This is a genomic window from Paracraurococcus lichenis (assembly GCF_030657435.1).
Classification (GTDB): Bacteria; Pseudomonadota; Alphaproteobacteria; order Acetobacterales; family Acetobacteraceae; genus Paracraurococcus; species Paracraurococcus lichenis.
The window spans coordinates 57033-112784 of record NZ_JAUTWS010000013.1 but is presented as its reverse complement, the minus strand read 5'-3'; the positions used below and the strand labels follow the sequence as shown (position 1 = coordinate 112784).

General features: G+C 72.0%; 51 protein-coding genes and 2 tRNA genes (2 of these 53 running past the window's edge). 25 read left to right on the top strand and 28 right to left on the bottom strand.

The window, feature by feature from the left end:
- Positions 1–637, bottom strand: partial view of a phosphatidylserine decarboxylase gene (locus Q7A36_RS15470; RefSeq protein WP_305104617.1) — the 5' portion only. 50 nt of this gene lie to the left of the window's left edge; the window shows 637 of its 687 coding nt (coding positions 1–637); it begins with the start codon at positions 635–637; its stop codon lies beyond the left edge, outside the window.
- Between the two features lie 49 nt (positions 638–686).
- Here Q7A36_RS15470 and Q7A36_RS15465 point away from each other — a divergent pair, with 49 nt between their 5' ends.
- Positions 687–1121, top strand: coding sequence for a hypothetical protein (locus Q7A36_RS15465; RefSeq protein ID WP_305104616.1), 435 nt, complete (start codon positions 687–689; stop codon positions 1119–1121).
- Here Q7A36_RS15465 and Q7A36_RS15460 read toward each other — a convergent pair.
- Positions 1052–2131, bottom strand: coding sequence for a LysM peptidoglycan-binding domain-containing protein (locus tag Q7A36_RS15460; RefSeq protein ID WP_305104615.1), 1080 nt, complete (start codon positions 2129–2131; stop codon positions 1052–1054). The two genes, Q7A36_RS15465 and Q7A36_RS15460, sit on opposite strands and share 70 nt — an antisense overlap.
- Positions 2132–2446: 315 nt before the next feature.
- On the opposite strand from Q7A36_RS15460, the gene Q7A36_RS15455 reads away from it, so the two are divergent.
- Positions 2447–3034 carry an LOG family protein gene (locus Q7A36_RS15455; protein WP_305104614.1) on the top strand — a complete coding sequence of 196 codons (588 nt, stop codon included), beginning with the start codon at positions 2447–2449 and terminating at the stop codon, positions 3032–3034.
- 85 nt (positions 3035–3119) lie between these two features.
- A tRNA-Pro gene (locus Q7A36_RS15450) sits at positions 3120–3196 on the top strand.
- Positions 3197–3778: 582 nt separating this feature from the next.
- Here Q7A36_RS15450 and Q7A36_RS15445 read toward each other — a convergent pair.
- The 3 genes from Q7A36_RS15445 to Q7A36_RS15435 form a co-directional block, all read right to left on the bottom strand.
- Positions 3779–5458 (bottom strand): heparinase II/III family protein, encoded by a 1680-nt coding sequence (locus Q7A36_RS15445; RefSeq protein WP_305104613.1) that lies wholly within the window; start codon positions 5456–5458, stop codon positions 3779–3781.
- Positions 5459–5479: 21 nt separating this feature from the next.
- A complete protein-coding gene (gene rpe / locus Q7A36_RS15440; RefSeq protein ID WP_305104612.1) occupies positions 5480–6154 on the bottom strand; it encodes a ribulose-phosphate 3-epimerase in 675 nt (224 codons plus the stop codon).
- Between the two features lie 206 nt (positions 6155–6360).
- Positions 6361–7101: a GntR family transcriptional regulator gene (locus tag Q7A36_RS15435; RefSeq protein ID WP_305104611.1), complete on the bottom strand. Its 741-nt coding sequence runs from the start codon at positions 7099–7101 to the stop codon at positions 6361–6363.
- A gap of 98 nt (positions 7102–7199) precedes the next feature.
- Between Q7A36_RS15435 and Q7A36_RS15430 the strand changes: the two genes are divergently transcribed.
- Genes Q7A36_RS15430 through Q7A36_RS15415 form a run of 4 tightly spaced genes read left to right on the top strand, consistent with a single transcriptional unit; the run spans position 7200 to position 11655 of the window.
- Positions 7200–8168, top strand: coding sequence for a Bug family tripartite tricarboxylate transporter substrate binding protein (locus Q7A36_RS15430; protein ID WP_305104610.1), 969 nt, complete (start codon positions 7200–7202; stop codon positions 8166–8168).
- Between the two features lie 19 nt (positions 8169–8187).
- Positions 8188–9933, top strand: coding sequence for an L-arabinonate dehydratase (gene araD / locus Q7A36_RS15425; RefSeq protein WP_305104609.1), 1746 nt, complete (start codon positions 8188–8190; stop codon positions 9931–9933).
- Positions 9934–9941: 8 nt separating this feature from the next.
- The gene (locus tag Q7A36_RS15420; RefSeq protein ID WP_305104608.1) at positions 9942–10658 is read left to right on the top strand and encodes a ribonuclease activity regulator RraA; all 717 of its coding nucleotides are present in this window, start codon (positions 9942–9944) and stop codon (positions 10656–10658) included.
- Between the two features lie 25 nt (positions 10659–10683).
- Positions 10684–11655: a Bug family tripartite tricarboxylate transporter substrate binding protein gene (locus tag Q7A36_RS15415; protein WP_305104607.1), complete on the top strand. Its 972-nt coding sequence runs from the start codon at positions 10684–10686 to the stop codon at positions 11653–11655.
- 31 nt (positions 11656–11686) lie between these two features.
- Here the strand turns inward: Q7A36_RS15415 and purU are convergent, their stop codons facing one another.
- Positions 11687–12547: a formyltetrahydrofolate deformylase gene (gene purU / locus Q7A36_RS15410; protein WP_305104606.1), complete on the bottom strand. Its 861-nt coding sequence runs from the start codon at positions 12545–12547 to the stop codon at positions 11687–11689.
- Positions 12548–12563: 16 nt separating this feature from the next.
- On the bottom strand, positions 12564–12818 hold the full coding sequence (locus Q7A36_RS15405) for a DUF3297 family protein (protein WP_305104605.1): 255 nt from the start codon (positions 12816–12818) through the stop codon (positions 12564–12566).
- Between the two features lie 151 nt (positions 12819–12969).
- On the opposite strand from Q7A36_RS15405, the gene katE reads away from it, so the two are divergent.
- The 3 genes from katE to pqqA all read left to right on the top strand — a co-directional run bounded on the left by katE (position 12970) and on the right by pqqA (position 16141).
- Entirely contained in the window at positions 12970–15090 is a 2121-nt protein-coding gene (gene katE, locus Q7A36_RS15400; RefSeq protein WP_305104604.1) for a catalase, read from the top strand.
- Positions 15091–15154: 64 nt separating this feature from the next.
- Positions 15155–15973, top strand: a complete 819-nt coding sequence (locus Q7A36_RS15395; protein WP_305104603.1) for an ABC transporter permease — start codon at positions 15155–15157, stop codon at positions 15971–15973.
- Positions 15974–15991: 18 nt separating this feature from the next.
- Complete coding sequence (gene pqqA, locus Q7A36_RS15390; protein ID WP_305104602.1) at positions 15992–16141, top strand: pyrroloquinoline quinone precursor peptide PqqA; 150 nt, start codon at positions 15992–15994, stop codon at positions 16139–16141.
- Positions 16142–16345: 204 nt separating this feature from the next.
- Here pqqA and Q7A36_RS15385 read toward each other — a convergent pair whose 3' ends face one another.
- Both Q7A36_RS15385 and Q7A36_RS15380 read right to left on the bottom strand, forming a co-directional pair.
- On the bottom strand, positions 16346–17299 hold the full coding sequence (locus Q7A36_RS15385) for an FAD:protein FMN transferase (RefSeq protein WP_305104601.1): 954 nt from the start codon (positions 17297–17299) through the stop codon (positions 16346–16348).
- Entirely contained in the window at positions 17296–19380 is a 2085-nt protein-coding gene (locus Q7A36_RS15380) for a 4Fe-4S binding protein (protein WP_305104600.1), read from the bottom strand. Before Q7A36_RS15380 ends, Q7A36_RS15385 begins: the two co-directional genes overlap by 4 nt.
- Before the next feature lie 250 nt (positions 19381–19630).
- On the opposite strand from Q7A36_RS15380, the gene Q7A36_RS15375 reads away from it, so the two are divergent.
- Together Q7A36_RS15375 and Q7A36_RS15370 are read left to right on the top strand one after the other, a co-directional pair.
- On the top strand, positions 19631–20821 hold the full coding sequence (locus tag Q7A36_RS15375; RefSeq protein ID WP_305104599.1) for an FIST N-terminal domain-containing protein: 1191 nt from the start codon (positions 19631–19633) through the stop codon (positions 20819–20821).
- Positions 20821–22209 (top strand): NahK/ErcS family hybrid sensor histidine kinase/response regulator, encoded by a 1389-nt coding sequence (locus tag Q7A36_RS15370; protein WP_305104598.1) that lies wholly within the window; start codon positions 20821–20823, stop codon positions 22207–22209. Before Q7A36_RS15375 ends, Q7A36_RS15370 begins: the two co-directional genes overlap by 1 nt.
- On the opposite strand, the gene Q7A36_RS15365 is transcribed toward Q7A36_RS15370, so the two are convergent.
- The 4 genes from Q7A36_RS15365 to pedF all read right to left on the bottom strand — a co-directional run bounded on the left by Q7A36_RS15365 (position 22206) and on the right by pedF (position 26198).
- The gene (locus Q7A36_RS15365) at positions 22206–22991 is read right to left on the bottom strand and encodes a response regulator (RefSeq protein ID WP_305104597.1); all 786 of its coding nucleotides are present in this window, start codon (positions 22989–22991) and stop codon (positions 22206–22208) included. The genes Q7A36_RS15370 and Q7A36_RS15365 overlap by 4 nt on opposite strands.
- A gap of 20 nt (positions 22992–23011) precedes the next feature.
- Positions 23012–24805: a PQQ-dependent methanol/ethanol family dehydrogenase gene (locus Q7A36_RS15360; RefSeq protein ID WP_305104596.1), complete on the bottom strand. Its 1794-nt coding sequence runs from the start codon at positions 24803–24805 to the stop codon at positions 23012–23014.
- A 119-nt stretch (positions 24806–24924) separates the two neighbouring features.
- Positions 24925–25773: a substrate-binding periplasmic protein gene (locus tag Q7A36_RS15355; protein WP_305104595.1), complete on the bottom strand. Its 849-nt coding sequence runs from the start codon at positions 25771–25773 to the stop codon at positions 24925–24927.
- Positions 25773–26198, bottom strand: a complete 426-nt coding sequence (gene pedF / locus Q7A36_RS15350; RefSeq protein ID WP_305104594.1) for a cytochrome c-550 PedF — start codon at positions 26196–26198, stop codon at positions 25773–25775. Before pedF ends, Q7A36_RS15355 begins: the two co-directional genes overlap by 1 nt.
- 167 nt (positions 26199–26365) lie before the next feature.
- Here pedF and Q7A36_RS15345 point away from each other — a divergent pair, with 167 nt between their 5' ends.
- Positions 26366–27538, top strand: a complete 1173-nt coding sequence (locus Q7A36_RS15345) for an ABC transporter substrate-binding protein (RefSeq protein ID WP_305104593.1) — start codon at positions 26366–26368, stop codon at positions 27536–27538.
- A 9-nt stretch (positions 27539–27547) separates the two neighbouring features.
- A complete protein-coding gene (locus Q7A36_RS15340) occupies positions 27548–28510 on the top strand; it encodes a PQQ-dependent catabolism-associated beta-propeller protein (protein ID WP_305104592.1) in 963 nt (320 codons plus the stop codon).
- Here Q7A36_RS15340 and Q7A36_RS15335 read toward each other — a convergent pair.
- Genes Q7A36_RS15335 through Q7A36_RS15325 form a run of 3 tightly spaced genes read right to left on the bottom strand, consistent with a single transcriptional unit; the run spans position 28500 to position 30887 of the window.
- Complete coding sequence (locus tag Q7A36_RS15335) at positions 28500–29183, bottom strand: ABC transporter ATP-binding protein (protein WP_305104591.1); 684 nt, start codon at positions 29181–29183, stop codon at positions 28500–28502. The two genes, Q7A36_RS15340 and Q7A36_RS15335, sit on opposite strands and share 11 nt — an antisense overlap.
- Positions 29167–29925 (bottom strand): ABC transporter permease, encoded by a 759-nt coding sequence (locus tag Q7A36_RS15330; protein WP_305104590.1) that lies wholly within the window; start codon positions 29923–29925, stop codon positions 29167–29169. Before Q7A36_RS15330 ends, Q7A36_RS15335 begins: the two co-directional genes overlap by 17 nt.
- On the bottom strand, positions 29922–30887 hold the full coding sequence (locus tag Q7A36_RS15325; protein WP_305104589.1) for an ABC transporter substrate-binding protein: 966 nt from the start codon (positions 30885–30887) through the stop codon (positions 29922–29924). The genes Q7A36_RS15330 and Q7A36_RS15325 overlap by 4 nt, the downstream gene beginning before the upstream one ends.
- A 242-nt stretch (positions 30888–31129) precedes the next feature.
- Between Q7A36_RS15325 and Q7A36_RS15320 the strand changes: the two genes are divergently transcribed.
- Positions 31130–32170 (top strand): energy transducer TonB, encoded by a 1041-nt coding sequence (locus Q7A36_RS15320; RefSeq protein ID WP_305104588.1) that lies wholly within the window; start codon positions 31130–31132, stop codon positions 32168–32170.
- Positions 32171–32173: 3 nt separating this feature from the next.
- On the opposite strand, the gene Q7A36_RS15315 is transcribed toward Q7A36_RS15320, so the two are convergent.
- Positions 32174–34489 (bottom strand): TonB-dependent receptor, encoded by a 2316-nt coding sequence (locus Q7A36_RS15315; RefSeq protein ID WP_305104587.1) that lies wholly within the window; start codon positions 34487–34489, stop codon positions 32174–32176.
- Positions 34490–34678: 189 nt separating this feature from the next.
- Here Q7A36_RS15315 and Q7A36_RS15310 point away from each other — a divergent pair, with 189 nt between their 5' ends.
- Positions 34679–35428 carry an ATP-binding cassette domain-containing protein gene (locus tag Q7A36_RS15310; protein ID WP_305104586.1) on the top strand — a complete coding sequence of 250 codons (750 nt, stop codon included), beginning with the start codon at positions 34679–34681 and terminating at the stop codon, positions 35426–35428.
- On the opposite strand, the gene Q7A36_RS15305 is transcribed toward Q7A36_RS15310, so the two are convergent.
- A complete protein-coding gene (locus Q7A36_RS15305; RefSeq protein WP_305104585.1) occupies positions 35425–36585 on the bottom strand; it encodes a phytanoyl-CoA dioxygenase family protein in 1161 nt (386 codons plus the stop codon). The genes Q7A36_RS15310 and Q7A36_RS15305 overlap by 4 nt on opposite strands.
- Before the next feature lie 164 nt (positions 36586–36749).
- Here Q7A36_RS15305 and Q7A36_RS15300 point away from each other — a divergent pair, with 164 nt between their 5' ends.
- The gene (locus tag Q7A36_RS15300) at positions 36750–38420 is read left to right on the top strand and encodes a hypothetical protein (RefSeq protein WP_305104584.1); all 1671 of its coding nucleotides are present in this window, start codon (positions 36750–36752) and stop codon (positions 38418–38420) included.
- Positions 38417–39976 carry a hypothetical protein gene (locus tag Q7A36_RS15295; RefSeq protein WP_305104583.1) on the top strand — a complete coding sequence of 520 codons (1560 nt, stop codon included), beginning with the start codon at positions 38417–38419 and terminating at the stop codon, positions 39974–39976. The genes Q7A36_RS15300 and Q7A36_RS15295 overlap by 4 nt, the downstream gene beginning before the upstream one ends.
- Positions 39977–39993: 17 nt before the next feature.
- Here Q7A36_RS15295 and Q7A36_RS15290 read toward each other — a convergent pair whose 3' ends face one another.
- From Q7A36_RS15290 to rfbF, 4 genes are read right to left on the bottom strand one after another with little or no spacing between them, the layout of a single operon-like run.
- The gene (locus Q7A36_RS15290) at positions 39994–41238 is read right to left on the bottom strand and encodes a class I SAM-dependent methyltransferase (protein ID WP_305104582.1); all 1245 of its coding nucleotides are present in this window, start codon (positions 41236–41238) and stop codon (positions 39994–39996) included.
- Positions 41239–41242: 4 nt separating this feature from the next.
- Positions 41243–42484, bottom strand: a complete 1242-nt coding sequence (locus Q7A36_RS15285; protein ID WP_305104581.1) for a class I SAM-dependent methyltransferase — start codon at positions 42482–42484, stop codon at positions 41243–41245.
- Positions 42481–43536: an NAD-dependent epimerase/dehydratase family protein gene (locus tag Q7A36_RS15280; protein ID WP_305104580.1), complete on the bottom strand. Its 1056-nt coding sequence runs from the start codon at positions 43534–43536 to the stop codon at positions 42481–42483. The genes Q7A36_RS15285 and Q7A36_RS15280 overlap by 4 nt, the downstream gene beginning before the upstream one ends.
- Complete coding sequence (rfbF, locus tag Q7A36_RS15275; protein WP_305104579.1) at positions 43524–44396, bottom strand: glucose-1-phosphate cytidylyltransferase; 873 nt, start codon at positions 44394–44396, stop codon at positions 43524–43526. Before rfbF ends, Q7A36_RS15280 begins: the two co-directional genes overlap by 13 nt.
- A gap of 221 nt (positions 44397–44617) precedes the next feature.
- On the opposite strand from rfbF, the gene Q7A36_RS15270 reads away from it, so the two are divergent.
- Complete coding sequence (locus Q7A36_RS15270) at positions 44618–45583, top strand: glycosyltransferase family 2 protein (protein WP_305104578.1); 966 nt, start codon at positions 44618–44620, stop codon at positions 45581–45583.
- Between the two features lie 373 nt (positions 45584–45956).
- On the opposite strand, the gene Q7A36_RS15265 is transcribed toward Q7A36_RS15270, so the two are convergent.
- The 5 genes from Q7A36_RS15265 to Q7A36_RS15245 form a co-directional block, all read right to left on the bottom strand.
- Complete coding sequence (locus Q7A36_RS15265) at positions 45957–47423, bottom strand: oligosaccharide flippase family protein (protein WP_305104577.1); 1467 nt, start codon at positions 47421–47423, stop codon at positions 45957–45959.
- Positions 47424–47571: 148 nt separating this feature from the next.
- Positions 47572–48633 carry an acyltransferase family protein gene (locus tag Q7A36_RS15260; protein WP_305104576.1) on the bottom strand — a complete coding sequence of 354 codons (1062 nt, stop codon included), beginning with the start codon at positions 48631–48633 and terminating at the stop codon, positions 47572–47574.
- A gap of 729 nt (positions 48634–49362) precedes the next feature.
- Complete coding sequence (locus Q7A36_RS15255) at positions 49363–49599, bottom strand: hypothetical protein (protein WP_305104575.1); 237 nt, start codon at positions 49597–49599, stop codon at positions 49363–49365.
- A 39-nt stretch (positions 49600–49638) separates the two neighbouring features.
- A complete protein-coding gene (locus Q7A36_RS15250; RefSeq protein ID WP_305104574.1) occupies positions 49639–49938 on the bottom strand; it encodes a hypothetical protein in 300 nt (99 codons plus the stop codon).
- Positions 49935–50408 carry a hypothetical protein gene (locus Q7A36_RS15245; protein ID WP_305104573.1) on the bottom strand — a complete coding sequence of 158 codons (474 nt, stop codon included), beginning with the start codon at positions 50406–50408 and terminating at the stop codon, positions 49935–49937. Before Q7A36_RS15245 ends, Q7A36_RS15250 begins: the two co-directional genes overlap by 4 nt.
- A 585-nt stretch (positions 50409–50993) precedes the next feature.
- Here Q7A36_RS15245 and Q7A36_RS15240 point away from each other — a divergent pair.
- A complete protein-coding gene (locus Q7A36_RS15240) occupies positions 50994–51134 on the top strand; it encodes a hypothetical protein (RefSeq protein WP_305104572.1) in 141 nt (46 codons plus the stop codon).
- Positions 51131–51262 (top strand): hypothetical protein, encoded by a 132-nt coding sequence (locus tag Q7A36_RS15235; protein WP_305104571.1) that lies wholly within the window; start codon positions 51131–51133, stop codon positions 51260–51262. The genes Q7A36_RS15240 and Q7A36_RS15235 overlap by 4 nt, the downstream gene beginning before the upstream one ends.
- Positions 51263–52141: 879 nt before the next feature.
- Here the strand turns inward: Q7A36_RS15235 and Q7A36_RS15230 are convergent.
- Positions 52142–52231, bottom strand: a tRNA-Ser gene (locus tag Q7A36_RS15230).
- Positions 52232–52461: 230 nt separating this feature from the next.
- On the opposite strand from Q7A36_RS15230, the gene rplU reads away from it, so the two are divergent.
- The 4 genes from rplU to Q7A36_RS15210 form a co-directional block, all read left to right on the top strand.
- Entirely contained in the window at positions 52462–52779 is a 318-nt protein-coding gene (gene rplU / locus Q7A36_RS15225; protein ID WP_305104570.1) for a 50S ribosomal protein L21, read from the top strand.
- A gap of 13 nt (positions 52780–52792) precedes the next feature.
- On the top strand, positions 52793–53062 hold the full coding sequence (gene rpmA, locus Q7A36_RS15220) for a 50S ribosomal protein L27 (protein ID WP_305104569.1): 270 nt from the start codon (positions 52793–52795) through the stop codon (positions 53060–53062).
- Positions 53063–53247: 185 nt separating this feature from the next.
- Positions 53248–54369, top strand: a complete 1122-nt coding sequence (gene obgE / locus Q7A36_RS15215) for a GTPase ObgE (protein ID WP_305104568.1) — start codon at positions 53248–53250, stop codon at positions 54367–54369.
- A gap of 459 nt (positions 54370–54828) precedes the next feature.
- Positions 54829–55752: the 5' portion of a carbohydrate-binding domain-containing protein gene (locus tag Q7A36_RS15210; RefSeq protein ID WP_305104567.1), read on the top strand. Its footprint extends 111 nt past the window's final position; only the first 924 of its 1035 coding nucleotides appear in the window; it begins with the start codon at positions 54829–54831; its stop codon lies off the right edge, out of view.

Sequence of the window (55752 nt, the reverse complement as noted above, 5' to 3'; positions counted from 1 at the left end):
TCATGGTCTGGCCCTGCGCCACCAGCGGCAGCACACCGGGGGGCAGGTAGAGGTCGGTGCGGCTGCCGAAGCGGATGATGCCGAAGCGCTGGCCGGCGCGGAGCATGTCGCCCTCCCGCACGTCGCAGAGGATGCGGCGCGCGATCAGCCCGGCGATCTGCACCACCGCCATGTCGCGGCCATCCGGCAGGCGCAGCGCGAGGGCGTTGCGCTCGTTGTCCTCGCTCGCCTTGTCGAGCGAGGCATTGAGGTACTTGCCGGGACGGTAGGCGATGCGGGTGACCGTGCCGTCCACCGGCACCCGGTTCACGTGCACGTCGAGGACCGAGAGGAAGATCGCCACCCGCCAGCGCGGCAGCGGGCCGAGGCCGAGCTCCTCCGGCGGGATGGCCTGCGCCACGCTCACGATCCGCCCATCCGCCGGGGCCAGCACCAGGCCGGGCCGCGGCGGCGGGACCCGCGCGGGGTCGCGGAAGAAATAGAGGCAGAAGAGGGTGAAGAGGAGGCCGAGCTCGAAGAGCCAGCCGCCCAGCAGCCAGCCGCCGAGCAGAGCTACCCCGAGACCGCCAAGAATGAAGGGCCGGCCCGCCGGATGCGGCGGGGCCAGCACCAGCCGCAGACTGCGTCCGATCGCCATGGCGCCGGTTTATGGTGTCTTCACCCTGTGGCGGCAAGCTGCGCCGGCCATGCAGCCCCTGAACCTCGGTCCCTTCGCCGTCGCGCCGGACGGCGCCCTGCGGCCGCGCGAGCCGCAGGCCCCGCCCGCCCTCCGGTTCCGCTGGCGCGGCCGGCCCTGCGAGGCCGCGGTCGCGCCGGACGGCCTGCGGCTCGCCGCCATCGCCGGCCGCATCCCCTCCACCGCCGAGCCCGGCGCCGACCGGCCCGGCGCCTTCGCGGCGCTTGCCAGCCTGCCCGCCGCCCTGCCGCCGGGCTGGCGGCTGCGGCTGCTCCCCGACCATCGCATCAGGCTGGAGGCGGCCGACAGGCTGCCGGCGCCGACCGCGACCAGCGTGATCGCCGCCATGGTGCGCTTCGCGCTCGCGCTCGACCCCTATCTCGACCGGCTGGAGACCGTCTCGGCCGGCGTCTCCCCGGGCAGGCTGAACACCTGCCCGGGATAGATCCGGTTGGGGTCGCGGATCTGCTCGCGGTTCGCCTGGTAGATGAGGGTGTAGCGCGTGCCGCGGCCATAGACCCGCCGCGCGATGCGCCAGAGGGTGGTGCCGGGCTGGACGATCATCCGCCCCTCCGCCGGCTCCTCCTCTGCCGCCCGGTCGCGCTGGAAGGGCAGCTCGATCCGGGCCGCGACGGTGCCGGCCGCGGCAAGCTGGTCCACCCGCAGCACGTGCCGGCCATAGGCAGGCTGGTCGGCGGGGCTCAGCGCCCAGCGGCCGGCCGGATCCGCCACCGCATCCCCGGCATGCGCCGGGCCGACATAGACTCGGAGGGTGCTGCCCGGCGGGGCACTGCCGGCGAAGCGCATGGCGCCGGCATCGTCGTAGTCCACCACGTCGAGGCCGAGGCGTGGCCGGCCCGGCTCCGGCGGGGCCTGCAGGATTCGCGGCGCGACGCCGGCGGCGGTGGTCGCCGGCAGCAGCAAGGCAGTGGCGCCCGCCGTCTCGGGCCGCGCCGCCGCGGCCATCGCCGGCTCCGGCACCAGCAGCAGCAGGGTATCGCGGGAGGGCACGGCCTCGCCGCCCGGGCTGCGGGACAGCAGGGCCAGTTCGCGCGGGCCGGGCGGCAGGGGCTCGGCCGGCAGGATCACCCACTCGCCCCTGGCATCGGACCGGGCCCGGCCGATCTCCCGCCCGCCCGCCAGCAGCCGCACCTCGGCCCCGGGCGGGGCGCTGCCGGCGGTCACCAGTGTGCCGCGGGCGCCGACCCGGGCGATGTGGAAGCGCGGCGCCTCGGGTCCCGCGACCGGTTCGCTCGCCACCGCCGGAGCAGGCGGGGCAGCGGCAGCCGGGGCGGAGGGCGCGACCAGGACGGCGGACACGACGCGTTCATCCGTGCCGGGCGGCGGCCCGAGGCGCGGGAAGGCATCCGGCAGCATCAGCCAGGCCGTGCCCGTCGCCGCGGCGACGATCAGGCAGAGCAGGCCGACCCGACCCCATTTGGTCGCCTCCGTCATGGCACGGTCACTCGTCGTGGGGATGGCCCAGCGGCAAGGTCATGCTATCGCCTTATTCCTCCGGACTGAAGTGAACAGCCCCGGCGCGCCTGCGCCGGCCCTGGCAGCGCGACCCTTGGCAGCGCCCCCTGGCAGCGCGACGCCGCCGCGGCCGTGGTTCCGCGGCGTCGAGGTCCGGCCCGCGCGGGACCGTTCCGCCCGGGGATCCGGGAACGCTTGTTGCATCGCCCTTTTTTCACCTTCCGCGGCTCCGGTCCCCTCCGTGGCGAGGCGGGGCCGAGCCGTGGCAGACTGCGCTCCCCACCGGAGATCCTCATGCCCAAGCATATCCGTTCCGTCGCCGTCTTCTGCGGCGCCCGCGCCGGCACCGACCCCGCCCATCTCGCGGCCGCGCAGGCGCTGGGGGCTGGCATCGCCGCGGCCGGCCTGGCGCTGGTCTATGGCGGCGGCGGCGTCGGGCTGATGGGCACGGTGGCGGAGGCCGCGATCGCCGCCGGCGGCCGCGTGCAGGGCGTGATCCCGGAATTCCTGACGCGGGTGGAGCGCCCCTCCCCGGTCGTCGCGGAGCTCGAGGTCACGACCAGCATGCACACCCGCAAGACCCGGATGTTCGAGCTGGCCGATGCCTTCGTCACCCTCTCGGGCGGCCTCGGCACGCTGGACGAGACGGTGGAGATCATCACCTGGCGGCAGCTCGGCCTGCACGACAAGCCGATCATCATCCTCGACGTGCAGGGCTGGGCGCAGCCCTTCCTGGCGATGATCGAGGCGCTGATCGCCCAGGGCTTCGTGCCGGAGAGCAACCGGCGGCTCTATGCCGTGGCGGCGGACGTGCCGGCCGCACTCGCGCTGCTGCGCGACGCGCCGCCGCCCGAAACGGCCGCTCCCGCAGAAAGGCTCTGACCCCCCGCTTGCCCTGTTCCGCGGCGGGGGTTATATGCGCGCTCCCGCACGGCCCCGGCCGCTGCGGGACGGCGCACTGACCTGACGGAGCGTAGCTCAGCCTGGTAGAGCACTGTGTTCGGGACGCAGGGGCCGGAGGTTCGAATCCTCTCGCTCCGACCAAGTCCGGTGACGCCGCAAGCCCCGCCAGCCCCGCTGGCGGGGCTTTTGCGTTGCGGGCGGCGCCCTCCGCCGCTTGCGGCAGCGGGCTGCGGCCACCGGACTGCCTTGGCTGGCGGAGGGACCGGTTCCGACCTCCGCGCCTCACGGCGCTGCAGTCATCGGCTTGCCTGGCTGTCGGCGGGCCGGTTCATGTGTGACGGCCCCTGTCGGGCAAGCGTGTTGAGGCAGGCGGTCTGCGGCGCTGCCCGACGCTCCTCGTGTTCGCGCTGGCGGGATCAGGCCAGGGCGGCGGCGCGCCGCCCGGTGGGGCTGCAGGGCGCGGCGCGGGTCAGCACGTCCCAGGCGAAGCGGGCGAGCCTGTTGGCCAGCGCCACCATCGCCACGCGCCAGCAACCGCAGCGCCGTGCGCCGAGGCGGCCGGGGCCACGCGCGGCGCGTTCACCAGCATGGTCCGCCGCCCGACCAGCGTCTCCCGCATCCGCGAATGTCTGGCGGACCGATCCAGACCTTCGGGCCCTTCGGTCATCAGGCCGCCTTGCAGGCCCGGCGGGCGGGTTCGGATCCTCCGGCCCGAGGCCCGGCTCAGGCCGGGGCCGCGGGCCTGCCGTCGCTCTCCGCCGCCTCGGCGCCGCCCGGCTGCGCCGTCACGCGGCCGATCGCCCATTGGATGGTGTCCAGCTTCGCCTCGGCGGTCAGCACGATCTGGCTGGTTCGCCGTGGCTCCCCGCCGCCGAGATAGACGCTCTCCTCCAGCGCGACCGTGGCGCCCTTGGCTCGCAGCCGCCAGAACTGGTTGGAGGGCAGGCGCAGCAGCACCGCCTGCTCGTCGATCTGCGGCGTGGCGACCACGGCGGGATGCAGGTGGAAGCGGACGAGGAAGGAGGGCACCGGCGCGCCGGCCTCGGCCATCTCGATCATGTCCTCGCCGCGCAGGTCGTCGCCCGTCTCGGCGAGGTAGAGGCGGCGCCGGTGCAGCGCGCCGAAGGGCTTGCGCCAGCCATCGTGGCTCGCCTCCAGCCATTGCGCGCCGTTGCTCTCGTGCCGGTCGGCCTCCACCCGCTCCGGCCGGCGGCCGAGGCCCTCGTCCTTCAGCTCGCTGCTGTTGGTATCGGCCAGCACCAGCGTCGAATGCGCGGCGGTCGCGCGCAGCGCGTCGCGCCACTCGGCCTCGGCCGCCGGCGCGGCGCCGCAATTGACGATGACCCGGTCGCGCCCGACCGACATCTCGAAGGAGAGCGTGCCGGCATGCGCGAAGCGGTCGGCGCCGCGCGGCAGGCCGCTGCCGCTGTCGCGCGTGCGCTGTGGCGGCGGCGCGCCGGCCTCGGCGATGACCAGGGTGCGGCCCGCCTGCAGGCGGTGGAAGCCGGTATCCTCCAGCAGCAGGGGCGCGCGGCCGCGCGCCTGGCCCTGGGTGAGGACGAGGTCCAGCAGCCCCGCCCCGTCCTCCCGCGTGCCGTTGAACTGGGCGAGGCCGCCATCGCCGTGGCGGAACAGCCGCAATGCCTGGCCGGCGCGCTCCAGCACCGTCGCCAGCACCGGCGGCGGGTTGATGCCGGCGCCGTGCAGCAGGTTGCGGATCTCGATCAGGTCCTGCAGCGCGAGCAGGAGTTGCTGCGGCGAGCGCTCGACATGTCCGCCATCGGGATGGAACTGCCGCTCGAGCTCGCCGGGGAGGAAGCGGATGGCCCGGTTCATCCAGGCCTCCTCCTCCAGCGCCACGGCGGCGGCCATGGCGCCCTTCAGCGTCACCAGCGCGCCGCGGTGCATGGCCTCGCCGGGCAGGCTGCCGATCACGCCGCGGCTGTCCTGCGCCAGGCGCACCAGCAGCTTGCGGCGGAATCCGTCCTCGGCGGTCGCCGCCAGGAAGTCCCAGTGGCCGAGCCAGGCGGAGATGCGCGCGGCGGCGACCTCGGGCGCCTGCGCCAGATTCTCGGCGGCGCCACGGGCCAGCCAGTCCTCCGTCAGGTCGCGGGCGCGCATCCGGGCGGTGTCGGTGCCGAGCGCACGGAGGTCGCGCAGCCAGGCGAAGCCATGCGCCGCGGCGCGCCAGGTGACGGGGCCGGCGCCCGCCTCCCAGCCCTCGCCGGTCGCCTCCAGCCGGCGGGTGCTGCCCTGCACCTCGAACTCGCCGCGCAGCAGCCGGGCGCCGCGGCCGGCATCGCCGGGCCAGAGGTCGCGGAAGCTGCGCGCCGGGGCGTCCGGCACCTTCACCGGCTTCAGGCCGGCGATGAAGCGCCGGGTGCCGCGAATCAGGTCACGCATGCCGCCAGACTGTCTCCCGCATCAGGCGGCGCCCCGGATCGCGGCGATGGCCGCGGCATAGTCGGGCTTGCCGAAGACCGCCGTGCCGGCGACGAGCACATCCGCCCCGGCCTCGATGCAGCGCGGCGCGGTCTCCGCCGTGACGCCGCCATCGACCTGCAGCGCGATCTCCTGCCCGCCCTGGGCGACATGGGCGTCGATCATCTGCCGCAGGATGGCGATCTTGCCGAGCTGGCTGGCGATGAAGGACTGGCCGCCGAAGCCGGGATTGACCGACATCACCAGGATCAGGTCGCAGAGGTCGAGGACGTTCTCCACCGCGGAGACGGGCGTCGCCGGGTTCAGCACCACGCCCGATTTCCTGCCGAGGCCACGGATGGTCTGCAGCGAGCGGTGCAGGTGCGCACCCGCTTCCGGATGCAGGCTGATCAGGTCGGCGCCGGCCTCGGCGAAGGCCTGCAGGTAGGGATCGGCCGGCGCGATCATCAGGTGGACGTCGAAGGGAATGGCCGCGTGCTTGCGCAGCGCCTTCACCAGCCCCGGGCCGAAGCTGATGTTCGGCACGAAATGCCCGTCCATGATGTCGAGATGCAGCCAGTCGGCGCCGGCGGCGGCGACGGCGCGCACCTCCTCACCCAGCCGGGCGAAGTCGGCGGCGAGGAGCGACGGGGCGACTCGGATCGGGCGTGTCGGCATCGGCTTCGGTTCTAGCGGTGGCTGCGGAGGGCGGGCAAGGCAGCCTGACCGGCCCTTCGGGCCGCGCCAATGCCGAAGTCGCGAGAGGTGGGCCGGCGGCAGCCGCGCCCGGCGCCGCGCCTGGCATGCCGTAGTGCGGCGGGAGCCGGCCCGGTCGGCGCGGCGCGGACGATCCCGCCCCGCCCCGGGCAGCGGGCGCTGTCCTGTCAGAACCAGTCCGGCCGCGCCGCCCGGATCCGCTCCAGCTCCGCGAAGGTGTGGGAGAGGTGGTCGCGCAGGCCGCGCTCCGCCGCCTCGGCGTCGCGGCCGATGATCGCCTCGGCCACCGCCTCGTGCTCGCGCAGGATCCGCTCCGCCTTGCCCGGCGCGGGCAGGTGGATCCGCCGCAGCCGGTCGAGATGGCCGCTGCGGCTGCGGATCAGCTCGCGCAGCGCCGGCACGCCGGCGGCAGCGTGCAGCAGGCTGTGGAAGGCCTCGTCCGCCGCGGCCACGCCCTCCTGGTCGCCCTGCGCGTGCAGTTCCCGCATCCGGGCGATCTCGGCGCGCAGCGACGCGGCCAGCGCGGGCGTCGGCACCGCGGCGAGGCGGCGGACGATCTCCACCTCCACGGAGAGGCGGAGGAAGCTCGCCTCCCGCGCGCTGGCCAGGTCGATGCGGGCGACGCGCGTCGCGGAATGCGGCACGACCTCGATCAGCCCTTCCTCCTGCAGGCGGATCAGCGCCTCCCGCACCGGGGTCTGGCTGACGCCGAGGCGGGCGGCGAGATCGGCGCGGGAGAGGACGGTGCCAGGCGGCAGGGCGAGGGTGATGACCGCCTGCCGGAGCTGCGCATAGGCGATCTCGGCCGCCGAGCGGCGCGGGCCGAGCGGCGTCAGGCCAGCGGAACTGAGGTCCGGGGTCGGGGCGGCGCCGGGAGCGGTCATGAAGAGCGGGAGCCTATCAGGCATCGGCGGGCCAGCCAATATCTTGGCGCGCGCCTATGATCTGATATATGGGATGCCAGACCATGATGGCCACTTCCATGGCCGCAGGAGGAAACCCCGGAATGCACCGCCCGACGCGCCGTCTCGTCCTTGCCGCCACGCTCGGCCTCGCGGCCCTGCCGGCGCGGGCCGAGGCGCCCTGGCCGAACCAGCCGATCCGCCTGATCGTCCCCTTCTCCGCCGGCGTCTCCGACACCATCGCGCGGCTGGTCGGGACGGAGATGTCGAAGTCGCTCGGCCAGCCCATCGTGGTGGAGAACAAGGCCGGCGCCGGCGGCAATATCGGCAGCGATGCCTGCGCCCGCGCGACGCCGGACGGCACCACCTTCTGCCTCGGCACCATCAGCAGCCACGCCATCAACCCGGCCATCACGCCGAGGATGCCCTATGACGTGGCCCGCGACTTCGCGCCCATCACCCAGCTCGCCTCGCAGCCCAATGCCATCGCCGTCGCCAACGACCTGCCCGCCAAGAGTATCCCGGAGCTGGTGGCCTTCCTGAAGAGGAAGCCGGGCGAGCTTGCCTTCGGCACTTCGGGCGTCGGCACCTCCGTCCACCTCGCCGGCGCGCTCTTCATGCAGATGACCGGCACGCGGATCGAGCACGTGCCCTATCGCGGCAGCGGCCAGGTGACGACGGCGCTGATGACGGGCGAGCTGCCGATGGCCTTCGACAACCTCTCCTCCGTCCTGCCCTTCGCGCGGGAGGGCAAGTTCCGCATCCTCGGCGTCACCTCGCTACAGCGCAGCCCGGCGGCGCCGGAGATCCCGACGGTTGCCGAGAGCGTGCCGGGCTTCGAGAGCCTGTCCTGGCACGGCTTCTTCGCGCCCGCCAAGGTGCCGCCCGCCATCATCGCCCGCCTGCACGACGAGGCGGTGGCGGCGCTGCAGAACCCGGCCGTGGCGCAGCGTTTCCGGGAGTTGGGCATCACGCCCGTCGGCAATACGCCGGAAGAGTTCCGGGCCTTCGTTGCCGGCGAGACCGCCCGCTGGGGCGAGGTCGCTCGCCGTGCCAATATCAGCCTCGATTGATCGTCCAGGGGATCGTCCGATGACCCATCAGCCCCGCCGCAAGCAGCCGGCGGACCTCCGCTCCGCCCGCTGGTTCGGCCCCGCCGACCTGCGCAGCTTCGGCCACCGCAGCCGCGCCATGCAGATGGGCTATTCGCCCGAGGAATGGCAGGGCAAGCCGATCATCGCCATCGTCAACACCTGGTCCGACATCAACCCCTGCCACACCCATCTGCGGCAGCGGGCGGAGGACGTGAAGCGCGGCATCCTGATGGCGGGCGGCCTGCCGATCGAGCTGCCGGCCATCTCGGTCTCCGAGAGCTACGTCAAGCCGACGACGATGATGTACCGCAACATGCTGGCGATGGAGACGGAGGAGCTGCTGCGCAGCCATCCCATCGATGGCGCGGTGCTGATGGGCGGCTGCGACAAGACCACGCCTGGCCTGCTGCTCGGCGCGACCAGCATGAATATCCCCGCCGTCTTCGTCCCCGCCGGGCCGATGCTGCGCGGCAATTGGGGCGGCAAGACGCTCGGCTCGGGCTCGGATTCCTGGAAGTACTGGGACGAGCTGCGCGCCGGCAAGATCACCGAGCAGGACTGGCTCGGCGTCGAGGCCGGCATCGCCCGCAGCCACGGCACCTGCATGACCATGGGCACGGCCAGCACCATGACGGCGATCGCCGAGGCCGTCGGCATGGTGCTGCCCGGCGGATCCTCCATCCCCGCGGCCGATGCGAACCATATCCGGCTGTGCTCCGAGAGCGGCCGACGGGTCGTCGAGATGGTCTGGGAGGACCTGACACCGCAGCGCATCCAGACGCGCGAGGCCTTCGAGAATGCCATCGCCGTCGCCATGGCCATGGGCTGCTCGACCAATGCCATCATCCACCTGATCGCCATGGCGCGCCGCGCCGGGCAGGAGATCGGGCTGGATGACTTCGAGCGCTACAGCCGCAAGGTCCCGGTCATCGGCAATGTCCGCCCCTCCGGCGACAAGTACCTGATGGAGGATTTCTTCTATGCCGGCGGCATCCGGGCGCTGATGGGCAACATCACGCAGCACCTGCACCTCGACTGCGTCACCTGCACCGGCAAGACGGTGGGCGAGAACATCGAGGGCGCGCGGGTCTGGAACGACGACGTCATCCGCACGGTGGACAACCCGATCTACGGCGAAGGCTCGCTGGCGGTGCTGAAGGGCAACCTGGCGCCCGACGGCTGCGTCATCAAGCCGGCGGCGATGGACCAGAAGTTCCTCAAGCATTCCGGCCCGGCCTTCGTCTTCGACGACTATCCCAGCATGAAGAAGGCGGTGGAGGACGAGAACTATCCCTTCACCCCCGACAGCGTGCTGGTGCTGCGCAATGCCGGCCCGCAGGGCGGCCCGGGCATGCCGGAATGGGGCATGCTGCCCATGCCGAAGAAGCTGCTGAAGATGGGCCTGCGCGACATGCTGCGGCTGTCGGATGCGCGCATGTCCGGCACCTCCTACGGCGCCTGCGTGCTGCATGTGGCGCCGGAGAGCTATATCGGCGGGCCGCTGGCGCTGCTGCGGACCGGCGACATCGTCAGCATCGACGTCGATGCCCGCAGCATCCGCATGGAGGTCTCCGACGAGGAGCTGGCACGCCGCCGCGCCGCCTGGACCCCGCCGCCGGCGCGCTACGAGCGCGGCTATGGCTGGATGTTCAGCAAGCACATCCAGCAGGCCAACGAGGGCTGCGACTTCGACTTCCTGCGCACCGATTTCGGCGCGCCCGTCTCCGAACCTGTGATCTACTGAGGCCCCTCATGCCGCTCAGCAACGAGACCCGCGAGACGCTCAGGCGGGTCAGCACCGCGACGCTCGCCACCGCGCTCTACAAACGCGGCTTCCGCACGCAGATGATCCAGGGCGTGCTGCCGCTGCACCAGCCGACCGAGAGCATGGTCGGCGAGGCCGTGACGGTCCGCTACATCCCGGCGCGGGAGGATCTCAATACCCTCGAGGTCTTCCGCAACCCGGAGCACCCGCAGCGCAAGGCGATCGAGGAATGCCCGGCCGGCGCGGTGCTGGTCTTCGACAGCCGCAAGGACGCCCGCGCCGCCTCCGCCGGCGCCATCCTGGTCGGGCGGCTGAAGGCGCGCGGCGCAGCCGGCGTGGTGACCGATGGCGGCTTCCGGGATTCGGCGGAGATCGCCGCCCTCGGCATCCCCGCCTTCCACCAGCGCCCCTCGGCGCCGACCAACCTGACGCTCAACCAGGCGATCGGCATCAACGAGCCGATCGCCTGCGGCGATGCGCCGGTCTTCCCGGGCGACGTTCTGGTCGGCGACTGCGACGGCGTCATCGTCATCCCCGCGCACCTGGCCGATGAAATCGCGTCCGAGGCCCGGGAGATGACGGCCTACGAGGATTTCGTGGCCGAGAAGGTGGCGGAGGGGCGCAGCATCCGCGGCCTCTACCCCGCGACCGACCCGAAGAACCTCGACGAGTTCGCGGCCTGGCGGAAGACGAAGAACCGCTGAAGCGGACCGACCGGAGGAAACGCCCATGAACCGTCGCATCCTGCTCGGCGCCGCGCTGCTCGCGGCGCCCGCCCTCCGCGCCCGCGCGCAGGAGGACTGGCCGAGCCGCCCCGTCACCATCCTGGTGCCCTTCGCCGCCGGCTCCTCCTCCGACATCGTCGCGCGCGCCATCGCGCAGAGCCTGCAGCAGACATCCGGCCGGCCCTTCGTCGTGGAGAACCGCCCCGGCGCGACCGGCGAGGTCGGGGCGCGGCAGGTCATCCGGTCACCGGCCGACGGCGCCACGCTGCTGCATGCGCCGATCAGCACCTGGGCGATCAATGTCGCGCTGCGGCCGAACCTCGGCTACGACCCGCGGACGCAGCTTGCCCGCATCACCCAGACCGTGCGCACGCCGAATGTCCTGGTGGTGCATCCGCAGCTTGTGCCGGCGACCGACCTCAAGGGCTTCGTCGCCTGGCTGAAGGCGCAACGGGGCAAGGCCTCCTACTCCAGCAGCGGCGTCGGATCCTCGGACCATCTGACGGCCGAGATGTTCAAGCTGGCGACCGGCACCGACATCACCCATGTGCCCTATACCGGCGGCGCCCCGGCGACGACCAGCCTGATCGCCGGCGACACGCAGATGTCCTTCCAGAACCTCGGCTCCATCATTGCGCAGATCCAGGACGGGCGGGTGCGGCCGATCCTGATCACCTCGGAGGCGCGCAATCCGCTGCTGCCGGAGGTGCCGACCGCGGCGGAGGCGGGGCTCGCCGACTTCGTCGTCTATTCCTGGCAGGGCTTCGGCGGCCCGGCCGGCCTGCCGGAGCCGTTGCTGCGCCGCATCCATGCCGCGGTCGCGGGCGCGCTGCGGGAGCCACAGGTCGCGGCGCGCATGGCGGAGATCGGCTTCGAGGTGGTGGCGAACAGCCCCGAGGAATTCGCCGCCTTCCAGCAGGCCGAGATCGCCCGCTGGTCGCGCGTGGTGAAGGACGGCAACATCACCCCGGATTAGATGTCTGGGCGGGCCGACGCCGATCGCCCGCCTAGCTGAACACCACCGTCTTCGAGCCGTTCAGGATCACCCGGCTCTCCAGCACCCAGCGCAGCGCGCGGGACAGCACCCGCCGCTCGATGTCCCGCCCATTGCGCACCAGGTCGTCGGGGCTGTCGCGGTGCGTCACGCGCTCCACGTCCTGCTCGATGATCGGGCCCTCGTCCAGGTCGGCGGTCACGAAATGCGCCGTGGCGCCGATCAGCTTCACGCCGCGGGCATGCGCCTGGTGGTAGGGCCGCGCGCCCTTGAAGCCCGGCAGGAAGGAGTGGTGGATATTGATGCAGCGCCCGGCGAGCTTCGCCGCCAGCCCGTCCGAGAGCACCTGCATGTAGCGGGCGAGGACGACGATCTCCGTCCCGGTCTCCTGCACCAGGGACCAGATCGCCGCCTCCTGCTCCATCTTGGTCGTCTTCGTGACCGGCAGGTGGTGGAAGGGCACGCCCTCGAAGTCATGGTGCGCGAAGGTCTCGCGCGGATGGTTGGAGACGATGGCGGCCGGCGCCATCGGCAACTCGCCGATGCGCCAGCGATAGAGGATGTCGGCCAGGCAATGGTCGAATTTGCTGACCAGCAGCATCACCCGCGGCCGCTCCGCGAGGTTGCGCAACTGCCAGGCCATCCCGAAGCGCTCGGCGATCAGCAGCAGGCCGGCGCGGAGCGTCGCCTCCTCCGGCGCGCCCGCGGGGTGGTCGAAGACGATGCGGGCGAAGAAGCGCGTCGTCTCCGGGTCGTCGTATTGCTGCGCCTCGGCGATGTTCGCGCCTGCCTCGAAGAGGAAGGTGGAGACGGCGGAGACGATGCCCGGCCGGTTGGGGCAGGACAGCGTCAGGACATGCTGCGTCGCGGGCATCGCCGGGCGGGCCCGCTCAGCCTTCGGTCGCCGGGGGATCCCGGAAATAGGGCTCGACCGCGCCCTGCAGCTTCATGGTCATGGGCTTGCCGCGGCGGTCCAGCGTCTTGCCGACCGAGACGCGCACCCAGCCCTCGGAGACGCAGTATTCCTCGACATTGGTCTTCTCGACACCCTTGAACCGGATGCCGACGCCGCGCTCCAGCAATTCCTGGTTGAAGAAGGGGCTGCCGGGATCGGTCGAGAGGCGGTCGGGCGGGGTATCGGTCATGGTCTCAACTCATGCGGGCTGGGCGGATTGCGCCCGGTGGTAGCCAGCCGCCGCCCGATTGTCATCCCCCGGCCACCAACGCCGACCCTCCCGGCGCGTTGTCCCCCCGAACCGGACCGGGACAGCCCCGGCCCGCCCGAGGAGATGCCGCATGGCCGAGACGCCGAAGACCGACCCGCTCACCCCCACCCGCATCGTCGATGCCGAGATCCTGCGCGGCCAGGGCGGCGAGACCCATCAGGTGGCCGGCGGCGGCGTGCATGTGCTGACGACGCAACAGGGCGTGCCGGTCGCCGACGACCAGAACACGCTGCGGGTCGGCCCGCGCGGCCCCTCGCTGCTCGAGGATTTCCACTTCCGCGAGAAGATCTTCCATTTCGACCATGAGCGCATCCCGGAGCGCGTGGTGCATGCCCGCGGCTTCGGCGCGCATGGCTTTTTCGAGACGACGGAGAGCCTCTCCGACATCACCCAGGCCGACCTCTTCCAGCGCAAGGGGGAGAAGACGCCGGTCTTCGTCCGCTTCTCGACGGTCGCGGGCAACAAAGGCTCACCCGACCTCGCGCGCGACGTGCGCGGCTTCGCGGTGAAGTTCTACACAAAGGAGGGCAACTGGGACCTGGTCGGGAACAACATCCCGGTCTTCTTCATCCAGGACGCCATCAAGTTCCCAGACATGGTCCATGCCGCGAAGCAGGAGCCAGATCGCGGCTTCCCGCAGGCGCAGACGGCGCATGACAATTTCTGGGACTTCGTCTCGCTGACGCCGGAATCCACGCACATGCTGCTGTGGATCATGTCGGACCGGACGATCCCCCGCTCCTTCCGCTTCATGGAGGGCTTCGGCGTCCACACCTTCCGGCTGGTTAATGCCGAGGGCAAGGCGAGCTTCGTCAAGTTCCACTGGAAGCCGAAGCTCGGCCTGCAATCGATAGTGTGGAACGAGGCGCTGAAGATCAACGGCGCCGATCCGGACTTCCACCGCCGCGACCTCTGGGATTCCATCCAGGCCGGCGACTTCCCGGAATGGGAGCTCGGCCTGCAGCTCTTCGACGAGGATTTCGCCGACCGCTTCGACTTCGACGTGCTGGACGCGACGAAGATCATCCCGGAGGAGCTGGTGCCGGTGCGCCGCGTCGGGCGCCTCGTCCTCGACCGCACCGTCGACAACTTCTTCGCCGAGACCGAGCAGGTCGCCTTCTGCACGCAGAACGTGGTGCCGGGCATCGACTTCACCAACGACCCGCTGCTGCAGGGGCGGAACTTCTCCTACCTCGACACCCAGCTCAAGCGCCTCGGCAGCCCCAACTTCACGCATATCCCGATCAATGCGCCGAAATCGCCGGTCGCGCATTTCCAGCAGGATGGCCACATGGCCATGCGCAACCCGGGCGGCCGCGCCAATTACGAGCCCAATTCCTGGGGCCCGACGCATGGCGGCCCGCGCGAATCGCGCGAACGCGGCTATCGCAGCTATCCTGCCGTGGAGCAGGGCGAGAAGCGCCGCATCCGCCCCGAGCTCTTCGCCGACCACTACAGCCAGGCACGGCAATTCTACCTCAGCCAGACGCCGGTCGAGCAGACCCACATCAAGAACGCCTTCGTCTTCGAGCTGAGCAAGGTCGAGACGCCGGCCATCCGGGCCCGCGTCGTCTCGCATCTGCTCAATGTCGATGACGGGCTGGCGCGCATGGTGGCGGAAGGGCTTGGGCTGGCGCCGCTGCCGGAGCCCGCGCCGGCGGCGCGGCCCGTCCTCGGCAACCTGCCGCCCTCGCCCGCCCTCAGCATCCTGAAGAACGGGCCGAAGGATATGAAAGGCCGCAAGATCGGCGTGCTGGTGACCGACGGCACGGATGCGAACCTGCTCCGTGCGCTCGGCACCGCGGCGCAGGCGGAGGGCGTGATGGTCGAACTGGTCGCGCCGAAGGTCGGCGGCGTGACCCTGAGCAACGGCGACACCATCGCGGCCAAGCAGAAGGTCAATGGCGGCCCCTCCGTGCTCTACGACGCCGTCGCGGTGCTGCCCTCGGCCGAGGGTGCGGCACTGCTGGCGCGGGAGGCGACGGCAAAGGACTTCGTCAGCGACGCCTTTGCCCATGCCAAGTTCATCGCCTTCTCCGAGGCGGCCCGTCCGCTCTTCGAGAAGGCGGGCGTGACGGAGACGGATGGCGGCATGGTCGCGCTGAAGGGCGCGGAGGACGTCACCGCCTTCCTCGCGGCCTGCCGCGGCGTGCGCCACTGGGCGCGCGAGGCGAAGGTCCAGGCCGTCTGACCCAGGGTTTGTCCCCTGGCGCATCCTCCCCGGCCGCGCGAGACTGCGCCGGGGAGGGTTCCGCATGCAGGACAATGCATTGAACGCCGCCGCCTGGCTGCGCTGCCTCATCGGCATCGTCCGGCGGGAGGGGTTGCGCTTCGTCCACCAGCGCGGCCGCTTCTTCTCGGCGCTGGTGCGGCCGCTGGTCTGGCTGGCGATCTTCGCCGCCGGCTTCCGCTTCGTCCTCGGCGTCTCGATCAGCCCGCCCTACGAGACCTATGTGCTCTACGAGGTCTACATCGTCCCCGGACTCGCCGGCATGGTGCTGCTCTTCCAGGGCATGCAGAGCAGCCTTTCCATGGTCTATGACCGGGAGGTCGGCAGCATGCGCGTGCTGCTGACGAGCCCCCTGCCCCGCTGGTGGCTGCTCTTCTGCAAGCTGCTGGCGGCGGTGCTGGTCGGCATCGCGCAGGTCTATGTCTTCCTCGCCGTCGCCCGGATCTGGGAGGTGGAGCCGCCCCTGCTCGGCTACGTCACCGTGCTGCCGGCGCTGGTGCTGGCGGGGATGATGCTCGGCGCGCTCGGGCTGCTGCTGTCCTCCTGGATCAAGCAGCTCGAGAATTTCGCAGGCGTGATGAATTTCGTGATCTTCCCGATGTTCTTCGCCTCCTCCGCCCTCTACCCGCTCTGGCGCGTGCAGGAGGCCAGCCTGCCGCTCTGGTATGTCTGCCAGGCCAATCCCTTCACCCATGCGGTGGAGCTGATCCGCTTCGCGCTCTACGGCAAGTTCGATCCGGTCTCCTTCAGCGCCGTCCTGGTCGCACTGCTGGTCTTCGGCGGGGCGGCGGTGCTGGGCTACGACCCGCAGCGCGGCATGCTGGCGCGGCGGGCGGCCGCCTGAGACCTCGGACGAAAGATCATGGCGCCGGTTGCAGCGATCGGCGCTAGGATGCGGCGGCGGCAATCCCGCCGCGGATCGGAGGAAACCTGGATGTCCTGGAAGAAGCCCCGCATCACCGAGATCTGCCTCGGCCTCGAGATCAACGCCTACGCCTCCGCGACCGTCTGAGGCCAGAGGCAGGGTTGCCGGGCTCCCATCGCGGCAGGGCTGCAACGGGAACCCGGCGTGGCGGCTGCGCGCCACGCAACACGCCATAGCGGCCAGCGTCCATGCGGGCCGCTATGGGGCCGCAGGCGGCGGCCGCCGGACCGGATCGCCGAAGGGGTTCGGGACACTGCCCGGAACCCGCCAGGGGCCTGGATCCGCTCCGCCCTAGCCCGGCCGCCGCACCGCGCCGTCCTTCGTCACCCAGGCCTCGACCGAGGCGCCGAAGCGCGCCGCCAGGGCCTCCGCCCGCGCCGGCCCGACCACGAAGCCGGCGGTCGAGAGCCCATCCGCCAGTGCCGCGCGCGGCGCCCGCACCGCCAGCAGCGCCAGGTCGCGCGGCGAATGGCCGGTCCGCGGATCGAGGATGTGGTGCTCCGACCGGTCGGCGGTGAAGGCGCATTCGTCGTCGCCCGAGACGGCGAGGCATCCTTCCAGCGTGACCGGCGACCCGACCAGGCCCGTGCCCCGGCGCGGGTCGCGGATGCCGACCTGCCAGGGCGCGCTGTCGCCGCGGCGGCCGAGCGCCGCGAACTCCCCCGCATCCACCAGCGCATCCGCGATGCCGGCCGCGCGCAGCACCGCCGCCACCCGGTCGGCGGCATGGCCCTGGGCGATGCCGTTCAGCGTCAGCCCCATGCCGGCACGCCGGAAGCGCAGGCCATCCGCATCCGCCTCGACCGCCGCGAAATCCACCAGGGCACGCGCCTCGGCCAGCGCGGCCTCGGAGGGCCGCGCGCCCCGGGCGCTCGCTTCCGCCCAGAGCCGCCAGAGCGGCTGGATGGTCGGGTCGAAGGCGCCCGCCGTCGCCGCCCAGAGCGCCCGCGCCTCTGCCAGCACCGCCAGCAGCACCGGGTCGGGGCGGCGCAGCATGCCCTCCCTGTTCAGGCGGGAGAGCTGGCTGTCCGGGTCGAAGAGGCTCAGCACCGCCTGCACGCTCCGCAACTCCGCCACCGCCGCGTCCAGCGCCGCCTGCAGCACCCGCGCCTCGGCATGCAGCGCGCGGATTGAGAAGGTCGTGCCGAAGGCGAGGCCGAGGCGACGCGCCTCCACCAATCCCCGCTCCGCCCGCGCCGGCCAGGCCAGCAGCCCCACGGCGAGGCCGAGCGACCGCCGCCTCACGCTCCCCGCCCCCGCGCCGCGCGCCGGTCGGCCAGCACCAGCGGCACGCATTGCCGCCGGTCGTTGTGGATCACCACGCAGTCCATGCACTGGAAGCAGGCGTCGTAGTCGATGCCGCCGTCGCGCCGGATGGCGCCGTAGTCGCAGCGCACGCGGCAGAGCTGGCAGGGGCTGCCGCAGGCCTCTCGCCGCGCCAGCCAGTCCGGCACCCGCAGCCTCCCGCCGAGGACCAGCGCGGCGCCGAGCGGGCAGAGCCAGCGGCAGAAGGCCTTGTGCAGGACGAGGTTCGCCACGACCAGGCCGCCGGCATAGAGCACGAAGGGCCAGGACCGGTCGAAGCCGAGGGTGATGGCGGTCTTGAAGGGCTCCAGCTCCGCCGCCGCCTCGGCCCAGGGCGCGGGCAGCAGCGCGCTGCCCAGCACCAGGGCGAGTGCCAGGTATTTCACCCGGCGCAGCCGCGCATCCCAGCGCGGCGGCACCCGGACCTGCCGCAGCCGCAGCGGCGCCGCGGCCTGCCGCGCCAGTTCCTGCAGCGCGCCGAAGGGGCAGAGCCAGCCGCAGAAGGTGCCGCGGCCCCAGGCCACCAGCGTCGCCAGGGTGACGCCCCAGAGCAGCAAGGAGGCCGGGTCGTAGAGCAGGAAGCTGAGGTCGCCGGTGCCCGCCGCCGCGCGCACCAGGCCGGCCAGGGTCACGACGGAAAGCTGCGCCTGCGCCTGCCAGCCGATGACGCCGAGGGTGAAGAGCAGGAACCCCGCGCGGAACAGCGCGAAGCCGCGCGGGCTCGCGGTCAGCCATCGCTGCCGGGCCAGCGCCACCAGCAGCAGCGCCAGCGCCGCGGCCAGCAGGCCGAGCTCCGCCGCGCGCTCCGCGGCCAGCGCCCGCCAGCCGCCGGCCGCATCCGGCGCCTCCCGCAGGAAGAGGCCGGGCTGCGGCTCGTAGGCTGCCGCCAGCACCTGGCTCACCCGCTCCGGGAAGATCTGCCCGCGCTCGCGCGTCACCTTCAACTCCAGCGCCCAGGGCTGCGAGGGGTCGAGCCCGGCCTGGGCGCCGATGCGCAGGATGGTGGCGCGGCCCTCGGGCGCGCCCGGCGGCAGCGCGATCCGCTCCAGGCCGATGTCGCGCAGCCCGATCGGGAGGCCATCCTGGATCAGCGCGACGCGGTCCGGCACCGCGCCGCGGACGAAATCCTCGCCCAGCGCATCCCAGCGGCCGGAGGAGAGCAGCAGGATGGCATGGTGCCCGCCCTCGAGGTCGCGCTGCAGCGCGCGCCACCCCGCCTCGCCCAGCAGGTTGCGGCCCGTCACCGGCGTGTTCAGGTAGGCGATGTGGATCTCCGCGAAGGCCGCCTCGGGCGCCGCCAGCGCCGCCGCGTCCATCCCGGCCACGCTGGTGCCGGCGAAGCCGCGCTCGACCTCCGCATTGCTCGGCGCGACGCGCCGCACCAGGCCGCGGCGCAGCAGTTCCGGCCAGGGCAGCGGCTCGAAGGCATCCTCGCGCGGCGTGACGCGCAGGCCCGGGTCCCGCCCCGCCGCGAAGCCCAGCTTCGCGCGCGCCACCGCCAGCGCGGCGGCCAGCACGCTCTCATTGATGATGCGGACGGAGGCGGTCGCCTTGGCGACGCCGTCGATCGTGGCGGCGGCCGAGCCGCCGCGCGAGGCGCCGGTCGTGGCGCTGCCGACCTTCACCGATTGCCGCAGGCCGAGCCCGGCATATTGCGCGACGAAGCGGTGCAGCGGCTCCTCGCCCAGCCCCTCCAGGAAGACCGGCTCGTGATGCGAGAGGACGCGGACATCGAGATAGCTGCCATCCGGCCCGAGCGCGACCAGCAGGTTGGGCGGCACGCCGGAGAAGCCCGGGATCGGCGCCAGATCGGCGGATTCGAAGGCATAGGCGACCAGCTCCGGGCTGGTCATCGCCGTCCTGAAGATCGGCCAGACCGGCGGCGAGGCCTCCTTCTCCCCTACCACCAGCGGCGCGGGGAAGAGCCGCTCCATCGCCGCCCGGTCCAGGGTGCCGGCGCGGGGAGCATGGGGCAGGAGGAGGACGAGCAGGATCAGGCCGCGGGCCAGCAGTCTCGGCACGATCGTCGCGTTCCCCCCGCGCGCCCCATGCATCGGTCCTGTGCATGGGCCCTCTGCATGGGCCCCTTGCATGCCTGGGCAGGCGCCGCTTCCGCCAGCTTCACCGTGAAGCGGCAGGTGCGGAATAGGACTGTAGTAGAAACCGCGCGGGGCAGCCGCGCCGCCTCGGCCTTCCGTTGCGGCGGCCCGCCCCGTCCCGCATAATGCTTCAAGGGATGTAACCGGAACGACAACCGGCGGGGAAACGGCTTTGCGCAGACTTCGCCCGGACGAGCGGACCAAGGCCAGGATGCACGCCACCGGCGTGCTGACCGCCTGGAGCTCGGCCGGAACGGCGGAAGGCGCCGTGGCGGATCTCGTCGGCCGCATCGACCCCGCGCTGTACTCGCAACTGCTGGTGTTCTTCGCCCCCTGTATCGATGCCGATGCCCTGGCGCGGGGCCTGGCGGCGGCCTTTCCCGGCCTGCCGGTCGCCGGCTGCAGCACGGCGGGGGAGATCACGCCGGACGGCATCGCCGCCGACACCGTGGTCGCGCTCGCCCTGCCGCGCGCCGGCTTCCGCGTGGTGACCGATGTCATCCCCGACCTCCGCAACCTGACGGTCGAGAGCGGCGCGGCCGCGGCGCGCCGGCTGCGCACCTGCCTCGAGCGCCGCTGCGGCGACCGGCCCGAGGCCGCCGGCCACCGCTTCGGCCTGATCTTCATCGACGGCATGTCCTACAAGGAGGAGATGTGCGTCTCCGCCGTCGCCATGGCGCTGGACGGCATCCCGCTGGTCGGCGGCTCGGCCGGCGATGGCCTCAGCTTCGGCAGCACCGCGCAGCTCCATGGCGGGCAGGCCTGGCGCGACGCCGCGGTGCTGGTGCTGGTCGAGACCGAGTATCCCGTCGAGGTCTTCCGCAACGACAATTTCTCGCCCACCGACCGCAAGCTGGTGGTCACCCGGTGCGATCCGGAACTGCGCATCGTGCACGAGCTGAATGCCGAGCCGGCGGCGCAGGAATATGCCGCCGCCGTCGGCGCCAGCACCCGCGACCTGACGCCGATGCGCTTCGCCTCCCACCCCGTGGTGGTGCGGATCGGCGGCAACTACTACTGCCGCTCCATTCAGCGGGTGAATGCGGATGGCTCGCTCTCCTTCTTCTGCGCCATCGACGACGGCGTGGTGCTGACCGTCGCCCGGCCGCGCGACCTGATCCGCTCGGCCGAGGCCGAACTGGACCGGATCGACCGGGCGCTGGGCGGGCTGGACCTGGTCATCGGCTTCGATTGCGTGCTGCGCCGCCTGGACGCCACGCGCCGGCGGATCCGGCCGCGGGTGGAGGAGCTTTACCGCCGCCACAACGTGACCGGCTTCTTCACCTATGGCGAGCAATACGGCGGCATGCACCTGAACCAGACCTTCACCGGCGTGGCGATCGGCCGTTCCAGGCCGCAGTGATGGCGGTGCGCGAGGGCCGCCCGAAGGAGAGCCGCCAGGCGCTGGAGCAGCGCATCGCCAAGCTCGAGCGCATCAACGCCGTCCTGATCGACCGCGTGGAGCGCTCCATCGACCGCCAGGGCAGCGCCTTCTCCCTGTTCCAGACCGCCATCGGCCTGGAGGCGCAGGTCCGCAGCCGCACCCAGGAACTGACCGAGGCGCTGCGCAGCCTGGAGCGCACCAATGCCGCGCTGGCGGCGGCGAAGGAGGAGGCTGAGCGCGCCAACCTGTCGAAGACGCGCTTCCTGGCGGCCGCCAGCCACGACCTGCTGCAGCCGCTGAACGCCGCGCGGCTCTTCATGTCGACGCTGGTGGACCTGCAGGCGGAGGCGGAGGCGCGCCGCGTCGCCGTGCGGGTCGAGCGGTCGCTGCAGACCATCGAGGACCTGATCCGCGCGCTGCTCGACATCTCCAAGCTCGATGCCGGCCTGGTGCGGCCGAGCGTGCAGGAGTTCCCGCTCGACGGCTGCCTCGCCGCGCTCGACTCTACCTTCCGCCCGGCGGCCGAGCGCAAGGGCCTGCGGCTGCGCCTGCGGCCAACGCCGGTGACGGTGCGCAGCGACCCCGTCATGCTGCAGCGCATCCTGCAGAACCTGCTGTCCAATGCGGTGCGCTACACGCGCCGCGGCGGCGTGCATCTCGGCGTCCGCCGGCAGGGGGAGGACTGCGTCATCCAGGTGGCCGATACCGGCATCGGCATCCCGGAGCGCGAATACGAGCTGATCTTCGAGGAATTCCACCGCGGCGCCCTGACCGAGGAGGAGGATGTCGCGCTCGGCCTCGGCCTCGCCATCGTGCGGCGGCAATTGCGCACGCTCGGCCACGGGTTGGAGTTCCGCTCCAAGGTCGGCGTCGGCTCGGTCTTCCGCCTGCGCCTGCCGCTCGCCGCCGGCCTGCCCGCGGCGCCCGAGCCGGGCCCGGACCGTGCCGGCAGCCGCGCGCCGGGCGGCATCGCCGGCACGCTGCTGGTGCTGATCGAGAACGACGAGCCGACGCTGACGGCCATGACCCAGTTGCTCGACCGCTGGGACTGCCACGTGCTGCCCGTGCGCAGCCGGGACGAGCTGCAGCGCCTGGCGCCGCAGCTCGAGCGGCGGCCGGACATCGTCATCACCGACTACCACCTCGACGACGGCGTGGATGGCCTCTCGCTGATCGCGCGGCTGCGGCGCGACTTCCGCGCGGCGCTGCCGGCCATCGTCGTCAGCGCCGACCATTCGGAGGCGGTGGCCGCCGCCGCCCGCGCCGCGGGCTGCGAGATGCTGCGCAAGCCGGTGCGCCCGGCCGCGCTGCGCGCCCTGCTGGTGCACCTGCTCTCGGCGGCCCCGGCCATGGCCGAGAGCGGCTAGCTCCCCTCGCTCCGGTTGCTCCGCGCGATCAGCGCGGCGAGGTCCAGCTTCGCCGTCTCGATCACCGCCTGGGTGCGGCTGACCACCTTCAGCTTGCGCAGCACCTCGGAGACATGCGCCTTCACGGTGGTCTCGCCGATCTTCAACTCATGCGCGATCTGCTTGTTGAGCAGGCCCTGGCGGATCATCTGCAGCACGCGAAGCTGCTGCGGCGTCAACTCGGCGAGGCGCGCGGCCAGCCCATCCTCCCGGCCCCCGCGCCTGGCGGGCACCGGCGTGGTCGGCGGCAGGTAGATCTCGCCGTTCAGGATGGTCTGCAGCGCCTGGGTCAGCAGCGGCTTGTCGATGGTCTTCGGCACGAAGCCGGCCGCGCCCAGCCGGATCGCCTCCTCCATCACCAGCGGGTCGTCCACGCCGGAGACGATGGCGACCGGTACGCGCGGGAAGCGCTTGCGCAGCGCGATCAGCCCCTCGAAGCCGGCGACGCCCGGCATGGAGAGGTCGAGCAGCATGAGGTCGGTGTTGCGCTGCCGCTCCAGCGCCTGGCAGGCCGCATCGATCCCGTCCGCCTCCTCCACCTCGGCGCCCTCGAGCACCGAGGCGACGGCGCCGCGCAGCGCGTCGCGGAAGAGCGGGTGGTCGTCGACGATCAGGATCTGGACCATGGCGGCGGACCCCGTGAGTGGCAGCGCGGTGGTGGGCATGGCGCCCGGCGACCCGGACGGGTCGCCCCGCGCCAGGCCGGCCTCCCCCGCAGGAAGCCGGCCGGCGCGGGGCGCCACCCCATCCTGTACTCCCTGGCTCAGCGGGCCGCCACCCGGCGGGGGATCCGGAAGGTCCAGACCATGCCGCCCTGGCTGAGATGCGCGACGGTCTTCGCCACCTCGCCGCCCCAGAGCGGCACGGCGCCGCCCCAGCCGGACACCACGCTGACCATCTGCTCGCCATCCTGCTCCCAGGTGATGGGGGAGCCGACGACGCCCGAGCCGGTCTGGAAGGACCACAGCTCCTCGCCGGTCCTGGAGTCGAAGGCCTTGAGGAAGCCTTCCGGCGTGCCGGTGAAGACGAGGCCGCCGGCGGTGGTCAGCACGCCGCCCCAGAGCGGCGCCTTGTTCTTGTACTCCCACACCACCTTGCCGCTGGCCGGGTCGATCGCCTTCAGCGAGCCGATATGGTCGAAGAGCGGCCTGATGGTGAAGCCGGCGCCGAGGTAGGCCGCGCCGCGCTTGTAGGCGATGGGCTCGTTCCAGATGTCCATGCCCCACTCGTTGGAGGGGACGTAGAAGAAGCCGGTCTCCCGGCTATAGGCCATCGGCATCCAGTTCTTGCCGCCGAGGAAGCTCGGCACCGCGAAGACCGACTGGCCCTTCGGCACGCCGCCGCCGGCCGGCGCCGCGGCGCTGGCCGGGTTGCCCGGGCGGTTGGCCGGGTTGAAGACGGGGCGGCCATTGGCGTCGAGGCCGCTGGCCCAGGTGATGTCGCGCACGAAGGGCAGGCCGGCGATGAAGCGGCCGTTCTCGCGGTTCAGGACGTAGAAGAAGCCGTTGCGGTCGGCCGTCGCCGCCGCCTTCACCACCTGGCCGTCCTTGCGCAGGTCGAAGGCGACCAGCTCGTTCACGCCGTCGAAGTCCCAGCCGTCGTTCGGCGTGGTCTGGAAATGCCAGTTGATCTCGCCCGTCTCGGGATCGATGGCGAGGCGCGAGGAGGTATAGAGGTTGTCGCCCGGCCGCAGGTGGCTGTTCCAGGGCGCCGGGTTGCCGGTGCCGAAGAAGATGCGGTGCGTGTCGGGATCATAGGTCCCGCCGAGCCAGGTGGCGCCGCCGCCCTGCTGCCACATGTCGCCCGGCCAGGACGCGTTCTTCGTGCCGGTCATGGTGGAGGGCTTGCCGTCCAGCATGCCCATATGCCCCTCGATCGTCGGGCGCATCCAGACGAGGTCGCCGGTCTCGGCATTGCGCGCCTCGACGCGGCCGACGATGCCGAACTCGCCGCCCGAGACGCCGGTGACGATCAGCGCCCCGCGGGTCTTCGTCGGCACCACCAGCGGCGCGGCGGTGTTGGAGAAGCCGGCGCGGTAGTCGTCGATGGTCTTGGTCCAGACGACGCGGCCGGTCTGCGCGTTCAGCGCCACCAGCTTGGCATCCAGCGTGGCGAAATAGACCTTCTCGCCGAACAGCGCGGCGCCGCGGTTCACCACGTCGCAGCAGGGGAGGATGCCTTCCGGCAGGCGGGCATTGTATTCCCAGAGCTTGGCGCCGGTCTTCACGTCCAGCGCATAGAGCCGGGAATAGGAGGCGGTGACGTACATGACGCCGTCGCGCACCAGCGGCTGGCTCTCCTGCCCGCGCTGCTTCTCGCCGCCGAAGGAGAAGGCCCAGGCCGGCACCATCTCCCGCACATTGGTGCGGTTGATGGCCTCCAGCGGGCTGAAGCGCTGGCCCTGCGGGCCGAGGCCATTGGTGACGACGTCCTTGGTCGTCGCCGCGTCGTTGAGGATGTCCTCCGCCGTGACGCCGGCCGCGCCCGCCGGCGCCGCCTGCAGCAGCGCCGACAACGCGAAGGCGCCGATGACCATCGGCACACTGGACCGCTTCATCCCATTCCTCCTTGCACCCGGTGTCCGGGCGCGCCATGGCGCGCCGCTTCCCCTGGCATCGCCGGCACCCTAGCGAGGCGCCATCCGCACCGCCGATAGCCAAATAGTACGAGCCGGCATCATCCCTGCGGCGCCAGCCAGGTGACGCCGTGCCGCCGGCAGATGGCGGCGATCTCGCCGCTCTCGCGCAGCGCGTCGAGGACGTCGCCGATGGCGTAGCCGAGGTCACGGCTGTCCGCCTTCACCGCCGCGCCCACCGTCCATTCGCGGCCGAAGACCGCGGGCAGGCGCGGCACCATCAGCCGGAAGCGGTCGTCGCCCGGCGCGCGCAGATGCCCCTCGAGCTGGCCGCGCTGCGCCATGACCGCCGCGACCTCGCCGCCGCGCAGCGCCTCCATCGCGGCCTCGAAGGGCAGGTAGTGGCGGACATTCGCGCGCACCCGGCCGCCCTGGGCCGAGAGCAGGTAGAAGTCGGAATTGGTGTCCGTCTCGACGCCGATCGGCAGGCGCTCGAACACCTCGAAGCCCGGCTCCGGCCCGGTCCGCGCCTCCTCATAGGCGAGGGCGAGCTGGTGCCGGAGATAGCCGCCGAAGATGGCGACCTGGTCGTTGCGCCGCGCCAGCTCGCGGTCCAGCGGGACATGCAGCATCAGGTCGGCGGTGCCCGAGCCGGTGAGGTCGCCGCGCCAGACATTGAGCCGCAGGTCGTCGTCCACCGACTCGCCCGCCTGCCGCGTGAGCCAGCGCGGCGCGAGGCCAAGCTCCTGCGCGATGCGGGTGCCGAGATCGGCGTCGATGCCCCGCGGCACGCCCGCCTCGACCGCGGAGAAGGGCGCGTAGTCCTCGTAGAGCGCGATGCGCAGCCAGCCGCTGTCGCGCGCCTCGTCCAGCGGCCGCGCCAGCACGCGCGGCGCCGCCAGGGCCGCCGCCGCGGCCAGCAGCCCGCGTCGCGGGAGGGAGGGGCGCATCAGCCCTCGTGCTTCGACTCGATGAAGGCGCGGATGGACCAGAGCGCCTCCTGGCTCAGCACGCCCTCGAAGGCCGGCATCCGGGTGATGCCGTTCTGCGTCGCGCCATGGCGCACGCGCTGCAGGAACCACTCGTCGCCCTCGCGCCCCTTCTCGAGGTAGCGCAGGTCGGGGGCGAGGCCGCCGGAGATCACCTCCAGCCCATGGCAGCGAGCGCAGTTCTGGTTGTAGCCGGAGCTGCCGATGCGGATCGCCAGCGCATTGCCGCTATAGGGATTCTGCTCCCGCCAGTCCTCGCCGAGCGGCTCGAGCTCGGTGGTGTCGACGGGCTGCGGGGTGACGTCGCCATGCGCCGATGGGCGCGTTGCAGGCAGGGCCGCGGCCAGGCCTGCGATGACGACGACGGCAAGGCGGCTGCGACGCATTCTGTTCTCCCGCTACGATCCTGACGTTGCCGCGGACCCTACAGGCGGCCTGCGGGACGCCCCATTGCCCATTGGTCCAAAATGCCGGCGGGCGAGGCTCCGCCATTGGTCCTATCCGCCGCCGCCGGGGCGCGGCATAGTCTCCGCCCATGCACGGGGGGAACCGCATGACGCGCAGTCTGGCCATCCTGGCCGCGCTGCTCTGGGGCATGGCCGCGGCGGCGCAGCCGGCGGCGACGCGCGACATCCCGATCCTCTATCTCGAGCGCAGCATCGAACGTCCGGCGACCCTCTCCTCGCTCGACCTGCCGCCGACGGATGCCGGGCTGCAGGGCGCGCGGCTCGGCCTTGCCGATGCGATGGCGGCGGGGCGCCTCATCGGCCAGCGCGTCACCCTGGCGGAGCGTGTGCTGGAGCCCGGCGCCGACCTCGCCGAAGCGCTGCGCGCGGCACTGGCCGAGGCGATGCCGGCCGCCATCCTCGCCAACCTGCCGGCCGCCGACCTGCTGCGCCTGGCGGACCTGCCGGAGGCGCGCGACCTGACCGTGCTGAACGCGGCGGCGCCGGAGGATGCGCTGCGCGGCGCCGAATGCCGGCGCAACCTGCTGCACGTGCATCCCTCCCGCGCCATGCTGGCGGATGCGGTGATGCAGTTCGCCGCACGCCGCCGCTGGTCGAAGCTCTTCCTGGTGCTGGGCCAGACGCCGGAGGACGCGGCCTGGGCGGAGGCGCTGCGGCTCGCCGCGCGCAAGTTCAACCAGCGCATCGTGGGCGAGAAGCGCTTCGGCACCGACGGCGCCGACCTGCGCGACACGGCAGCGGCCGAGATGCCGGTGCTGACGCAGGGCCCGGACTACGACATGGTCCTGGTCGCCGATGCCTGGAAGGATTTCGCCCGCTTCGTCCCCTACAATACCTGGCTGCCGCGGCCGGTCGCGGGCTCGGCGGGCCTCGAGCCGGTCGCCTGGTCGCCGGCGGCCGAGCAATGGGGCGCGACGCAATTGCAGAACCGCTTCGAGCGCCAGGCGGGACGGCCGATGACCGGCATCGACTGGTCCGCCTGGGCGGCGATGCGCGCCGTGGCGCAGGCGGCGACCGCGGCCGGCAGCGCGGAGCCCGCCAGGGTCGGCGCCGCGCTGCGTGCGCCGGGCTTCAGCTTCGCCGGCTTCAAGGGCCGCCCGCTCTCCTTCCGGCCCTGGGACGGGCAGCTCCGCCAGCCGATCCAGCTCGCCATGCCGGGCGCGGTGGTCGCCGTCGCGCCGCTGGAGGGCTACCTGCATCGCCGGACGGAGCTCGACACGCTCGGCCCCGACGAGCCCGAGACGGCCTGCCGCCGCTGAAAGGACGCCATGCGCCGCCTGCTCCTCCTCCTCGCCCTGCTCGCGCCATCGGCCGCCGGTGCGCATGAGCTCTTCGTCAGCAACGAGCGCGACAACACCGTCAGCGTCATCGACACGAAGACGCTGGAGGTGACGCGGACGTTCCGCGTCGGGCGGCGGCCGCGCGGCGTGCTGCTCTCGCCCGACGGCAGCCGGCTCTATGTCTGCGCCAGCGAATCCGATGCGGTGCAGGTGATCGATCCCGCGACCGGCAAGCTGCTGCACGACCTGCCGGCCGGCCGCGATCCTGAGCAATTCGCTCTCTCGCCCGATGGCAAGCGCCTCTGGGTCGCCAACGAGGACGACGCAGTCTCGACGGTGGTGGATGTCGAGCGGCGCGCGGTGCTCGGGCAGGTCGATGTCGGGGTGGAGCCGGAGGGCATGGCGGTCTCGCCGGACGGGCGGATCGCCGTCGTCACCGCCGAGACCTCCAACATGGCCCATGTCATCGACACGGCCTCGCTGAAGGTCGTGGCGAACATCCCGGTCGGGGAGCGGCCGCGGCATGCCGAGTTCAGCGCCGACGGCACGCGGCTCTGGGTCTCGTCCGAGATCGGCGGCAGCGTCACGGTGATCGATACGGCGAAGCGCGAGGCCATCGGCAGCATCCGCTTCGAGGTCCGCGGCGTGCCGGCCGACCAGATCCAGCCCGTCGGCATCCGCATGACGCGCGACGGCACGCTGGCCTTCGTCGCCCTCGGCCCGGCCAACCGCGTGGCGATCGTGGACGCGAAGAGCCTGCAGGTGCAGGGCTATCTGCTGGTCGGCCGCCGCGTCTGGCACCTGGCCATGACGCCGGAGGAGGATCTGGTCTTCACCACCAACGGCGTCTCCGGCGACGTCTCCGTCATCGACGTGAAGGCGCGGCGGGTGACGAAGACCATCAAGGTCGGCCGCTTCCCCTGGGGTGCGGCCATCCGCGCTACGCCGTAGCCAGCGCCGCCCGCAGTCCCGCCACGTCGCCGCGCGGCACCTCCACCAGCCGCAGCAGCCGCGCCGGCCGGGGCGAGAGCACGGCGACGCGGTCGGCAAGCTCCGCCGCATCCTCGAGCGCATGCGTCACCAGCACGGCGGTGGCGCGGCGCTCCGCCAGCACCTCGGCGACCAGGGCGCGGAGCTGCGCCGCCGTCGCCTCGTCCAGCGAGACGAAGGGCTCGTCCAGCACCAGCAGCTCCGGCTCCACCGCCAGGGCGCGCGCGATCGCGGCGCGCCGCGCCATCCCGAGCGAGAGCTCGCGCGGCAGGTGCCCCGCCCAGCCCGCGAGGCCGACGCGCGCCAGCAGCGCCTCCACCGGCGGTTCCGGCAGGCCCGCGGCCGCGGCGACGATGCGCATGTTGTCGCCGAGCGTCCGCCAGGGCAGCAGCCGCGGCTCCTGGAACACCACGCCCAGGCGCTGCGGCCGGTACCGTACCTCGCCCTCGTAGTCCTGATCGAGCCCCATCAGGATGCGCAGCGCCGTCGTCTTGCCGCAGCCGGAGGGGCCGAGCAGCGCTGTCACGGTGCCGGTGGGGAAGCCGAGCACGAGGTCGCGCACCGCCTCCACCGGCGGAGCGCCGGTGCGGCGGTACAGCTTGCGCCGGATCGTCAGCTCAAGCAGCGGCGCCACGCCAGGCCCGTGCGCGGCGTTCCGCCGGCTGCATCAGCACGCCTTCCACCGCCAGCATGACCGCGGCGAAGGCCAGCGAATAGGCCAGCAGGCCGGCCACGTCGAAGAGCTGGAAGCGCATGTTGAGTTCGAAGCCGACGCCGCTCGGCCGGCCCAGCAGCTCCACCACCAGCACGATCTTCCAGAGGATGGCGAGGCCCGAGCGCGCCGCGGCAGCGAGAAAGGGCGAGAGCTGCGGCAGCACCACCTCCCGCAGCCGCGTCCAGGGGCCGAGGCGATAGACGCGCGCGACCTCGTCCAGCGCGGGATCGAGGGTGCGCGCGCCCTCCCGCACCACCACGATGACGTTCGGCAGCTTCGCCAGCGCGACCGCGCCGATCGCCGCGGCCTCGGTCTGGCCGCACCAGACATAGGCCAGCAGGATGATGACCAGCGCCGGGATGTTCAGCAGCAGCAGCACCCAGGGGTCGAGCGCGGCATCGGTGGCGCGGTGGCGGCCCATCATGTAGCCGATGGCGCTGCCGAGCGTCATGGCGAGCAGGAAGGCGGCGGCGACGCGCGCCAGCGTCGCCAGCACGGCGGGGATCAGCGCGCCGGCCGCGATCTCCTCCCGCAGCGCGGCGAGCACGGCGAGCGGCCCCGGCAGCGCGCGGTCGGCCGCAGCCGTCGCCAGCGCCCACCAGAGCAGCAGGAAGGCGAGCGCCGAGGCGAGGCGGAGCGCGGGCAGGCCCAGACGGCTCATTCGCTGGCGCGCCAGAAGGTACCGGGGGAGAGCGTCGTGGCGCGGCCGACCAGGCGCGGCCCGCCGAGTTCCGCCACCACCGCGTAGAGCCGCGCGGCATCCGCCTCCTCCGCCTGCACCGGGCGGCGCGGGATGCCGCTGCGGAAGCGGTCGCGCAGCCGCAGGAAGGCGGCCTCGGACTCCGCGCGCATCAGCGGGCGCAGCGCCTCCCACTCCGCATCCTTCTCGGCGAGGATGGCCTTGGCCGCGCCGCTCGCGCGCAGGAAGCCGTCGATCGCCGCGCGATTGCCCTGCGCCCAGCGCTCATCGAAGACATGGCCGATCATGGCGACCGGCCCGGCGGCGCCGAGCGCGCGCTCCACCGCGTCGATCGGCAGCAACTCCCGGTGGCCCTCGGCCTCCAGGGCAGCGGCGAAATTCCAGTAGAGCAGCGCCGCCTCCATCTCCTGCCGGCGGAGCTTCTCGGCCAGCAGCGGCGGCGCGCCGAAGACCGGCTCGGCCTCCGCCACCAGGTCGATGCCCTGGCGCCGGCCCTCCGCGACCAGCAGCAGCCAGGCCTTGTCGAGCGGCCCGCCGGAGACGCCGACGCGTCTGCCCTTCAGGTCGCGCAGCGAAGACGCCGAGGATTTCGGCGGCACCATCAGCGCCGCGACGGCGGTGGAGAAGGGCGCGAAGGCGAGCGGCTGCCCCTCCGCCCGCTGGCGGGAGACGAAGAGCCAGTCACCAACGATGACATCGACGCTGCGGGCCTGCAGTGCGACGCGCGTCGCCTCGTTGCCCGCCAGTTCCACGGCCTCGATGCGGATGCCGTTGGCGGCGGCAAGGCCGTGCCGCGCGATGACCTGCAACTCCCAGGCGACGGTGCCGAATTTCAGCACGCCGATGCGGATCAGCGGCGGCTCCGCCGCGCCCGCCGGCAACGCCAGCGCGGCGAGGAGCGGCGCCAGATCACGTCTTCGCAAGCGTCCCCTCCCGTGATTCCTGGGCCAAGGATGCACCCGCGCGGCACCCCCGCCAGCCCCATTCTTTGGCCGCGCGGGCGGCAATGCACAGACGATATGCGCGCCGGTCCCGCAGTCGTGCGAGTTGCACGGCGTGGCATCCGACCAAGGTTCCGGTTGGACAGCCCGGCGCCGCTGTCGCAGCATAGCGCATCGCGTACCGGCCGGAACCAGCGGGATGCGCGTGGGGGGAGTGAACGACCATGCGGCAGCGGCAGCGCCCGACGCGACGCGCCTCCGCGCTCGGCAGCGGGCTGGCCGCGTCGCTCGTGCTGCATGGGGCGGCGGGTGCGGTGGTGGCAGTCGCGCTCGCCTGGCGCACCCTGCCCTCGCCGCCGGGCGCCGAGGCGGCGCTGGAGATGGTGTGGCTGCCGGCCACGGATGCGCCCGCCGATGTCGCGCCCCCCGAAGCCCCCGGGCAGTCCGCCGCGGTCGCCACGCTGGCGCCGCTCGCCGCCGAGGGCACGGAGCCCGAGGATGCGCTGGCGACGCAACTCCTCGGCGCGCTGCAGCAGGCCGCGCCCGCGCCGCCGGCGGAACCGCCCCTGCCGCCGCTATCGTTCCCGGCGATGGAGGCCGCGGAACCGCCGCCGGATCCGGCAACGCTCTTCGCCCCGGAGCCGACCGCAGCGGCCGAAGCCGCGCCGCCGCAACCACCGGTGCAGCTTGCGGCCCTGCCGGAGCCGATGCCGCCACCCGAGGAACCGCCCGCGGCGACACCGCCCGATCCGCCGATGCAGGTCGCCGCCCTGCCCGTGCCGCTCCGCCCGGCGCCCGAGCCGGCGGCGGTGGAACAGGCGGTCCTGCCATTGCCACCGCCGCTGCCGCCGCCCGCCCCGCGGCGCGCCGCCACGGCCCCGCCTGCCGCCGCGCCACACGCCGCCACGCCGCCCACCGCCGCGCCGCAGCCGGCCGCCATGCCGGTCCCTGCCCCGGCCGCACCCGAGCCGGCGGCGATCCCCGTGCTCTCCGGCCAGCCGCGCTTCCGCCGCCCGCCGGCGCCGCCCACCTATCCCGACCGCGCGCGGGAGGCCGGCATCGAAGGCACCGCGCTGCTCCGCCTGCGCGTCGGGGCCGACGGCACGACGCTCGAGATCCGGCTGCTGCGCTCCGCCGGCAACCGCTGGCTGGACGAGGCCGCGCAGGCCGCGGCGCGCCGCTGGGAGATCGCGCCCGCGCTGCAGAACGGGCGCGCGATCGAGGCCTGGGTCGAGGTGCCGGTGCGCTTCCGCCTCGACGAATGACGCTCAGAAGCTGAAGCGCAGCCCGCCATAGAAGGCCCGCGGCAGGCCGGGCGTCACCGTGCGCGGGTCGGTCAGCGACGGGTTCAGCGCGCTCGCCGTCTCCAGGTTGTAGAAGGTGCCGAAGGTCGAATAGTGCTGGTCGAAGAGGTTGCGGACGATGCCGTAGACCTCGACGCCCGGGCCGATGCTGACCGCGGTGCGCAGGTTCACCACGGCATAGCCGGCAAGCGGCTTCAGCAGATTCGCCTCGTCTCCCCGCAGGTACTGCTCGCTGTTGAAGACGATGTTGCCGCCGATGCGCCACCATTCCGTCGCGCGCCATTCCGCATCCAGCCGCAGCCTTTGGCGCGGGATGCCGGGGATGCGGTCGCCGCGTTCCACCGGGATGGCGCCATCGGCATCAGCGAAGGGATTGTTCGGGCTCGGCAGCCGCTGCGCCGTGCGGAAGGTCGCATCGATGAAGGCGTAGTCGAGGCTGACGGCCAGCCGCTCGCCGCGCCAGCCGATCCCGGCCTCGACGCCCTGCCGGCGCGTGTCGCCGGCATTGCGGAAGAAGCCGCGGCCCTGGATCTCGCTCTGCACCAGCAGGATGTCGTCGGTCAGGTCGGTGCGGAAGACGCCGAGATTCCAGGTGGTGCGGCCACCGAGCCAGGTCGGCGGCAGGGTGCCGCGGAGCCCGCCTTCCCAGGTGCGGCTGACCACCTGCTTCAGCGACGGGTCGGAGAGGAAGAAGGCGCCGAGCGTGCAGGGCAGCAACGGGTCGGCGCAGGCGAGTTCGGCCGGCGTCGGTGCGCGGTTCGCCTCGGCATAGCCGGCATAGGCGGTCACCCGATCCAGCGCGCGCCAGGTGAGGCCCGCGGCCGGGTTGAATCGGGAGTAATCGTGGTCGCCGTTCAGGGCTGTGCCGATGCGGTCGCGCAATTCGATGCGCGCGGTGTTGAAGCGACCGCCGATGGTGGCGGAGAGGCGCGGCGTCAACTCCAGCGTGCCGGTGCCGAAGACACCCCAATAGCTGGTGGTGGATTTGAGCTGCACGGCGGCGATGCCGGCGGCGGGCGAATCCACCAGGATGCCGCTGCCCGCGACGGTGCGGTCCGGCGTGACGGTGCCGAATTCGGTGCTGCCGTAGAAATCCGTGTCGGCATGGTCGTAGCTGGCGCCGAAGACCACGCGCGCCGGGCGCCCGAGGATGGGCTCGGTCGAGACGATCTGCGCCGTGCCGCCGGCGCCCAGCGTATTGGTGCCGGTGCGGTTGACCACCCCCGCGACCCCGTCGCCCAGCAGGTCGGTGCCCAGCGTTCCGCCCCCCCGCGCCTGCACCGGCTGGGTGCCGTCGAAGCAGAGCAGGCCGGCCAGGTCGTCGTCGCCGCAGCCGCCGATCTCCGCGATGTCGGCATTGATCGTCCGCTGGCGGAAGCTGCGGACGTAGGCATTGGCCTCCAGCGTCCAGGCCGGCGCCAGTTCATAGGTCCCGCGCGCCTGCAGCATCGTCATGCGGTTGCTGGTGCGGTCGGGCCAGGTGAAGACGTCGCGGCGATTGGCCGAGAGGATCTGCACCGGCGTCGGCCCGTTGCCGCTCAGCAGGTTGCTGCCCGCGCCGATCGAGATGTTGAAGGTCGCATTCTCCCCGCGCACCCCGACATCGCCGTAGAGCCGGCGGAGGCGGGAGGGCGAGTAGCGCCGCCAGCCATCCTCGTTCAGCGCCTCCAGCGCCAGATAGGCCGCGGCATTGCCGACCTGCTTGCCGTATTCCAATCCGCCGGCGACGCGGCCGAAGGAGCCGCCGGAGATGTCGAGGCGCGCGCCCGGCGAGTCGAAGCCGGTCTTCATGCGCAGGGCGAGTGCGCCGCCGATGGCATTCAGGCCGAAGACGGGGTTGCTGCCCAGCAGGTCCACCGAGCGGATGGCATTGGCCGGGATCAGGTCCCAGTTCACCGTGTCGCCGAAGGCCTCGTTGATGCGCATGCCGTTCTGGTAGACCGCGAGGCCCTGCGGCGTGCCGACGAGCGGCGAGGCGGTGAAGCCGCGATAGGTGACGTCGGGCGCGAAGGGATTGCCCTGCGCGTCGTTCACCGCGACGCCGGCAGAGAGTCGGACGAGTGTGTCCACCAGGTCCGGCCGCCCCTCGCGCGCCAGGTCGGCAGCGGAGAAGCCGCGGGTATTCGCCGGGATCCGGTCGCGCGGCACGCCGCCGGCTGACAGCGGCGTGGTCCCCACCGCCTCGACCACCGGCAGGGTGGCGGCCGCCGGCGCCTCCTGCGCCATGGCCGACGGCATCGCCGCGAGCAGCCCCGCGAGGCTGAGGCCCAGCCACGACACCGCCTCTGCGGGCCGAGGCCCGCATCCCTCCTTCTCGGTCATGATCCCCCCAGCCTGCGTATGTCGGCAAGCAACCACGCGGATGCCATCGATCGAATAGCACAATGGTCCGAGGGTGACAGGCTTGCCCGACGCGCTGTGCCGCGGGATGGTGCCGCCGCAGGGGAGAAGAGGCGTCCGCAATCCGACATGGCCGATGAGAGCATCCCGGCGCTGGAAGTATCGCGCCTCTCCTTCGCCTATGGCCCGCGCACGGTGCTGCACGAGGTCGCCTTCCGCGTCATGCCCGGCGAATTCGCCGTGCTGCTCGGCCCGAACGGCGCGGGCAAGAGCACGCTCTTCGCCCTCATCACGCGATTGTTCGACGCGAAGCCGCCGGGCAGCGTGCGGATCTTCGGGACGGCGATGCGCGACTCGCCCGGCGCGGCGCTGGCGCGGCTCGGCGTGGTGTTCCAGCAGCCGACGCTCGATCCCGACATATCGGTGATCGAGAACCTGCTCTACCACGGCGCGCTGCACGGCCTGCCGCGGGCGGAGGCACGGCGCCGCGCGCTGCACGAGCTGGAGCGCGTGGAGCTGGCGGACCGCATCGCCAGCCCGGTGCGCGCGCTCTCGGGCGGGCAGCGGCGGCGGGCGGAGGTGGCGCGTGCGCTGATCACCCGGCCCGCGCTGCTGCTGCTGGACGAGGCGACCACCGGCCTCGACATGCCGAGCCGCGCGGCGGTGCGCCGGCATGTCCGCGCGCTCTGCGCCGAGGGTCTCGCGGTGCTCTGGGCGACGCACCTGATCGAGGAGGTGCCCGAGGAAGCGCGCGTGGTGATGCTGGCCGAGGGCCGCGTGCGTGCCGAGGGTCCGGTCGCCGGGGTGCTGGCGCAGGCCGCGGCGAAGGACCTGCCCGAGGCCTTCGCCGCCCTGACCGCGCCCGCCGCGGCGCGCTAGATGCTGAGATCGAGCAGGTTGTAGTCCTTCATCCCGGCCTTCGCCGCCGCGTCCCAGCGCCAGGTCTCACCGGCCTCGGCATGCGGGCGGTAGACATGGGGGGTCTCCGCGGGGAAGCGCCGGCGGCGGGCGTCGATCGCATAGCCGATGACGCGGGCGCGCTCGCGGATGCGGGCCTCGTCATAGACCGCAGGCGCGTTGTGCACGCCGCCGCCGGTGACGCCCAGCACCGATCGCCGCCGGTGAAAGCCGAAATTCAGCGTCACGCGCCAGTCCGGCGAGGTATTGGCGAAGCTGCCATGCACCGTCTGCCGGTTGGTGATGGCGACATCGCCCGGGCGGCAGATGATCGGCACGGCCTCCGGCAGCCGCTCCGTCCCCGCGGCGGCGACCATCGCCCTGATGTCGGCCCTGCCGCGCCGGTGCGAGCCCGGCACCACCCAGACGCCGTTCGCGGCCGTGCAGCCATAGAGCTGCGCCATGAAGTTGAAGCCATGCGAGCCCGCATCGAGGTCGGGGCTCTCCCAATGCGTCACGCCGTCCTGGTGCCAGGCGACGCTGGCGCCGCGGCCCGGCTCCTTGATAAAGATCGCCTCGTTGAAGGGCACGAAGTCGTCGCCGTTCACCGCCGCCGCCATCGCCAGCAGCCCGGGATGGCCGTAGAGGCGCAGATGCGCCTCGGAGAACTGCAGTGTACCGAGGATGAGGTAGACGATCTCCTTCGGCGCGTCCTCGCTCGCCCTGGGCTCGAACATCTTGACGGGATGGCGGCCATTCGCGGCCTGGGTGCCGCCCATGGGATCGCCCAGGGGGCGGGACCAGAACAGCACCGGCGCCTCGCAGTCGGCGGCCAGTGCAGGACGGCCCTTCGCATCCACCGGCGAGCCGCGCTCGCTCGGCAGCCGGTCCTGGATGGCGTGGATGTCGGCCTCGATATCGGCGAGTTCCTCGGCGCCCAGCACGCCCTCGAAGACGTAGAAGCCGCAGCGCCAATAGGCCTCCAGGATGTCGGGGTGGATGCGGCCATCCGTGCCGAAGCGGATCGGGCCGCGGTTGCCGAGGGCGAAGGCGCGCCGCTCGCCCTCCCGCAGATAGGCCTGCATGGCGGCCTGTTCCGGGCCGTAATCGACCTCGAGCCGCGTGATCGGCTTGTTCATGACGTTCCCTTCCCCACCGTCGCCAGCGGATGGGGGGACGATAGGCCCGGCCGGTCGCGCCTGACAACCGACCGACCATGACGCGGGGTCGCTACCGCTTGTGAGTGGGTCGGGCGCGACAGTCGTGCCAAGCATGGTTCGGCAGTCCTGTGCGGCATCGCAGCGTGTCCCTCCCCGGCCCCGGCAGGTTCCCGCATGTCCTCGCCTGGGGCCTCGTCGCGCTGGCGGCCGCGGCGGGCCCGCTGCTGGCGGTCGGCCTGCCCGGCAGCTTCGCCAGCAGCGGCCAGGATACCGGCGCCGCGCTGCTCTGGCTGCACGGCATGCGCGCGGCGATCGCCCAGGGCGAGTGGTGGCCGCGTTGGCTGATGGAGGGCAACCGTACCTTCGGCAGCCCCGTCTTCCTCTTCTACCCACCGGGCGCCTACTGGATCGGCAGCGCGGTGCAGGCGGCGCTCGGCCTCGACACGGCGCAGGCGCTGGTCGCCGCGGCGCTGCTGTTCCGCCTGGCCTGCTGCGCCTTCGCCTATGCCTGGTTGCGGCAGGAGGCCTCGCCCCGCGCCGCCATGGCCGGGACCGCGCTGGCGGCCCTGCAGACCTATGACATGCTGGTCAACCCGCTGGTGCGCTTCGCCTTCGCGGAGATGGCGGGCACCGCCGCGCTGTTCCTGGCGCTGGCCGCCGCCGGCGCGCGGCGGCCAGGGCGCTGGCTGCCGCCGGCCTTCGCCGTGGTGGTGATGACGCATCTGCCGATGGCGGTGCTGGCGGGCGGCGTGCTGCCGGCCTGGTCGGCGGCACGCCATGGGCTGCGGCGCAGCGCGGGAACGCTGCTGCTCTGCCTCCTCGGCGCGGCGATGGCGGGCGCCTATCTCCTCCCGGCGCTGCTGCTGCTGCCGCAGATCAATGCCGCGGGCTGGGAGACCGGGGGGCTGACGACCTGGTCCGGGCACTTCCTGCTCGAGCCGGCACGGCCGCCCAAGGCACCGGTGCAGTTCTGGCTGATGAATGCGGGGCTGCTGGTCATGATCGCCACGGCGCTGCTGGCGCGACCCTGGCGGGACCGGCGGCTGCGCGGGCCGGCGTTGCTCTTCGGCGCGCTCTGCCTGCTGATGACGCGGCTCTCCTGGCCGGCCTGGGTGCTGTTGCCGCCGCTGCGGGCGGTGCAGTTCCCCTGGCGGCTGATGCCCTTCGCCGTCGCCCTCTGGGCCGTGCTGCTCGCGCGGCGGCTGGATGCGCCGGATGGCGGCGGCCGCCTCGCCCCCGCCGCCGCGCTGGCCTTCGCCGCCGCGGCACTCTGGATCCCCTTCAGCGCCGTCACCGCGAGGCTGCCGGAACTCGCGCGCTACGACTGGACGCGGCTGCGGATCGAGGCCGCCGGGCCCCGCCCGCTGCCGTCCCGCAACCCGCCGGAATATGCCCCGCGCGCGGCAACAAGGGCGGGCTGGCGGGCGGAGGATGCGGGCACCGACGCGCTGCTCGCCGTGCGGCTGGCAGGGGCGGCGGTGCCCGGCCTCGTCACCGAGAGGGTGCCGCCGGACCACCTGCATGTCACGGGCAGTCTCGCGGCGCCGGCGAGCCTGCTGCTGCCGCAACTGGCCTTCCCCGGCTGGGCCGCCGCCGGCACCGCGGCGGCGCTGGCGACGGACCCGGCGAGCGGCCTGCTGCGCCTCGACCTGCCGGCGGGCGCGGTCGATGTCACGGTCGTGCGCATCCCGACGAAGGAGGAGCGCATCGGCTGGGGCGTCAGCGCAACCGCCATCCCGCTCTGGCTGTTGCTCGGCTGGGCCGTGCCGCGCCGGCGCGCCGCGGCCGGGCGCAACCGAGACGGAGAAGCATGAACCGCACCTTTCCCACCAGGGCGATCGCCCTCATCCTCGGCGGCGCCGTGCTGCTGCAACTCGGGCTCCTGCTCTCCGGCTTCTACCGGCTGGAGGCGGATGAGAGCGCCCGCTCGCTCATGGCCTGGGAACTCTCCTGGCGGAACGCGCTCGAGCCCTGGATCTGGCCGCCCTTCTACAAGCTGGTGGTCGGCGGCTTCCTGCGCCTCTACCCCGATGTCTTCGTCGCGCCGCGGCTGCTGATCGGCATCGCGGGCCTTGCCATGGTGCTGGTGCTGGTCGCGCTGTCGCGCGCGCTCTTCGCCCCGGCCGCGGTGGCGGTGGTGACGGCGGCGCTCGCGGTGCTGCTGCCGGACCGGCTGATCTTCGGCACCACGCCCATGTCCGATATGTACTACCTGCTGGCCCAGGGCGGCGGGGCGCTGCTGCTGCTGCACTGGCTCCGCAGCGGCCGGACCGCGGCGCTGCTCTGGTCCTGCCTGCTGGTGCTCGTCGCCCAGACCGTGCGCTACGAGGCGATGTTCTTCGGCGTGGTGCTCGGCCTCTACCTCACCTGGCTGCTGGCGAGGAGGGAACTCGGCCTTGGCACCTATGTCGCCGCGGGCGGCATCCTCGCGGCCTTCCCGGTGCTCTGGGTCCTCGATTCCTTCCTCTGGTTCGGCTCGCTGGAGAACCTCGGCATCACCAGCCAGCAATACCTGGCGATGTATGGCCACAACCATGCGAATGCGTTGCGCAACCTGCCGCTCACGCAGTTCCTGCGCAGCCTCGCCTACAACCCGCTGCTGCTGCTCGGCCTCTGGATGATGTGGCGGCAGGCGCGAGGCGATGCGGCGCTGCGCCGCTGGCTCTGGCTGGTCTGGCTGCCGCTGCCGGTGATCAGCGCCGTCACCTTCGCCTCGCTCAGCATCACCATGGCGGCAAGCTGGCGGCAGGCGAGCCTCTGGGTCCTGCTGCTGCTGCCCTTCGAGGCAGCGGCGCTGACGCACATCGCCGCGCGGCTGCGCGGCTTCGCCTGGCGGCGCTGGGCGCTCGGCGCCCTGGCGCTGGCCGCGCTCGGCCCGCTGGTCCTGCGCGACCTCCGCATCGCCGATCGCGCGCGCTTCTCCTGGGAGACGGGCGAGGTCCGGGCGGAGCGCGCGATCGGCCTGCATCTGCGCGACGAGCTTGACCGGCTCGGCGGGCAGGCGCTGGTCGACGCGAAAGGGCAGATCGACTTCCTCGACGTGCTCACCGGCTCCACCGTGCCGGAGCGCATCGTGCTCAGCGTCGATGCGCCGGCGCAGGAGGTCGCGCTCGCCATGCCCTTCACCGACGGGCTGCCGGAAGCACGCGACCCGGAGAAGGTCCTGCGTTACCAGTCGGACCGCTTCGCCCTGGCCGCGGGCGGCGATGCCGAGGCGCTGCGCCGCCGCGACATCCGCCTGATCCTGGTGCGCGCCCCGGCCTATGTCGCGGCGCTGGACCACTCCCCGCTGGTGGTACGGGAGCAGGCCTTCCCCGGCTGGGTGCTGTACCGCGTGCGGCCGGAGGCGCTGCACGTGGCGGGGCCCTGAGGCCCCGCCATCGCGGGTCAGAGCGCGAGCAGTTCCGGCTCCAGCCCGCGGGCCTTGAGGTCGGCCGCGACCTCCTCCCGGTAGACGGCGTTCATGACGATCACCGTCGCCGGCCGGATCTCCCGCAGCGCATCCGGCCCGACGATCGGATGGCCGGTGCCCACCATGAAGTGGCCCTGCCGGTGCGGGTTGATATCCACGACATGGGAGACGCCCTCGCCGCCGCCGATGGCGGTGAGGAAGGAGACGCCCTTGGAACCGGAGCCCCAGACCACCACCGGCTTGCCCTCGCTGCGCCGCTGCTCCACCAGCGCCCGCCACTGCGCGATCTGCGCCGTGCAGACATCGCGGAAATGCTCGAGCATGGCGCGCAGCCGGGCCCGCTCGGCCTCGCTCACGCCCGGGCCGGGCCGGCCGGTGTAGCGGCCGCGGATCGCCAGGTATTGCCCGGCATATTCCCGCGTCACGCCCTCGATGGCGAAGCCGTGGCGCGCGAAGAGCGCGGTGAGCGAGGCCTCGGTGAAGTAGTTGCAGTGCTCGTAGTAAACATCCTCGAAGGCGCCATGCGCGAAGATGCGCTCGCATTCCGGGATCTGGATGAAGATCTGCATCCCCGGCGCCGATTGCCGCGCCACCTGCTCGGCCAGCGCGGCGAAGCGGCCGGCCGAGGGGATGTGCTCCAGCGTCATCTTGCTGACCAGCAGGTCCGCCTGCAGCCCTTCCGCCGACCGGTCGGAGAAGAACTCGCCGCGAAGCTGCACGCCCTCCGCCCGGTCCTGCACTACGTCGGCGCGGGCCTCGCTGAGGCAGGGGTCGAAGCCGATACCGCGGGCGCCGGAGAGGCGGCAGAGCAGGTGCAGGAACTCGCCCTGGCCGCAGCCGACCTCGACCACGGTGCCGCCGCGCAGACCCGTCTCCGCCACCAGCCGCGCCGCCAGGTCCTGGTGGAAGCGGCGGAAGGTCGGGCTGTAGCCCTGGGTCGGCTCGTAGCGGTCGGAATATTCCGTCAGCTTCGGGTCGAGGGCGCGGTTGAAGACGAAGCAGCATTCCTCGCAGAAGACGAGGTCGATCTCGCCGCGCGGATAGGCGCGCGCCTCCGCCGGCGTGCCGAGCATCAGGCAACTGTTGGTCGGCACGCGCTCCATGCGCAGCACCGGCAGCAGCGCGCGGCCGCCGCAGGCGGGGCAGCAGCCCCGCTCGCCCGGCCGCAGCGTCAGCGGGTTGGCGAAGCGGCCGGGGGCCGCTTCCATGATGTCGGGCAAGGTCTCAGCCCCCCTGCAGATGCGGATGGGGAATGGGGATGATGAAGCGGCCGCCCTGCGCGGCGAAGTCCGCCTGCTGCCGCATGATCTCCGCCTGGTGGTTCCAGGGCAGGATCACCAGGCAGTCCGGCCTGTCCTGCTCGATCCGCTCCACGCCCACGATCGGCAGCTTGATCCCGGGCATGTAGAGGCCGTGCTTGTGCGGGTTCTTGTCCGCCACCCACATCAGCTCCTCCGGCCCGATCTTGAAGAAGTTCAGCAGGATCGTACCCTTGGCCGCCGCGCCATAGGCGGCGATGCGCTTGCCCTCGCGGCGGAAGCCGTCGATCAGTTCGCGCAGCGCCTGGCCGACGCCCTCCACCTTGGCGGCGAAGGCGCGGAAGCTCTCGGGCCGGTCGAGGCCGAGCTCCTTCTCCTCCTCGATCAGCTTCAGCATGCGCTCGGAAGGCGCCGGCTTGTGCTGGATGAAGAGCCGCAGCGAGCCGCCATGGATCGGGATGCGCTGCACGTCGTTGAGGTGCAGCCCCTGCCGCTTGAACAGCTCGGAGAGTGCCGAGACCGAGAAGTAGCAGAGATGCTCGTGGTAGATGGTGTCGAACTCGACATGGTCGATCAGGTCCCGGAGATAGGGGACCTCGATGCTCGCCGTGCCCTCGGGGTGCAGGATCTCGCGGATGCCGCGCACGAAGCCGGCGGTATCGGCGACATGCGCGAGGACGTTGTTGCCGAAGAGCAGCATGGCCTGCCGGCCCTCGGCCTTCAGCTTGCGGGCCAGGTCCTCGGAGAAGAAGGCCTGGATGGTGTCGATCCCGGCCTCCCGCGCCGCGGCGACGGGCGCCGGCGCCGGGTCGATGCCGAGCACGCTGAGACCCGCGGCCTTGGCGTGCTTCAGCAGGTAGCCGTCATTGCTGGCGAGCTCGACAGCGAGCGCGCCGGGCGCCGGCTTCACCCGCTCGATGGCGGTGGCGACGGCGTCCTTCGCGTTGTCCACCACGGTCTGGGTGTAGGAAGAAAAATACTTGTAGGCCGCGGAGAACAGCACCTCCGGCGCCACCGTGTGGCGGAGCTGGGCGAGGCCGCAGCTCCGGCACATGATGACCTCCAGCGGATAGGCCGGGTCGGGCTCGGTCGCCGAGGGGGAGAGCGCGTCCGAGGGCGGCATGGTGCCCATGTCGAAGACGCTCACCAGGTCGCCCCCGCCGCAGCAGCGGCAGGCGCGGATGGGCGTGCAGGCTTCCGCGATCATGCGACCTTCGCCTCCTTGCGCGGCGCCCAGCGCAGCTCCTGCGTCAGGCTGCCATCGGCGATATGGCCGAGGACATGCGCCTTGCGCTGGAAGCGCGGGCCCTCGAACTCCTCCTTGCTCACGCCATGGGTGCGGAAGGCCTCGTAGAGCTGCTCCACGCCCATGCGCGCGGTCCAGCGCGGCGCGGCCTGCGGGAAGACGCGGGCCAGCTTGTCGCAATTCACCCGGTAGGAGCGCAGGTCCGGCCCGGCGCCCTCGGCGAAGCGCACCTTCGTGCCGGGCACCACCTGCTCGACCATCCGGGCGAGTTCCTGGATCTGGTAGTTCTCGCCGGTGGAGCCGACATTGAAGGCTTCGGCATGGACCTTCTCGCGCGGCGCCTCGACCACGGCGCGGAAGGCGCGGGCGATGTCCTCGATGTGGACGACGGCGCGCCAGGGCGTGCCGTCGCTTTTCAGCAGGATGTCGCCGGTGGCGACGGCCCAGGCCGTCAGGTTGTTGATGACGAGGTCGAAGCGCAGCCGCGGCGAGACGCCGAAGGCGGTCGCGCTGCGCATCAGGATGGGCGAGAACTTGTCGTCCGCCAGCGGCAGCAGCCCCTTCTCCGCCGCGACCTTGGAACGGCCATAGGCGGTGACCGGATTGAAGGCGCCCTGCTCGTCGAGGAAGTTCTCGCCCGCCGCGCCGTAGTTGGAGCAGGAGGAGGAGAAGACGAAGCGCGGCACGCCCGCCGCCTTCGCCGCCTTGGCGAGGTTGACGGTCGCCTCGGTGTTGATCTGCATCGTGACCTCGGGGTCGAGGTCGCCGAGCGGATCGTTCGGAATGCCGCCGTAATGCACCACCGCATCGAAGCCGCGCAGGTGGTCCGGCGTCAGGTCGCGGATATCCGCGCCGAGGTTGCGGATGGACCCCGCCGGCCCGACCTCCTTGCCGAAGGTGCAGGCGCGGTAGAGGTCGGTATCGCAGCCGATCACCTCATGCCCGCCCTCCTGGAAGAGGGGGACGGCAACGGTGCCGATATAGCCGAGATGGCCGGTCATCAGGACGCGCATGCAGGATTCCCCAGGTCATTGGCGGCCACGTCGTTCGCGGCGCGCGCGGGTTGCGGGCGGCGGCTGTCCCAGATGCGCCAGGGCGCCTCGCCGCCCGCCCAGAGATTCTCGAGCAGGACCTTGTCGCGGATGGTGTCCATGCACTGCCAGAAGCCGTAGTGCTTGAAGGCCATGAGCTGGCCGTCGAGCGCCAGGTTCTGCAGCGGCGACTTCTCGAACTGCGTCGCGTCGCCCTCGATGTAGTCGAAGACGCCGGGCTCGCAGACGAAGAAGGCGCCGTTGATCCAGCCCTCGCCGGTCTGCGGCTTCTCGTTGAACTCGCTGATCTGGTCGCCCTCGATCTCGAGATGGCCGAAGCGCGCCGGCGGCCGCACCGCGGTGAGGGTGCAGAGCTTGCCGTGCGAGCGGTGGAAGGCGAGCAGCGCGTCGAGGTCGACGGTCGAGACGCCGTCGCCCCAGGTCAGGAAGAAACGCTCGTTGCCGATGACCTGCTTGAGGCGCTTGATGCGGCCACCGGTATTGGTGTTCAGCCCGGTGTCGACGAGCTCGAGCGTCCAGCCATCCATCGACCATTCGCCGCGCTCGTTGCCGAGGGTCGTGTCGTACTCGACCTGCCGGCGGGAGTAGTCGATGCGCAGGTTGCCCGGGGACAGGGCGGCGAAATCGGTGGCGTAGCGCCGGATGTAGTTGCCCTTGTAGCCCAGGGCGACGACGAAGTCCTGATGGCCAAAGGATGCATAATAGCGCATGATATGCCACAAGATCGGGATGCCACCGATCTCAACCATTGGTTTCGGCCTCGCCTCCGTCTCCTCCGCGAGGCGTGAGCCTAATCCGCCCGCGAGTACTGCAACCTTCATGGCCCCGATCTCCTGTACGCTGCAAACATGTGCGGATTTCTCGGCTGCCGCACTTCACGCGTAACGTTGGCACGTCAACGTGAAAGCAAGAGGAACCCAAAACGAGTGACGGTACCTCGCGGCAGCGACATAGTTCCCGTGTACACCACTACTCCGCGCCAGGAGAGGATTGCGTGATCAATTGCGTTGGATATGACGGCTCAGCGAGTTCTTTGCCGCTCGTGAGCATCGGGTTGCCGGTCTTCAACGGCGAGACCTATCTGCGCGAGGCGATCGAATCCGCCCTGAAGCAGGATTACCCGGCGCTGGAACTGGTCATCCAGGACAACGCCTCGACCGACGGCACCGCCGCGATCTGCGCCGACTATGCCGCCCGCGACGGGCGCGTGCGCTACGAGCGGAACCCGCGCAACCTCGGCGCCGCCGCGAACTACAACCTCTGCTTCGAACGCGCCCGCGGCACCTACTTCAAATGGGCCGCGCACGACGATGCGATGGGGCCGGGCTATCTCCGCCAGGCCGTCGCGGCGCTCGAGGCACGGCCGGAGGCGGTGCTCTGCACCACCGGCGTGACGGAGATCGACGGCGCCGGCCGGCCGCTGCGGACCTATGCCAACCATTTCCCCGGCATAGCCTCCCCGGACACCGCGCGCCGCTTCGCCGCCGCCATCCACACCCGCCACCAGTGCGAGGACTTCTTCGGCCTGTTCCGGCGGGCGGCGCTGGTCGGCTCCGAGCTGCACGGGGCCTATAGCGGCTCCGACCGCGTGCTGCTGGCCGAGATGGCGCTGCGCGGCCCCTGGGTCAGCATCCCCGACCCGGTCTTCCTGCACCGTGAGCACGAGAACCGCTACACCCGCGCCATCCTGCTCAAGGATGCGCAGCAGGCCGCGCTCTGGCAGGATCCCAGCCGCAAGGCGGCGGCGCGCAAGACCGAGTTCTTCTATGTCGGCGTCTATCGCCACTACATCCGCCTGATCGGCAAGACGGTGCGCAACCCGCTGACCCGCGCCGCCTGCTATGCCGAGCTGCTGCGCTGGTGGTTCACCGACGAGCACGGCATCGACGTGCTGCGGGAGGTGGTGTCGCCCTACCCGGCCCTGCACCAGCAGGCGCGGGCGCTGAAGCACCGCCTCATCGGCGCCTCCTCCCCCACCCGTCCCGGCAGCCTGCCGGAACTGAAATAGCGCCGGCGCCGCGCGAGGCCCGATGATGCCGGTCCGGCCGCGTCGCGGCCGGACCGCCGGCATGGCGCGCTCGATCACTCTGCCGGCCAGAGCAGAACGCCGCGGTCCGGCAAGGCTCTGAGGCGGGATTCTGCCCGGCACAGCAATGGCCTGGTGCGATCTCGCGCTGCGCGGTCAGCGAGAGAATGCACCAGGCAGCGGCGGGGCACCGGCGGGCGCCCGCTACTGACGCCGGACGGCCGATCCCTTCCCGCCTCGCAGCCGGCCGGTACGATCTCTCACCGGCACGATCCCTCCCTGGGCACGCGGCCGTCACACCGGCCCGGCACGCGAGCCCGGGCGGGGCAGGGGTCGAGGCCCCTGCCCGCCGCTGTCAGATGGAGCCGCGGGCCAGGCGGCGCAGCGCCTGCGGCGCCAGCAGCAGCAGCAACCCGGCATAGGCGGCGGCGCCGATCGCCACCTTGCCCGCCAGCAGCAGCGCGGGCGCGATCGGCGGCAGCAGCAGCGCGAGGCCCTCGATGGCCAGCACCATCCCGCCCGCCGCGAGCGCCGGCCTCAGCGCCGCCCGCGCGGCGAGGCCCGCGGCGCCCGGCAGGTGGTGCCGCACCACCGCCAGCACGATGCCGGTCGAGGCCGCGGTGACCGCGAGATTGGCGGCGGCCAGCGCCACGATGCCCTGCGGCGCCGCCACCAGGCTCGCCACCAGGCGCAGCGCCATGATCACCACGCTGTAGCGCAGCGCGAGGTCCGGCCGGCCGCGGGCGTTCAGCGCGGCGGTCAGCACGTAGTTCGTCGCATGCGGGATGCCGGCCAGCGCCAGCAGCGCCAGCACCGGCGCCGCCCCGGCCCAGGAGGCCGAGAAGAGCGCGCCGACGACGTCGCCGCTGACGGCCGCGAGGCCGACGAAGGCCGGCATCGCCAGGACATTGGCGAGGAACATCACGTCGCGCAGCGCCTGCCGCAGCGCCTCCGGCTCCGACTGCCGGGCGGAGAAGGCGGAGAAGCCGACCCGCTCCACCACGCCGGAGAGGCCGCCGGTCAGCGCATTGGCGATCCGCTCGGCCAGCGAGAAGAGGCCGATGGTGACGGCGCCGAGGAAGAGGCCGGCGGTGACGCGGTCGATCTGCGTCACGACGAAGCCCAGCACCTGGTTGCCCATGCGGTGCTTGCCGAAATCGACGATGTCGGCCAGCGCCTGGCGGCTGAAGTCGAGGCCCGGCAGCCGTCCCGCCAGCAGCATCAGTAGTACCGTGTCGAGGCCGCGGACGACGAGCATATAGGCGATCAGCGCCTCCACGCCGTGGCCGTCGAGCGCGAGCGCGAGCGCTGTCGCGAAGCCGACGCCCTGCGCGACCAGGCTGCGGAAGGCGAGCGCGCCGAAGCGCATCTGCCGCTGCAGCAGTGCCTGGCAGGGCACCGCCATCCCGAGCAGCGGCAGGCCGATCGCCAGCAGCGGCATGATCCAGGCGAGGTCGGGCTGGCCGAAGACAGAGGCCGCGACCGGCGCGAGCAGCCAGAGCGCGAGGCCGGAGGCGAGGCCGATGCCGGCCAGCAGCGCGAAGGCGGTGTTGAAATGCGCCGGCTCCAGCCGCTGCCGCTGGATCAGCGCGTCCGAGAAGCCGTCCAGCAGCAGCGTCATCGCCAGCGTGACGCCGAGCTGGGCGACGGTGAGCACGCCGACCGCGGCCGGGCCGACCAGGTTGCCGACGACGATGAAGACCAGCAGCGCCGTCGCCTGCTGCAGCCAGAAATCGAGCGCGGACCAGAGCGTCCTGCTCACGAGGCCGCGCGAGGCCCGGCCCTCCGCCGCCATGCCGGCGGTCGTTCCGCTTGCCTGCACCTTGTCTCCCTTCGCGTCGTGACGGGGGCGGCACCCGGCGCCGCGTTGCGCCCCGCCCCCGGGCCTTATCGGGGAGGCCGCGGCCCGTTGGCGGTCACGCCTGTGCCAAGGCGGGTGGATGGCCGATCACAAGCCGGTGCCGGCCGGATCAATCCGTCATCCGGTCCAGGGCCCGCACCCGCCGGAAGAGGAACTCCTTCAGCAGGATCGGCACCCCGACGCCGGCCGCCATCGCCAGCGCGAGATGCAGCGGGAAATTCGCCGCCGTATAGCCGATGCCCACCGCGATCAGCAGCGCCTTGGCGGCGCCGATCGCCATGGTGTTGAAGAGGTAGACCACCATGGCATAGCGGCCGAGGCGGATCGGCCAGTCCCAGCGGTCGATGGGCGGCAGGCGGATCAGCCCGTGCAGCGCCGGCATGCTGAGCAGGCCGCAGATCACCAGCGACCACCACTCATCGAGGATGAGAACGTCCCACCACACCGCCATGGCGGCCGCGAGCGAGGCGAGGAAGAGCCCCCACCAGAGCGGCTGCCACCGCACCATCAGCGGCAGCAGGCGGTCCTGCCGCTCCGCCACCCAGATGCCGGCGGCGAAGAACAGGAAATGATGCGCGAAGCGGTCGAGATAGGCGATCTCCGGCACCGCCGGCAATTGCAGCAGCAGGCCGAGCAGCACGAGGCCGGTGCTGCCGATGCCGCGCAGAACGAGGGCGGTGACGGTGCAGAGGAAGAGCACCAGCAGGTACCAGACCGAGGTCGCGGGGCTGTGCCCGGTGGCCCAGAACAGGCCCTCCAGCCCTTCCCGGAGGCCCTGCGGCCGGTTGTCCACCACCACCACCTGCATGAGCACGAGCTTGGCGGCGAGGATCAGCAGGCCGATGGCGAAGAAGGGCGGCAGCAGGCGCAGCGCGCGCCGGCCGATCTGCCGCGGCCAGGCGGCGGGCCCGGCATCCAGCAGCCCGCTGAGCACCGCGACAGTGCCGCTGAGATAGAGGAAGAAGGGCATGTGGAAGCGGTAGAGCGCGTAGCGCGCCGGCTCGTACCACAGGACGCCCTCCGGCGCCGTATTGGCGACCAGGTGGCCGGCGACCACCAGCAGGATCGCGATGCCCTTGGCGCGGTCGATATCGGGCCGGCGCTCGCGCGTGCGGCGCGGTGCGCCGGCCGTGCGCGGCGCCTCGAACACGGCCGTCAGTCCCTCCGGCATCCGTGGCATTCCTCCGGTGCCGCGACAGGCCCGGTCATCCGGGAGGGGCGCGGCCATGCAGGTGTCTCCATGCGCCTGTTGGTCACACGCCGGCCCCCCGGCTGACAAATCAGAGTTGTGTCACGTGCCGCGGCGGTAGCGTCCGCGGCCGTGCCGGAACCGTGGCCGCGGCGCCGCGTGCCGGCGCCGGCGGAGGACGGGCGGCGCGCGAGGGAGAAGGACGGCATGCCCGCAGCCGCACCGCATGGCAGCCCGCAGCCGGGACCGGCGGCCATGGCCTAGTTCTACGCGCCCGGCGCGGCACCTTCCCGGTCTTCGCCGTCGGCGCCTCCGCCGTGGTGCTGGTCTATGCCATGATCGCCTTCGGCGACGCGGCAATGCTGGCGCTGGGCTTCCCCTTGGGCTTCTTCGTCGGCGGCGTGTTCAGCGCCATGGGCGCCGTCTTCACCGATCAGTTCCCGACCCGGGTGCGCGGCGTCGGGCAGGGCTTCGCCTATAGTTTCGGCCGGGCGACCGGGGCGCTGCTTCCCTGCTGTTCGGCGCGCTGTCCTCCGCCATGCCGCTGGGGATGGCGGTCGGCGTCTTGGCCGCGGCCGCCAATGGGACGATGGCAGTCGCGGCCTGACTGCTGCCGGAGACGCGCGGGAAGGCGCCGGAGGCGTGAGTGCTGGCAGAGGGAGTGCGACCAGGAGCAAGCCCTCGCCGACACTGGCCCCTCAGGAATTGCGGTCACCGGCCGGCGGCGCTGCTGTGTCGCGCGGGTGGCCATGCCGCGATCGGCACGCATTCCATGGCGTCAGGTTCACTGGCAAGAGGCCGCCAGGCGTAGATGCCGTCGCTCGTGCGGAAGTTGCGCCAGCCGTGGCTACGGGTCGAGAGGAGGTGGATGCCGCCGCGCGGGCCGTCATCACCCCAGTCGCTTATCTCGCAGCCGATCCGCCAGTCGCCCTGGCGGGTTTCAACCATGACCACACCGCTCGCTTGTTGGTTCCCTCGCAGATACGATCAGTCGAAGAGAAGGAAGACCTCGGGCCTGCGATTACCATTGAGATCCTGCACGATGTAAAACAGATGACGGGTGGGATCGAAGTTGAGGGGGAAGCTTCCATCGTTATCGCGGCCGAGACGGCTGCCATCGAGGTTTTCCGCCATGGCTCTGGCCGCCCAATGATCGGTCTTGCGGAAGGCGTGCAGGGCATTGCCTACGATGCCCGGGATGGCCTGCCAAGGCAGGCGCTGCTCGGCCGCAACAGCGGGGGTGAGGCAGGCTGTAATGCACCAAAGTGCGAGAACGACGCGCGTCATGGCGACATTCTCTCGTAGGGAGTCTGCGCAAAGGCCCGAAGGCGCCGCTCAACCTCGTTGAACCGAGATAGATCGCCGCGTTGGCCCGGTACCGAGGCGGGCGGCGACAGGTTCGCAGCCCGGTGTTCCAGATAATGCCTGACGGTGTTGGCGCCTTCGCGGTGAGTGGCGGCCGCGAGACCGGCTTCGGTGACCGGCACCGTTTCACCACGCAAACCGGGTAAGTCCTGAACGACGAAACGCATGGCGCCGTTAACGCGCAACTGCCTATCGTTCTCGCGCATAACATCGTTGAAGGCAGCTTCCTGGGCGGCAGGGTTTGCCAAAAAGTCGGCGTCGCGACCGACACCGGCCGCGTGCGCCCGGGCAGTCCAATTTCCGGTCACCCGATCTCGCCAGCCCGCATCGATCGGTGGCGCGCGCAGGAGTTGGTAACGGCCAAGTGCGGTCGAGCCAGACTGGCCGCGCATTCCATAGCCGAAGTCACCGTCACTGCGCCTCGTCTCCTCCGTGGCGATCTGCTCACGCCATTCCGCATTAGGCTGCCCCTCCCAGGCGCACTGCGGGGCACTGCGCTGATATGCCTGGACGTGCTGGATGTGGCCGTCAGGTCCGCGCCTGTCATAGGCACGTACTGAAACGACCGAGCCACCTCCGGCAGAGGCGGACCGAGCTCGAGCACCTCGGGCGATTTCGCGAGGGAGTTGCGGTCGGGCATGATAGCGGGCGAGAGGCCGGCCATGATGGAACCTCCATCAAATAGGATTATTATCCTATCATGCCGCGGGGCTCATATCAAGAATGAAACAAGAGCGCTGCCTGACGCGGCATGCCCACCTACTGCTGCGCGCAGCATGGGCAGGCCAGAGAGTGTTGGAAGCCGGTTGCACCCGGTAGGAACGGCTATATCGTTGTGGCGCAATAGGTTGCGGCTTGCATCGGCGGGATGGGATGACCGCGCGGGGATATGTGCTGCGGCCCCGCCTCTCCTGGTACATCCTGCTAGGGATAGCTGGCGCCGCCGCGCCCAGGGCCATTCCGGAAGACGAGGAGCCATGAACGATTTCGCCTGGATCGCGCTCGGCGCCCAAGCCCTGTTCCTGGCGATGGGCTATGGCCTGTTCCTCTCCCATCGCCGGCGCCTCCGCAGCGAGGCGCGGCGCCGGGCACAGGGTGGTGGAGGGCTGCGGTCATGAGCGATTTGCTGTTCGCCATGCTCTCGTCAGGCGGGATGGCGGCCGCCCTCTCCAGTTGGGTGTACCTCTCTCACCGCCGCCGGATGCGCCGCAGCGAGGCGGCGTGCCGGGCCCAAGGCCAAGGCTGATGCGCGTGCGGGGCCTCGGGAACGTGGGGGACGGCACCATAGCCCCGCTCCGTGGCGCCGATGGGACCCGCTCAGAATTTCGGGGTGCTGTCCTCTGTGCGCCCCCACCCCCCGTCTTTGAGGTGTGCCGGGGGGCGGGTGCCGCCTTGTCGCCACGCGCGGTGCCGGCCGGTTGCCCCGCCGATGCTGCCGAGTGGGCCGGCTGCCCGGCTGCCTTGCCCGCCGGTCCTCGACCCAGCCGGCCAACTGGCCTCGCCGGTTGCCGACCGCCCGCCGTGAGCGGCGCACTTGCTTCGAGAGGACGGCGCCGGCCGGCGACGGGAGCCTGAGCAGCCCCACCCCGGAACGGGTGCCGGGGTGGCCTCGCGGCGCGGCGCCTGGCGCATGGTGGGCGGTGTGCTGCCAGAACTGCGGGGAGACCGCCCCAAGCCGTCATTCCTCTGCCTGGGCCGGGCATGGCCCGTACTCGCGTCAGGGCGCGTCCTGGCGGCCGGCACGAGCGGCAGCGGCCCTCCCCCCCCCCGGCAGGCTGAAAACGCCTCTCTACAGCGATCCTGGAGCGCCCTGGCCCGTGATCCCGCCAACGCCTGGGAGCCGCCAGGACGGCCTCTCAGGCTGGCCGGCAGGGGAAGGGGGCAGGCTGGTATTCGCGTCGCCTCTGGCGTCTGTGCCGGACGCGGCGGAGTCTGTCGTCGAATGCCCCATGCTACCTGCCGCCCCGGCCTCAGAGGCCATGTCGGGCGGGGATCACCACCAGCGGCGAGAGGCTTTACGGGGCATGGCGACCGGCATTCCGGCCGGTCCTGACGCGCCCCATTGGGGCAGCGGAAGCGGCGCGGATCAAAAACCCTGCCATTCCAACATCTTCCAAGCCGCTGATGGCGGAGAGGGTGGGATTCGAACCCACGGTAGGCTTGCACCTACTTCGGTTTTCGAGACCGACGCGATCGACCACTCCGCCACCTCTCCGCGGCAGGGTCGGCGGGCCGTATAAGGGCAGCGGACGGCCGGTGCAACGCCCAAGCGCCGCCCGCGCATCGCGCCGTTGACGCCCCGGCCCCGTCCTCGCTATAAGCCCGCCCTCCCGGCGGCACCCAGGTGCCGCCGGCGGCCGTTCTGGCCGATACCGTTTCACCAGACTTTCCGGGGCGGTGCCGCCTCGGCACGGAAATCCCGGCGCGACCGGGTGGGGCCGCACGATGACCTTCGCAGTGATCCGCACCGGCGGAAAGCAGTACCGGGTGACGCCTGACGCCGTCCTGACGGTGGAGAAGCTGGCGGCCGAGCCGGGCGCCACCATCACCTTCCACGACGTCCTGGCGATCGGCGGCGAAGGCGGCCTGACCCTCGGCGCCCCGACCGTGCCCGGCGCCCGCGTCACCGCCACCGTGGTCGAGCAGACCCGCGGCGAGAAGATCCTCATCCTCAAGAAGAAGCGCCGCCAGAACTACCGGCGCAAGAAGGGTCATCGGCAGGACCTGACGGTGCTGCGCATCGCCGAAATCGCGGCGGCCTGAAGGAGATAGCACCATGGCACATAAGAAGGCCGGCGGTTCCTCCCGCAACGGGCGCGACAGCGCCGGCAAGCGCCTCGGCGTCAAGCTCTTCGGCGGCCAGGCCGTGAAGGCCGGCAACATCATCGTCACCCAGCGCGGGACGAAGATGATGCCGGGCCGCCACGTCTATGTCGGCCGCACCCATTCCCTGCATGCCGAGGTCGACGGCCGGGTGAAGTTCGAGCGGAAGGCCGAGGGCCGTGTCGCCGTCTCGGTCGAGCCCTTGCCGCAGGCCGCCGAGTAACGCCACGCCACAGGGCGCGTTGGGACGGGGGCCGCTTGCGGCCCCCGTTTTTGTTTATTCCTGGGGCCGCTTGCGGCCCCCGTTTTCGTTTGTGGATCGCGGCCTCTCGCGGCCCCCGCCATTGTTGGCAGCGTGCGGCCGCGTGCGGCCCCGCTGCAGGTTCCGGAGTCCAGGGTCCGACACCCATGAAGTTCCTCGATGAAGCCAAGGTCTGGGTGAAGGCCGGCGACGGCGGCGACGGCGTCGTCGCCTTCCGCCGCGAAAAATACATCGAATTCGGCGGGCCGGACGGCGGCAATGGCGGCCGCGGCGGCGACATCCTCGTCGAGGCGGTGGACGGCCTCAACACCCTGATCGACTACCGCTACGCCCAGCATTTCAAGGCACGGAAGGGCGGCAACGGCGCCGGCTCCGACCGCACCGGCGCGGCCTCCGAGGACGTGGTGCTGAAGGTGCCGGTCGGCACCCAGATCCTCGACGAGGACAAGGAGACGCTGCTCGCCGACCTCGACGCGGTCGGCCGGCGCGTGGTCATCGCCCATGGCGGCGATGGCGGCCATGGCAATGCCCATTTCAAGACCAGCACCAACCGCGCCCCGCGCCGCGCCGACAAGGGGTATCCGGGCGAGGAACGCTGGATCTGGCTGCGGCTCAAGCTCATCGCCGATGCCGGGCTGGTCGGGCTGCCCAATGCCGGCAAGTCCACCTTCCTCGCGGCCGCCTCCGCGGCTCGGCCGAAGATCGCGGACTATCCCTTCACCACGCTGCATCCGCAGCTCGGCGTGGTGCGCCTCAATGCCTCTGAGGAGTTCGTCCTCGCCGACATCCCCGGCCTGATCGAGGGCGCGCATGAGGGCGTGGGCCTCGGCGACCGCTTCCTCGGCCATGTCGAGCGCTGCGCCGTGCTGCTGCACCTCGTCGATGGCAGCCAGCCCGACCCGGTCCAGGCCTGGCGGACCGTGCGGGAGGAGCTGGCGATGTACGGCCACGGCCTCGCCGACAAGCCGGAGGTGCTCGTGCTCAACAAGCTCGACGCCATGACGCCGCAGGCGAAGGCGAGCCGCCTGAAGGCGCTCGAGCGCGCAGCCGGCCGGCCGGTGCTGCTCTGCTCCGGCGCGACCGGCGAGGGCGTGCCCGCGGTGCTGCGGGCGCTCGGCGATATCGTCGCGGTGGCGCGGGAGGAGCGGGCGAAGCAGCCCCCTGCCCCGCCGCCGGTCATCCCGCGCGCGGCGCCGTCCGGCCGCGCGGTGGTCCGCCCGCTCGCGGCCGCCGAGGACGACGCAGGGCTCGACGACGAGGAAGCCTGACGGCGCCGGGCGCTCCGCCCGGCCCTCCGCGTTGGTTCCGCCGCAGGCCCTCCAGGCCCTGCGCCGGCCGGAGGGCCGGCGGGCATGGATCGCGGCCGCCATCGGCGCGCCGTGTCGGCGCCGCAGGCGGCGCTGGCGGCCAGGCGAATGGCCATGGCGGTCGGCTTGACCACGCTTGGCGCGGCCGTGGCGTGACGGCGCCTGTCGCCTTGCCCATGGCCGGAAACTCCATGGCAGGGCCCTTCGATCGGGCCGACCCGGCCTGACCGGGCATCGAGGGTCACGGCGCCGGCCGGGTTTCCACTCTCTTCACGCGCTTTTCGGGCCTTCTCCACGCCCAAGAGTTGATGTGTGAATCGCTTTCTCGCGATTGCACGCCTGGATTGTATACTTCATACGCTCCGCCCGTACCGAGTGATCACAAACCTGTGCATCACGCGATCTTGGAGAACGGAGCCTATGGACCTCAGCACCCCGAACACGACCGGCGCGGACACCCTCGTCATCAACCTCTCCCAGGATGCCTGGCAGGGTGATGCCCGCTTCACGGTCGCGATCGACGGGCAGCAGGTCGGGGGCGAGTCCGCGGCCGCCACCGCCCATGGCGCCGGCACCGATGCGCTGACCCTGCACGGCGACTTCGCCGGCGGCCAGCATACCCTCACCGTCACCTTCACCAACGACGCCTATGGCGACGCCGCCGGTGCCGACCGCAATCTCTATGTCGACGGCGTGGCGCTGAACGGCAATGCGGTCGATGGCAGCACGAAGACGCTGCTCGGCAATGGCAGCGTGGACATCGCCTTCGGCGCCCAGGGCGGCGACACCTCGAGCGCCGGCACCGGCGGCGACACCGGCGGCACTGCGGGCGGCATTCCGGGCAACTGGCAGACCGTCTGGGACGAGAGCTTCGACAATGGCCCGGGCATGTTCTCCAACCAGTGGGGCCCGGGCACCGACAGCTCCGTCCCCGGCCAGATCACCGTCTGGACCTCGGCCGACGACCAGGACAGCGGCATGATGACCCACCCGGACGGCTACGGCACGCCAGCCGGCGGCTGGGGCTACGGCCTCTACAGCTTCACCTTCAAGACCGAGGGCACGGCCGGCACCTATGCCCTCACCTGGCCGGCGAGCAATGTCTGGCCCGGCCCCGAGCTCGACGTCATGGAGATCAACGACCAGGGCCAGCCCTACTCGACCATCCACTGGAAGGGCGATGACGGCTCCAACCAGTTCCAGAGCTTCACCATGGCCGATGTCGACCCGAAGCAGGTCCACACCTACGCCATGGACTGGGAGCAGGGCCGGATCACCCTGTATGTCGACGGCCAGCAGAAGTGGACCACCACCGAGCACGTGCCGAACGACCATGCCCATGGC

Excerpts from the sequence above, each read along its gene's own strand:
- Q7A36_RS15465 (WP_305104616.1), top strand. The coding sequence starts at position 687 with ATGCAGCCCCTGAACCTCGGTCCCTTCGCCGTCGCGCCGGACGGCGCC.
- Q7A36_RS15460 (WP_305104615.1), bottom strand. The coding sequence starts at position 2,131 with ATGACGGAGGCGACCAAATGGGGTCGGGTCGGCCTGCTCTGCCTGATC.
- Q7A36_RS15455 (WP_305104614.1), top strand. The coding sequence starts at position 2,447 with ATGCCCAAGCATATCCGTTCCGTCGCCGTCTTCTGCGGCGCCCGCGCC.
- Q7A36_RS15445 (WP_305104613.1), bottom strand. The coding sequence starts at position 5,458 with ATGCGTGACCTGATTCGCGGCACCCGGCGCTTCATCGCCGGCCTGAAG.
- rpe (WP_305104612.1), bottom strand. The coding sequence starts at position 6,154 with ATGCCGACACGCCCGATCCGAGTCGCCCCGTCGCTCCTCGCCGCCGAC.
- Q7A36_RS15435 (WP_305104611.1), bottom strand. The coding sequence starts at position 7,101 with ATGCCTGATAGGCTCCCGCTCTTCATGACCGCTCCCGGCGCCGCCCCG.
- Q7A36_RS15430 (WP_305104610.1), top strand. The coding sequence starts at position 7,200 with ATGCACCGCCCGACGCGCCGTCTCGTCCTTGCCGCCACGCTCGGCCTC.
- araD (WP_305104609.1), top strand. The coding sequence starts at position 8,188 with ATGACCCATCAGCCCCGCCGCAAGCAGCCGGCGGACCTCCGCTCCGCC.
- Q7A36_RS15420 (WP_305104608.1), top strand. The coding sequence starts at position 9,942 with ATGCCGCTCAGCAACGAGACCCGCGAGACGCTCAGGCGGGTCAGCACC.
- Q7A36_RS15415 (WP_305104607.1), top strand. The coding sequence starts at position 10,684 with ATGAACCGTCGCATCCTGCTCGGCGCCGCGCTGCTCGCGGCGCCCGCC.
- purU (WP_305104606.1), bottom strand. The coding sequence starts at position 12,547 with ATGCCCGCGACGCAGCATGTCCTGACGCTGTCCTGCCCCAACCGGCCG.
- Q7A36_RS15405 (WP_305104605.1), bottom strand. The coding sequence starts at position 12,818 with ATGACCGATACCCCGCCCGACCGCCTCTCGACCGATCCCGGCAGCCCC.
- katE (WP_305104604.1), top strand. The coding sequence starts at position 12,970 with ATGGCCGAGACGCCGAAGACCGACCCGCTCACCCCCACCCGCATCGTC.
- Q7A36_RS15395 (WP_305104603.1), top strand. The coding sequence starts at position 15,155 with ATGCAGGACAATGCATTGAACGCCGCCGCCTGGCTGCGCTGCCTCATC.
- pqqA (WP_305104602.1), top strand. The coding sequence starts at position 15,992 with ATGGCGCCGGTTGCAGCGATCGGCGCTAGGATGCGGCGGCGGCAATCC.
- Q7A36_RS15370 (WP_305104598.1), top strand. The coding sequence starts at position 20,821 with ATGGCGGTGCGCGAGGGCCGCCCGAAGGAGAGCCGCCAGGCGCTGGAG.
- Q7A36_RS15360 (WP_305104596.1), bottom strand. The coding sequence starts at position 24,805 with ATGAAGCGGTCCAGTGTGCCGATGGTCATCGGCGCCTTCGCGTTGTCG.
- Q7A36_RS15355 (WP_305104595.1), bottom strand. The coding sequence starts at position 25,773 with ATGCGCCCCTCCCTCCCGCGACGCGGGCTGCTGGCCGCGGCGGCGGCC.
- pedF (WP_305104594.1), bottom strand. The coding sequence starts at position 26,198 with ATGCGTCGCAGCCGCCTTGCCGTCGTCGTCATCGCAGGCCTGGCCGCG.
- Q7A36_RS15345 (WP_305104593.1), top strand. The coding sequence starts at position 26,366 with ATGACGCGCAGTCTGGCCATCCTGGCCGCGCTGCTCTGGGGCATGGCC.
- Q7A36_RS15340 (WP_305104592.1), top strand. The coding sequence starts at position 27,548 with ATGCGCCGCCTGCTCCTCCTCCTCGCCCTGCTCGCGCCATCGGCCGCC.
- Q7A36_RS15330 (WP_305104590.1), bottom strand. The coding sequence starts at position 29,925 with ATGAGCCGTCTGGGCCTGCCCGCGCTCCGCCTCGCCTCGGCGCTCGCC.
- Q7A36_RS15320 (WP_305104588.1), top strand. The coding sequence starts at position 31,130 with ATGCGGCAGCGGCAGCGCCCGACGCGACGCGCCTCCGCGCTCGGCAGC.
- Q7A36_RS15310 (WP_305104586.1), top strand. The coding sequence starts at position 34,679 with ATGGCCGATGAGAGCATCCCGGCGCTGGAAGTATCGCGCCTCTCCTTC.
- Q7A36_RS15305 (WP_305104585.1), bottom strand. The coding sequence starts at position 36,585 with ATGAACAAGCCGATCACGCGGCTCGAGGTCGATTACGGCCCGGAACAG.
- Q7A36_RS15295 (WP_305104583.1), top strand. The coding sequence starts at position 38,417 with ATGAACCGCACCTTTCCCACCAGGGCGATCGCCCTCATCCTCGGCGGC.
- Q7A36_RS15285 (WP_305104581.1), bottom strand. The coding sequence starts at position 42,484 with ATGATCGCGGAAGCCTGCACGCCCATCCGCGCCTGCCGCTGCTGCGGC.
- Q7A36_RS15280 (WP_305104580.1), bottom strand. The coding sequence starts at position 43,536 with ATGCGCGTCCTGATGACCGGCCATCTCGGCTATATCGGCACCGTTGCC.
- rfbF (WP_305104579.1), bottom strand. The coding sequence starts at position 44,396 with ATGAAGGTTGCAGTACTCGCGGGCGGATTAGGCTCACGCCTCGCGGAG.
- Q7A36_RS15260 (WP_305104576.1), bottom strand. The coding sequence starts at position 48,633 with ATGCCGGAGGGACTGACGGCCGTGTTCGAGGCGCCGCGCACGGCCGGC.
- Q7A36_RS15255 (WP_305104575.1), bottom strand. The coding sequence starts at position 49,599 with ATGGTTGAAACCCGCCAGGGCGACTGGCGGATCGGCTGCGAGATAAGC.
- Q7A36_RS15250 (WP_305104574.1), bottom strand. The coding sequence starts at position 49,938 with ATGACGCGCGTCGTTCTCGCACTTTGGTGCATTACAGCCTGCCTCACC.
- Q7A36_RS15245 (WP_305104573.1), bottom strand. The coding sequence starts at position 50,408 with ATGCGCGGCCAGTCTGGCTCGACCGCACTTGGCCGTTACCAACTCCTG.
- Q7A36_RS15240 (WP_305104572.1), top strand. The coding sequence starts at position 50,994 with ATGAACGATTTCGCCTGGATCGCGCTCGGCGCCCAAGCCCTGTTCCTG.
- Q7A36_RS15235 (WP_305104571.1), top strand. The coding sequence starts at position 51,131 with ATGAGCGATTTGCTGTTCGCCATGCTCTCGTCAGGCGGGATGGCGGCC.
- rplU (WP_305104570.1), top strand. The coding sequence starts at position 52,462 with ATGACCTTCGCAGTGATCCGCACCGGCGGAAAGCAGTACCGGGTGACG.
- rpmA (WP_305104569.1), top strand. The coding sequence starts at position 52,793 with ATGGCACATAAGAAGGCCGGCGGTTCCTCCCGCAACGGGCGCGACAGC.
- obgE (WP_305104568.1), top strand. The coding sequence starts at position 53,248 with ATGAAGTTCCTCGATGAAGCCAAGGTCTGGGTGAAGGCCGGCGACGGC.